The sequence below is a fragment of the Saccharopolyspora sp. NPDC045941 genome (assembly GCF_056431445.1).
This window is the reverse complement of sequence record NZ_JBWKKU010000011.1, coordinates 115,058-172,728: the sequence shown is the minus strand read 5'-3', so window position 1 is coordinate 172,728 and position 57,671 is coordinate 115,058. Positions and strand designations below refer to the sequence as shown.

At 66.8% G+C, this 57,671-nt stretch carries 16 protein-coding genes and 1 pseudogene (2 of these 17 running past the window's edge); 5 read left to right on the top strand and 12 right to left on the bottom strand.

What is annotated here, in order from left to right:
• The 4 genes in view from AC07FN_RS11625 to AC07FN_RS11610 are tightly spaced (at most 41 nt apart) and all read right to left on the bottom strand, a layout consistent with a single transcriptional unit that may run on beyond the window.
• Positions 1-24,189, bottom strand: the 5' portion of a protein-coding gene (locus AC07FN_RS11625) for a WXG100-like domain-containing protein (protein WP_478395574.1). 813 nt of this gene lie to the left of the window's left edge; only the first 24,189 of its 25,002 coding nucleotides appear in the window; the start codon lies at positions 24,187-24,189; its stop codon lies off the left edge, out of view.
• Between the two features lie 41 nt (positions 24,190-24,230).
• Positions 24,231-27,326: an AAA family ATPase gene (locus AC07FN_RS11620; protein ID WP_478395573.1), complete on the bottom strand. Its 3,096-nt coding sequence runs from the start codon at positions 27,324-27,326 to the stop codon at positions 24,231-24,233.
• Positions 27,311-28,219 (bottom strand): hypothetical protein, encoded by a 909-nt coding sequence (locus AC07FN_RS11615; RefSeq protein ID WP_478395572.1) that lies wholly within the window; start codon positions 28,217-28,219, stop codon positions 27,311-27,313. The genes AC07FN_RS11620 and AC07FN_RS11615 overlap by 16 nt, the downstream gene beginning before the upstream one ends.
• 20 nt (positions 28,220-28,239) lie before the next feature.
• Positions 28,240-30,963, bottom strand: coding sequence for a hypothetical protein (locus tag AC07FN_RS11610; RefSeq protein WP_478395571.1), 2,724 nt, complete (start codon positions 30,961-30,963; stop codon positions 28,240-28,242).
• 279 nt (positions 30,964-31,242) lie between these two features.
• Here AC07FN_RS11610 and AC07FN_RS11605 point away from each other — a divergent pair, with 279 nt between their 5' ends.
• The gene (locus AC07FN_RS11605) at positions 31,243-31,386 is read left to right on the top strand and encodes a Smr/MutS family protein (RefSeq protein ID WP_478395570.1); all 144 of its coding nucleotides are present in this window, start codon (positions 31,243-31,245) and stop codon (positions 31,384-31,386) included.
• A 185-nt stretch (positions 31,387-31,571) separates the two neighbouring features.
• On the opposite strand, the gene AC07FN_RS11600 is transcribed toward AC07FN_RS11605, so the two are convergent.
• From AC07FN_RS11600 to AC07FN_RS11585, 4 genes and pseudogenes are all read right to left on the bottom strand, one after another.
• Positions 31,572-31,901, bottom strand: a complete 330-nt coding sequence (locus AC07FN_RS11600) for a thiamine pyrophosphate-dependent enzyme (RefSeq protein WP_478395569.1) — start codon at positions 31,899-31,901, stop codon at positions 31,572-31,574.
• 20 nt (positions 31,902-31,921) lie between these two features.
• Positions 31,922-32,053, bottom strand: a pseudogene (locus tag AC07FN_RS11595) (pyridoxal-dependent decarboxylase); the annotation flags it as partial.
• A gap of 359 nt (positions 32,054-32,412) precedes the next feature.
• A complete protein-coding gene (gene gad, locus AC07FN_RS11590) occupies positions 32,413-33,795 on the bottom strand; it encodes a glutamate decarboxylase (protein ID WP_478395568.1) in 1,383 nt (460 codons plus the stop codon).
• A 242-nt stretch (positions 33,796-34,037) separates the two neighbouring features.
• Positions 34,038-34,295 carry a hypothetical protein gene (locus AC07FN_RS11585; protein WP_358611842.1) on the bottom strand — a complete coding sequence of 86 codons (258 nt, stop codon included), beginning with the start codon at positions 34,293-34,295 and terminating at the stop codon, positions 34,038-34,040.
• A gap of 15 nt (positions 34,296-34,310) precedes the next feature.
• Here AC07FN_RS11585 and AC07FN_RS11580 point away from each other — a divergent pair, with 15 nt between their 5' ends.
• Together AC07FN_RS11580 and AC07FN_RS11575 are read left to right on the top strand one after the other, a co-directional pair.
• Positions 34,311-35,654 (top strand): cytochrome P450, encoded by a 1,344-nt coding sequence (locus AC07FN_RS11580; RefSeq protein ID WP_478395567.1) that lies wholly within the window; start codon positions 34,311-34,313, stop codon positions 35,652-35,654.
• A gap of 68 nt (positions 35,655-35,722) precedes the next feature.
• Positions 35,723-35,911, top strand: coding sequence for a hypothetical protein (locus AC07FN_RS11575; protein ID WP_478395566.1), 189 nt, complete (start codon positions 35,723-35,725; stop codon positions 35,909-35,911).
• Here AC07FN_RS11575 and AC07FN_RS11570 read toward each other — a convergent pair whose 3' ends face one another.
• From AC07FN_RS11570 to AC07FN_RS11560, 3 genes are all read right to left on the bottom strand, one after another.
• Positions 35,912-36,418: a hypothetical protein gene (locus tag AC07FN_RS11570; RefSeq protein ID WP_478395565.1), complete on the bottom strand. Its 507-nt coding sequence runs from the start codon at positions 36,416-36,418 to the stop codon at positions 35,912-35,914.
• Positions 36,419-36,632: 214 nt separating this feature from the next.
• Entirely contained in the window at positions 36,633-36,995 is a 363-nt protein-coding gene (locus AC07FN_RS11565) for a DUF397 domain-containing protein (protein WP_478395564.1), read from the bottom strand.
• A gap of 36 nt (positions 36,996-37,031) precedes the next feature.
• A complete protein-coding gene (locus AC07FN_RS11560) occupies positions 37,032-37,922 on the bottom strand; it encodes a Scr1 family TA system antitoxin-like transcriptional regulator (RefSeq protein WP_478395563.1) in 891 nt (296 codons plus the stop codon).
• 445 nt (positions 37,923-38,367) lie between these two features.
• On the opposite strand from AC07FN_RS11560, the gene AC07FN_RS11555 reads away from it, so the two are divergent.
• Both AC07FN_RS11555 and AC07FN_RS11550 read left to right on the top strand, forming a co-directional pair.
• Positions 38,368-38,607: a hypothetical protein gene (locus AC07FN_RS11555; protein ID WP_358611856.1), complete on the top strand. Its 240-nt coding sequence runs from the start codon at positions 38,368-38,370 to the stop codon at positions 38,605-38,607.
• An 8-nt stretch (positions 38,608-38,615) separates the two neighbouring features.
• The gene (locus tag AC07FN_RS11550) at positions 38,616-38,768 is read left to right on the top strand and encodes a hypothetical protein (protein WP_177226893.1); all 153 of its coding nucleotides are present in this window, start codon (positions 38,616-38,618) and stop codon (positions 38,766-38,768) included.
• 250 nt (positions 38,769-39,018) lie between these two features.
• Here the strand turns inward: AC07FN_RS11550 and AC07FN_RS11545 are convergent, their stop codons facing one another.
• Positions 39,019-57,671, bottom strand: partial view of a scabin-related ADP-ribosyltransferase gene (locus AC07FN_RS11545; protein WP_478395562.1) — the end only. Its footprint extends 31,402 nt past the window's final position; only the last 18,653 of its 50,055 coding nucleotides appear in the window; its start codon lies beyond the right edge, outside the window — the gene reads right to left on this strand; its stop codon occupies positions 39,019-39,021.

Below are 57,671 nucleotides of genomic sequence, written 5' to 3'. Positions count from 1 at the left end.
CGGCTGGGCTTCAAGCAGCGCACGCATCACCTCGAACTCATCGCGCTTCAACCACCCCCACCACCCAGGCGTGGTCATCAACAACCCCTCACCCCGCGGCGAATTCCCCCGCGGCCGCACCCTGGTCACCAGATCGCCGATCATGGACGGATCAACCAGCCGATCCCCTGGCGCACCGGTCGTCGTATACCACCACGAAACCTCACCACCACGCTTCTTTACGGAAGTGTGCGAAATGATGATTCCGGCACCATGCCGCCTCAACACCATGTTGACTTCCGAGACTGCTCCATCAACAAGATCATCTTTGACGTCGGAGCTCGGACCCCAGATACTCCGAAGGTCAGCACGAGAGAACTCCCGCATCGGCTCCGACGCGAAGAAATGCAGCATCTTCAAATCGACTACGTCTAATAATTTCCCCCAATCGACCGCGGTGAACCGGTGCCCCGTCCGCCCAGCGATATCAGCCACCGGCATAGCGGGCACATACCGATAAGCCATCTCGTCACCACGCTTTTCGGTGACAATCCAGGCACTCGCATTGATCCCCCCGCCACCCAAACTCTTTTGGGCCACAGCATGCTGCGTCAAGAATGTGGTTTGAGGAACGGGATTGCCCAGCTTTTGCTTTTCCGGCCACCCCACCTGGTGCAGAATGCGTACAGGTGTGGGGCGACTCGGATTCGCCTGATAGAACGCCAGCAACCGCTCCGCCGGGGTCGCGAAAGACGCCGGGTCAATCTGCTTGAACGACGCCCACTGCACCGCACTCCGCTCGGCACGCCGTTTACGCTTGACACCGCGCGCCTCCGCCGGCTCCGACAGCCCCCACTTCCTCCGCGCCACCTGCTGCGCGCGGTAGTTCTTTTCACCGAGTTCCGGACGACTCAACTCGGTCAACGTCACCGCATGCCTGGCCTGCTCCAGCCGCAGGTTCCCGCCATCGCGCGCGACCAGCTCCCCCACCCCTGTCTTGGCGCCGACCGAGTTCAGCTCGTCCACTGCCCGCTCCGACGACTTATCCACCAGCCGCGGGCGGTGCGCTTGCAGGTCCCTCAACAACTGCCCCGCACCGTCACTAAGCCGCACCCGCCACGTGTCACCCACCAGCAGCTCCCACCCATCCCACCGTTGATCGGTCCGCAACTGTGTGCGAGTGACGTCCGGGATCTCGCCCAGCGACAACAACCGATCCCCCGCGCCAGTCGACGCATATATCAACCCCTTACCCCACACCTCGTCCTTGACATCAAAGAGGTGGCCCGCATTATTCGCCAGCAACAACCCATTGATCTCGGCGACAGAGTTAGCGGAAGCTTTGACTCCTGACTTTCGACCGTCGACCATCGCCGATGAAATGAAAATCCGAGGATTCTTGACGAACTCCGCCAACAACTTGACCTCAGCCATGTTCAGCACAGCATCCCAGTTCAACCGGCCCTGTCGGCCCCCCGCCAACTCCTCACTATCACCATCCGATACCACCGCATCCGATACCGCAGCATTCGGTTTCGCAGGAACGAACATGTACTTCCCAGACCTGGACACGACCCAACCCGCCGCGTCAGAACCCGAACCAAGACTCTTCCGCACATAAGGGAGAAACATCTCAAACGATCTCTGGCTCGACGCCTTCGACTCAACACCAGCCGCCTCGACAGCTGGACGAGCCCGGTCCAACCACGTTTTCGACTCCAGCAGCACTCCCGGCGCAGCCCGGAACGCGGCTGTTAACGCATCCCCCCAAACCTCCGCGGGCCCCGTACGCTTCTGGCCCGCGTTACCGCCAGAGCCACCGGAATCCGCCGCACCCTCGAACTGCTGCGCAAGACTGTCGACCAGCTCGGCAGCGGAGACCTTGATCCCCTTTTCGACCGTGCCGTCTTCGAACATTGTTTCGACTACCAACGATGCCAGCGGCGACCCCTTGATCAGCTCCAGCGCCTCCGGCGTGCCCGCCAACGCATGACGGGCGAGCACCGAAATACCCGCCCACGTACTCTCCGCCATCCGCCGCGCCCGTTCGCTGCCGTCATAGGCACCCTCGACCGCCGTCGACGCCGCCGCCAGATCGTCGAGGATCTGCTGCTCCTCCTCCGACCGCGCCGGCCTCGGCTCGGCCGCCAACAGCACGATCTTCGCCCTGCGCAACGACTCCGCCGTGAACTCCAGCCCCCAGACACCCCCCGACGATCTCTGGTCGAAGGCCCACTTGACCACCTGGTCATGATTTCTGAGACCCAGAACCTCCGGCATGCCCGCGACCGCTGTGTCAACGTGACTCTGCGCCCACCCCAGCTCGCGTCTGATCTCCTGGTCGTTCATGCCTTCGGCGAGGTACGGAACGATCCTCCACTGATCATTCGTGAGCTTTTCTTCGGGACCCGCGGGGCCGAGCTCGCGCACCCGCCGCATCAAGTCAGCCAGCAACGTCGCGACATCGTCCCGACTCAGTCGCTGGCCCTGGAACAAACCCCAATTCCTGAGCAGGTCAAGCGCCGCGGCCGTGCCAGCCGCCGCATGCACGGCGACCAACCTGACACTGTCCCACGTCGTCTTGTACTCGGCCCGGAATTTCTGCACCAATTGCCTCAGCCCCACCCGCTCCCTGATTTTCGTGACGTCCTTTGCCGCCTTGTCCAGGTCCTTGAGAAGCTGCTTGTCGGCGTCCGTCCGCGCCGGCCGCCGTGGTTCGGCCGCCCGCAGCCTCTCCGCCGCCTCACGCAGCACCGCAGGCGTGACAGCCTCGATCGACGAAGATCCTTGGTCGGCAAGCCCAGCCGTCAACTCCTCGGCCAGCGGATCGGCAAGCCCGGCCGTCAACTCCTCGGCCAGCGGAACCGAACCGAAACCCCACGCTCCCACTGGCACCGACTCTTCACCCGAACCACCAACCTGCGCGCCAGAGTCGCCACCGTCGTTATCGTCGGCGAGGAAATCCACATCGGACAGCCGTGCCGATCCGGCCCCGGCGCGGAGCCCAGACTGGATACTCCATCCCTCCCGCAAGGTGCCGGTGATGATGCTGAGATCGCGGGCGTACTGCACGAGCTCCCAGTTAAGGCGCTCCCTCCTAGCTCCCCCGGCCTGCTCGACCCATACCGCTTCATAGGTCACCAAACGGCTCAACGCCACAAAAACCCGATCATCGTGATTGTTTCCCTCATCACTCAGCCTGTTGACTTGGATGAGCAGATCCCGCGCACGCCGCGCTCCCACCACGGTCACCGGCGGCATCCCCGACGGATACGGAACACTGCCCGCCGCCTCCACGATGGCCTCCAGCGACGCCAACTCCCCCATCCGCCGACCCCGCGCCACCCGCACCTCCGCTAGCGACCTCAGACCATCCCGCACTACCGGCGAAGACAGATCGCCTTCAGAAACCGCTCCCAACCCTGACACCGGCAACCGGGACACCGGTTCGATCGCGTCGACATCCACCAGCCGCCCCGTGCCTCTAGAGGGAAGGGAGCCGGGTGTGGGATCGCCGACGCCGCGAGGGTTCGCCCGCTCAGGGCCTGCACCACCGTCAGAGAGGGCCGAGACGATCGAAGCCGCATCCGACTCCGGCCCGGTGTCGGCGAGCAGGGCCCGCCCGCCAAAATCACGCAGACCCTCCCGGCCGTCCCTCCCGATCGACCGGGCACCACCGTCCTGGCTCGTCCTCACACCAGGCCAAGCCTGACGACGACGCGCACCGTTCTCATCAGTCGAGACGGCACCACCGTCCACGACGGACTCCGCGGCAGGCATCGTGCCCTCGGACGGCTCCCCGTCTCCACGCAAAGCCTCGAGCCGCTTCTCTAACGCCGGCAGTTCCGTCTTTTCGAACTTCTCCTCATCGAAGTCGCTCTCGGTGTCATCGCTCTCCGCATCACCCGACACATGCGCATTGTCAGTGGATGTGCCAGGGCTCGGCTCGGCGTCCCGCGCAGAAGTCCTCGGGCCGTCGACCTGACCAGCCGGTACCTCGCCACCGCCGCCGTCCGAGGACTGGACACCATCACTGCTGACAGAGCCGCTACTGCTCAGCCGAGAGTCGACCTCATCATCCGACTCAACCCGACTGCCGTTCCCAAACGTCGCCGCATCCCAACCATCATCCGACGACTGGTCACCATCACGACTGACAGAGCCGCTACTGCTCAGCCACGAACCGACCTCGTCCTCGGGCTCCGGACTCCGGTTCCCGAACGTCCCCGCATCCGAACCACTACCGTCCGACAACCGGTCACCATCACGACTGACAGAGCCGATACCGGTCAGCCACGACTCGACCCGATCATCGGATTCAACCCGACTGCTGCTCCCGAGCCTCTCCACATCCCAAACATCATCAGCCGACGACTGGGCCCCATCACCGCTTACAGGGTCGAACTGATCATCGGAATCAACCCGACTGCTGCTCCCAAACGTCCCCGTACCCCAACCGTCATCACCCGACGACTGGGCACTATCACCGCTGACAGAGTCGATACTGGTCAGCGGCGAGTCGAACCCGTCATCGGACCCAACCCGACTGCTGCTCCCGAGCAAAGAGTCGCTATCGCCCAGCGACGAGTCGAACCCGTCATCGGACCCGACCCGACTGCTGCTCCCCGTGGCGCGCATTGAGCTCTCGGATGGCTCCCCGTTTTCGCGCAAGCGTTCAAGCCGCTCCAGCGACTCATCCCGCATCTTCTCGAGCTCGGCCTCATCGAAGTCGCTCTCCGCGTCATCGATCGCCGCATCACCCACACGCGCATCGCCAGTGGGTGTGCCAGGGCCCGGCTCGGCGTCCAACGACCGGGCACCATCACCACTGCCAAAGGTGACATCGGCAAACCAGGCGGGGTCGACCTCCTGGTCGAACCCCTCCACGGACCCCTGACTCCGCAGCCCGAACGTCCCCGCAGCCGAACCACCACCGCTCTCGATGGCACCCACCACATCCCCGGTGGACTCCGACCGCGGAGCCTCCACGGTCTCCGACCCCGCACCGCCAGCGGACTGCGGCAGCATGTCCCCATCCGGGGCTGGCCCCGCACCCGCCCGCACGGCCATCACCATGACCGTCAAACGACGCAGTCGCTCCAAAAACGCCTGAGCATTCGCTATCTTCTCATCCGCTCCGACTCCATCCGTCAACAGCCGATGCGCGAGCGCATCTCGCCATGGCTCCTCCACTGGCTTGAGCTCGAGGTACCGGTCTACGTCGCCACGCGCGCGGACCACAAGTTGTTCACCGAGTTGAACCTTCAACTGTACTAACCCGTTGTTCTCCGCCGCGAGAAGCTCTCGCAATTTCCCTATCGCATCATTTCGGACCTCCTCCCGCAACCCCTGAACAGCAGCGGCAACTTCCCCTATCCGATCACGGACTACTGCGACAGACTTCCCATCAATATTCGACCATTTCTGGATCTTGGCTTCATACTTGTTCCGCAGGTCAGCGTTTGCTTCCACATCCGCCAAAATCTGCCGCAGAGATTCCACCTTAGCGCGCAAATCGGGTGTCAGCTGCTTCCTGACATTTTCAAGAATTTCCTTAGCCCAGCCCTGGTGCCTCTTGAACAGATCTGCAAAACCGCGGGTGCTGTAACTCTTGCGGCGCGCTTCCTCAAGTGCCTCAACTCGCAGCACCTCTATGACGGTATCCTCGTCCCGTTTGACGGTATCCTTGTCCCGCAGGCCACTCAGCGCCTTGCCAATCGCCACGCGCCGATGAGAAATATGCTTGTTTTCAGTCGCGGTCAGCGTGGCGGAAATCCAGCCGTCGGCAGCACTCGGCTTCGCACCACCATCCGGGTCACCAGCCAGGTAACGGACCAGTTTCCACCGCAAATCCAGGACCTGCTGACTATCCCGCGAGTTCGTTTTCAACTCGTACGCCATCACATCCCAGAACGGCCGCGACGCCTTAAGGGACCCCAAGACGTCGGCCGCGGTAGCGTACAAACGATCCACCACGTCTTGACCATTTTCCTGGGTAGCCAACTGCTGCAACGCCCTGCCAGCATCCGCGAACGTCCGCTTTGCCGAACTGGCCCGATAAATAAGGCTCAGTCCAGGATCAACAACGTCCCCACGCATGGCGACGGTGACGCCCTCACTCATGGCGACGGTAACGGCCCCAGCCTCCGCCTGGTTCCCAGCACGAGCCTCCTGCCAACTCGCCTCTTCCGCCCTCATCTTCTCGAACGCGTCGCGATCCAAACCACTCGCCGCCATGCCAATGCCAGGGTCCCCGGCCAGATAAGCGGCCATTTCCACGCGCACCGCCTGGGCACCGTGCCAGTCATCCAGATGCTCGCTCAACCAGTGCGCCAGCATCGTCCGGAACCGCTCCGACACCTTCAACGGCCCCAAAATCCCGTCCGCATCAGCCAACAACCGGCCCACAGCCTCACGACCAGCGATCCCCGCCCACTCATCCAACTGCGCCACTGCCGTCAACCCACGAAGCCGTTCCCGCAACTCCCGAGCGCCCTGGACATCTTCCGGATTATTCAACTTGTAATGAGCCACCACATTCAGGAGACGGTCATCGCCCCCAAAAACTACTCCCACCTCACCCGCCCGCATATCAGCAATAAAACCATCTACGCCTACCACCACCCCGCCTACAGAAACAGACCGCTTCTCATCCCGCATCCTCTGCAACCCATCCTCCGCCTTAGTGATCAACGCACTCAGCTCAGCCGCCGCATCAGCGGACTCACCAGCAAACGAAGCCCCACCCCCAGCAGAAAATTCCGCAGCCCGCCGCCCCGCGGCCCGCCTCTCCCTATACCTACGCATTTCCGCCGCTTTCTGTGCGCGCAACCGGTTACCCTCCTCCGCAGAAAATTCCGCAGCCCGCCGCCTGCTCTCCCTATACCTACGGTTGTCCGCCGCGTTCTGTGCGCGCAACTGGTTATCCTCCTTCGCAAGCCCGTCGAACTCGTCCTGCGCCGACTCGATACGCCTCTGCAGCGCTTCCCACTCCGTCCGCTTAGCCGCAGCCGAGGCCGGCAACTCATCCGGATTCGCCTGCAACACCGACGCCGGCACCCCCGCCAACTCAGCCTGGCTAGCCTTCAGCTCCTCCAGCAACGTCCGCAACTGATCCATCCGCCCACGCCGCACCGCCCTGTTCTCGGTCCGGCTTGGTCCTGGCCTGGCCGTCCGCCCGATCCTCCGGGCCTGCTGTGCTCCCCCCGCAGAGCGCGGCACAGCATCCGACGAAGATCCCGACACGCCACCGCCCGACGCACCACCGCCCGCTGTAGGCTCCTCCGGTCGCGGAACCGCGCCCGGCTCCGGACCTGCGCCCGCACTTATGTGCGCCAGCCGGCTCATTTGGCGCTGCAGCTGTACACGCAGTTGCACCCAAGCTGCTCGATCATTCGGGGAATTCAGGATCTTATGCGCCATCAGCTCCCGAGCCGGCTGGTACTCCCGAAGCGTCGGGCCCAAAATGCTGTCCGCGCGATCAAACGCCTCGGCCCGCGTGTCCGAGTCAGCCTCCGCCAACGAGGTGGTGTTCGCTTCCTCGTCCCCATGAGCATTGCGGATGGCGTTGCCGAACAACGTGTCCAGTGCTCGCTGCGCGGAATCCCTTGTGGCACCGTAGTCCTCCGGCGGTGCCTGCCGCATGAGCTCGTCGGGGTCGACGATCGACCTGGCAGCGAACCGCTCCATCACGGGCGTCATCACGTTGCGGTTCTCGCGGGCGATGTTCGCCAACCCGTCCAGCATCACATTGTGGGCCGGCTGCGACTGCCGCAGTTCCCCGCGGCTCGCGTCGAGCGGCGGGAGCACGCGGCCCAACGCCCGGTGCCGCCAGTGCTGCGCCTCTTGCGCCGGCAACGTGCGCAATTCCCGCGCATGCCAGGCGACGGTCCGAGCTGTCGGCCCGCCTTCCATGAACCGATCGGCGCCGTGCGCGACGACGTCGGTCCACATCATGGCCGTCACCGCATCGGCCGCCTCCGGACCGCTCCGCAGGCCTGCGTCGGCAACCGCGTCGACCATCCCGTCGTGCAATGCCGACCACTGCTGGGCTGTGTCCGGGTACAGCACGCCCCGCTGCTCGACTCCCAGCATCTCCCGGGCCTGCTGCCGCCAACGCCGTGCGGCGTCGCCGTGCTCGTCCAGGGACTGCCGGGCCTGGTCGAACGTTGCCCTCCACCGGTCGGACAGCTGCTGCAACGCCGCCGCGTCCGGGGAATCGGTTTCGTAGTGCGGCGCTCCCGATTCGGTGTACTGGGGCGGTTCCGCGGCCTGCTCGTAGTCCGGGAGGCCACCGTGCCCCGGTTCCTGCCACTGCTGGAACCGCTGATCCAGCCAGTCTCCCCGCTGGTGCTGCAGGAGACCTTCGAAGCCGAGTTCCGCGGCGTTGCGGCCCTGCAACAGGGCCGTCCGCATCCCGCCCAGTCCCGATTCAATGCGTTCCCGTTCTGCGGGCTCGGCCGTCTCTGGCAGGTCGTGCAGCTCGGCGGCCAACGGTGCGAGGGCGAACGCCATCTCGTCGCGAAGTTCGTTTAACTGTTTCCCGGTGATGCCCACCGGCCACGTCTTGGCGCCGTCGACCCGACCTTTCGTGAGTCGCACATCCTGCGGCGCGAGCGGCCCGAGGCGCCGTTTGGCCTCGGCCAGGATGCTCGCGCGGTCTTCGTCGCTGCGGTTGTCCAGGGCGCGCTGCCCGGCTTCGACGTCGGTCGCCCAGGAACGCCGGAACTGCTCCACCCGCTCCTGGAGGTGCTCCGAAGCGGCGTTGTACCCGATGCTGTCCCAACGCCGGCTCGGTCCGTCTTGCCAGTCCGCGCCCCAGCCCTCGCCGTGGGCCGCGGGGACCGGGCCGTTGCGCGTCCAGGTCCGAATTGCCTCGGCCGCTTGCCGGAAACCGGTGGTGGCGCGCCACGCATGCTCTTCGACGCTGTAGCGCGACCTCCGCAGCAGGTCGTTTCGCACCCTGTGCAGCTGCTCGGTCACGTGTTGCTCCGCCTGGGCCCGTTCCGCACTGCGGGGGCGCTGCCGCAAACTCGCCAGTTCCCGGTTCAGCATCGTTTCCCGCTCTCGCAGGTCGAGAAAGCCGAAGTCTTTCTCGATGTCGATGCGTGAGTGGTCCAGTTGCGCGGCCAGCACCGTGACCAGGTCCCGATGCAGCGCTTGCTGCGTCGCAGCGTCCGGTCCGACTCCTGGCACCACCTCCGGCGGCTCGCCCGCCAGGATGGTCGCCCTCTGCCGCAACGCCGTCAGCGCGGCGGCGCCGCCGGCCCGGGCGATCTGCACCAGCTTCTTCTTGGCCCCCGTGATCACATTGCCGCGACGCTCCTGGAAACGCCGCTGGAGTCCGGCGAGTTCGCCGTCCGCCCGGTTCAGCGCACCGAACTCCTGCGACATCCGCTCGGCCGTGGATTCGACGTCCTGCGGGAGCAGCGTCGAGGCCACCTCGTCCACCAGCGCCCGCAACGCGGGCCCAGGAATGTCCGCCGTCGACCACCCATCCGCCGAATCGGTCAGCAACCCCTCGGCACGCACACGCAAATCCTCGACCACACCCGAACCGAACCGGTCCCCGATCCCCGCGAGCCGCGCCGCGGCCACGTCCGGCTCGATTCCGGTGGACTCCAGCAACTCCCCGGCCAGCGCATCGGCCAGCTCGGGATTCTCGGCCACCTGCGCAGGAACGTCCAGCTCGGTCGACAATGCCGCCACAGAGCCGCCCAGCACCTCGGCCTGCTCCCGCGCCTGCGCCTCGACGCCGTCGAACTGCGACGCGACCGCCGCTTCCATCCGCTGCCACAGCTGGTGCTGTTCCCGCGGGGTGGGGCCCCGATCCGGCAGCGGGTCGGGCCGCTCGCCGAGCAGCGACCTCGCGTGCTCCGTGTTCCGGGCGTTTTCGGCCGCCCGCCACTCCCGCACTGCCGACGATTCGACGTCCTGCGGGAGCAGCGTCGAGGCCACCTCGTCCACCAGCGCCCGCAACGCGGGCCCAGGAATGTCCGCCGTCGACCACCCATCCGCCGAATCGGTCAGCAACCCCTCGGCACGCACACGCAAATCCTCGACCACACCCGAACCGAACCGGTCCCCGATCCCCGCGAGCCGCGCCGCGGCCACGCCCGGCTCGACCTCCGCGTCCCTCAGCAACTCCCCGGAGAGCGGTCCAGCGAGTTCGGGTTCCTCGGCCACCTGCCGGGCCGCGTCCATCTCGGATGCCAGCGCGGACACCAGGCTGCCCAGCATCTCGGCGTGTTCCCGTGCCTGCGTCTCGACTTCGTCGGACCGCGATGCCAGTGCCGCTTCCACCTGCTGTCGGAGCTGCTGCTGATCGCGCGGCGAAAGATCCCGGCCGGCCAGCGGGTCGCGCTGCTCGCCAGGGTCGGTGAGTTCCTGCAGATGCCGGTCGCCCTGGCCGAGTTCCGCGCTCCACCGGTTCTCGAATTCGGTGCGCGCGCGGTCAAGTCCATCGCCCGCCTGAGCTGCCTCCCGACGCTCGTTGGCCTCCGCGAATGAGAGGTCAATGGAGACCCGCTCCACCCCGTCGTGGTTGAACCACGCCTGAAGGTTCTTGCGCAGCGAGGCGGTCTGGTTCCAAAAGACCCCGCTGGCCCGCTCGCGCGCGATCACGTCGCGCAACTGGGCGTACGCCTCGGCCCGCTCACGCGCCGCGGGCTGCCCCTGGTCGGTCTCCACCAGCGGCCCCAGGAGCAATTCGGCCTGTGTGCGGAACCGCTGCTGCAGGGACGGGGGCGTGCGGTGCCAGTTCGGTGGCTCGTTGCCAGCCAGCTGCTGCAGGCTCGCGCGCGACTTCGCCGGCGTCATATCCGACCGGAAGCCATCGTCGGGGACCGAGTCGCTGTCGGAATCGTAGTGGGGGTCTTCGGCGTTGGTCTCCGCGCTTTCGGAGTCAGGCCGGCCTTCGCGCGACTCTTCCGCCGGGGCGTCCTGCTGGTGTTCGCCCGGCTCCGAAACGGTTTCCGCGGCTTGCTCCGGCGGCGAGCCGAACCGGTCGCGGATCGAGCCGAAGTCGTCCCTCGCTCGGGCAGCGAGATCATCGGCAAAGTTCTGCAATGCGGCGCCGTCGGATTCCGGACGCCCGTCGGCCCGGGCCGCGGTGGTCAGCGCGTCCAGCTGGTGATAGGGACGCCCGACCGCGAGCGCCAGGTCGTCCAGCACCGCTCGCTCCGCCGGGGAGTGCTCGGGCTCCGGCGAGATGCCGAGTTGGTCGCGGCCCCGGTCGCGCCAGCGCTGCTCCAGGTCGGCGGCGACGCGGTCCAGGCCGTCGCGCGCCTCGGCGAGCGCCGCCGCGGAATCTTCCCGGAACCGGCCGAGTTTTCCGTCCCCCTCGGTGTCGAACGCGTTCTGGGCGAGCAGTTCCTGATAGGAGTTGCGAAGGTCGTTGGCCAGATTCGTGGCGTCGTCGTGGACCGGCCAGCCCAGCCGCGCACCGGGGTCGGACTGGGAAATCCGGTGTCCCACCCGGTCCACCAGTTCGGCGCGCAACTCCTCGGCACGCTGCCGCGCCGGCCCGGTGAGCGCCGATTCCCGCTCGGTGATGTCCGGGTCTCCGAGCCGCAGCGTCTGCGCCGCGGAGCGCCGCAAGCCCCGAATCGTCATCTGCAACGCGGCCGTGGCCCGGTCCACCTCGGCGCGCCACGGAGTCTCCGACCAGAACCGGTCGATCGGGTCGTCCGTGTGCTCGGATGCCCAGTAGTTCCCGGTGTCCGCGTGGGCGGCTGAGGTCGCGACGGGCCCTCTCGACGAACTCGATTCGCGATGCGCCACCTCCGGCGGATACTCGACCTTGCTCGCCGCGTCCAAGATGGCCTCGTGCGAGGCCAATTTCCCCATTCGCCCCTGCGCCTCACGCGGCGTTGTGGTTTCCGCCGAGACAGCATCACCGTCCACAGCAGACTCCGCAGCGGGGATCGTGCCCCCAGGCGGCTCCCCGTCTCCACGCAAAGCCTCAAGCCGCTCCAGCAACGCCGGCCGTTCCGTTTCGAACTCCTCCTCATCGAAGTCGCTCTCGGCGTCATCGATCTCCGCATCCCCGAACACATCCTCAGCGGACTCCGACCGCATGTCCCCACCCGGCTCCGGCCCCGCGCCCGCACTCACAGCCATCGCCAGGCGACTCAGACGACGCAGTCGCCCCAGAAACGCCTGAGCATCCTCTACATCATTCCCATTCGTCAGCAGCCGATGCGCGACCGCTTTCCGTAATTGGTCATCTTGCGTTCCCCCGACGTACCGGCCTGCTTCAACCAACGCGCGGACCACAGGAACTCGACCGTGCAGAACTTCCAAGCGCTGTCTGTCTGCCGCCTCGAAAATCTCCTTCTTTTTCCGTATCGCGTCATTTCGGAGCCGCCCCCGCAACCTCTGAAGAGCATCGTCAGCTTCGGCTACCCGTCCGCGGATCGTATTGAGATACGTCCCATCGTTGATTTGCAGCCACCTGGCGATATGGTCGTCATATTCTTTTCGCAGTTCAGTGCTTGCCTCCACGTCCGTCAAAATCTGCCGCAGGGAATCCCCCGTAGCTTTCAAATCGGAGATCAGCTTGTTCTTGACAAAAAGACGAATTTTCGCGTCCCATGTCATCCCTCTTTTGAACTCAGCCCCCAATTGCCCCGAGGCGTAATCCCCACGAAGCGTTTCCTCGATCGCCTCGTTTTGCAGCATGTTTTCGACAGCAATTTTGCCCGGCAAACCACTAAGCGCCTCGCCAACCGCCACGCGCCGCAAATAAATCTGATTCCCAGTAGAAACATTGTCTCCAGGCTCCGGGGCCACCGTGGCGAAAAGTAAGTCGTCGGCAGCCTTCGAGTCCGCACCGCCGCTCAGGTCACCAGCCAGGTAACGGACCAGTTTCCACCGCAACTCCTGCACCTGCTGATCAGCCCGCGGATTCTCCATCAACTGTTGCAGCTGCTGATCATCCCGCGTCATCAACGCGTGTGCCATCACATCCCGGAAGGGCTTCGACTCGTAAAGGGGCCCCAAGACCTTCTTCGCCGAAGCATACAAACGGTCCACGCGGTCGACGGCCAACTGCCGCAGCGCCTGACCGGCATCCGCGACCTCCTGTTTTAGCGAGCTCTGAGAATAAAACTCCTCGTGCGCTTTCGCCCTCTCGAATACGCCGGGAGCCAAACCACTCACCGCCACGCCGATGTCAGTGTCCGCGTCGCCGCCCAGGTAATCGGCCAGTTCCACTCGCACCGCCTGAGCACCGCGCCAGTCACCCGGATGCTCACCCAACCAGTGCGCCAGCACATCCCGGAACCGCTCCGACACCTTCAGCGGCCCCAAAATCCCGTCCGCATCAGCCTTCAACCGGTCCACAGCACTAGGATCAGCGCCCTCGCGCCACTCGCCCAACTTCCTCACGGCCCGCTCGTGTCGCTCGCGCCAGACCAGCCCATAGAATTCTCGAAGGAAATTCTTGGTGCCCTCCGCATCCAACGGATGACTCAGCATGTGATGCGCCACCACATTCCGGATACCCTCATCGCCTATGAGAGGCCCCATACGCGCCTGCACGGCAGCCATCACGCCGTTTATTGGTAGCGTCTCTTCTGGCAGCCCCTGCTGGCGCATCCTCTCCAGCCCAGCGTTCGCGTTACTGACCCGCACACTCAGTTCGGCTGCCGCCGCAGACTCCCCTGACCGCCTAACTGTGTGATCGTCCAAAACGGACGACGCCATCATCCCCGCCGGAATCTCCTCTGACGACCGAACATTCCGCAAATACTCCTCGGCCTGCCGCACCTGCTCCAGCTTCGAGTCGAGGCTATGCAGCTCCTCCGGGGTCCAGCGTTCCCACTCTGCCGCCTCCCGCAGAGCAGCGACCTGGGCACGCACATCCGGACGGAACTCCTCCGGCAACGCCGCCAAATGCTCCTCCGCACGCCCAACCAACCGCGCAAACTCAACAACCACATCCGGCCTAACAACCTCGGTACTTCCGCCTTCCCCGGCCTGTTCGCGCCCAATCTCGGCCAACTCCGCCTGCACCTTCTCGATACGCTCCGGCAGCCCCTCCCACTCACTCCGCAAACCGCCAAGATCCTCCGGCAACGCATCCCGATCCACCTGCAGAACCCATTTCCACGCCGTCAACGCCTTCAACTCCGCCTGCCGAGCCTGAAGCTGCTCCAGCGCCCCCCGCAACCGCACAACCCGCAAATCCCGCTCCTCCCGCAACTTCTGCACCCTCCGAGCAGCAAGCCGCGCCACCGACGCCTCCAACGCCTCAAGGCGCGCCTCGATCGGGCCTAGTCCTGGCCCGCCTGACTCCTCCGGTCCCGCTCCGGCCCGGATCGCCTGCCCACTGCCCCGCGTACCCAGCCCGTCCGCCAGCGCCCGGGAAAACTTCACAACCTCGTCCCAGCGATCCCGGCCAAGCTCGTGGTACCTAGCCGCCACCAGCGCCACCACATCGTCCAACGACAAGGCAGCATCCCCACGAGCCAACGCGATGCCATGCGTACCGTGCACAATCCCCCGCGCCGTGTCCTCCTCCTCGCGGGACCAGCCCACCTGCCTCGCCCGGTCGATCTCCCCCTGCAAATCCGGTGCCAACGACTGCTCTCGCACCGGCGGTCTTCCCGACGCTGCCGAGCCCGCCGGAACAGCACGCGGATCCTGCTGCAGCACGCTCTGGAAAGCACCGGCAAGAGAATGTAGATCGAATGCCGCACCCTGCGCAGAGCTCTCGGAGCCGCTGTCATCAGTGCGGTCCGCCGAAACCCTGGGCGCCTCGCTGAGCAACTCCGTCGACTCGACGGCCCGACTCACCGTCGTCAGTGGACTGTTTGCGTCCGGATCCCCCGGTGACACATCGCGCGCGAAGGATTCCAGGCCCGACCGCAGCGCTTCCAGCTGGTGCACATGGCGCCCGTCCTCCGGGGCCCAGCGCACGTTCGACGGTCCTCGATAGGGCGCGGCCTCCGCCACCGCCGCCCGCAATTCCGGACGGTAGTCGCCCGGCAACTCCGCCAAGTGCGCGGCAATCCGGTCATACGCACTCCACAGCCCGGACAGCACCGAATTGAGCCGGTCCGACACCCAGCGCGATCCAACTTCCCGCAACATCTCGGGTCCCGACGGAACGGCAACGAGAACGTCCGCGAGGCTTCGAATGTCCTCATTGGACACCCATGCGCCAGCGGGCAGGCCAAGGAAGTCACGAACAATACCGCGCAAGCTGCCCGGCATCACCCCCGTCTCTGCCAGGCCCGGAATGGCTTCCGTCAACGCACTGGCCACCTGCCGGGCGTGCCGCACATGCGCCACGTCCAGATCCTCGGCAGTGCGGACATCGGCAAGCACCGCCGCCAACGCGCCCAAACGAACGATCCGACGCCGATCAGCGGCGCTCAGCTCACCGTGCCCATCCACGCCGAGCGCGTCGCGGCCGAACCGTAGGACCAGCTCGTCGGCCAGCGTCAACGCCTCACGCGCCTCCATAACCTCCTCGGCCAGCGCTGAAGCGCGGGTGTGGAGTTGCTCCAGCCGATCCACCACCAGCGCATCCGCCGGCCGCCATGCGACCTGCGCACCGGCAAACCACGCCATCTGATCGGCCAGTTCCCGGAGATCCTGCCGGTACCAGCTCGGAAACGGCGCGAAATCCTCCATCATTCGCGCCACAACAGCCCGCAGCGCCGCCAACTCGCTCTCGCCACGATCCGCCACAGCGTCGAGCTCAGAATTCCAGGCCCGCTCCAGGCTCTCCCACGTCACCGCTCCCTCACGTGCCTGCGACACCATCAGGTCGGCCAGATGACGCACATCGTCACCAGTCACCGCACGCGCAGCTGCCCCCCCGAAGCGATCCTCCGGACGGAGACGCTCCGCCCACAACTGAACCACCGAACGCAGATACTCGGCCAGCCCCGCTTCGTCCAGATCGGCGGGCATCGGACCGAGCCGGTCGTCCGCCCCCTGCATGCGCAACATCTGGAAGTACGGCCAGAGCTGATCAATGTCGTCCGCGGCCTGCCGCAGCTGATCCAGAGTCGGCAGGTCACCATGTCTGGCCACCGCCGACCGCGCAATGTCGGTCAACCGCTCCCAGTCCCGTTGCACAACGTCGCTCACGTGCAACCGATTCCCTGGCTCATCCCGTGAAGCCACGCCAACGGCTTCGGCCACAGCGCGTCCGCCACCGTGCTCCTGCGCCAACGCCACCAGCGCGGCTTCGGCAGGATCGCTCGTATCGGCGCGCACCTCATGGATCATCCATTCGCCGGTGACCCGGAGATCACCTAACGTTTCCGCTCGAGAACGGTCGGTTGGCCGCCAAGGCGTTTCTCTCTGCTCCAGGACGTTATCCCACAAAGCATCGACGCGAGCCCGCAAGCCCTCCCGGTTCGCCATCAACCTGCGATTGGCCCTCAATCGGCTGACAATGGACTCCAGAGCACGCTCCGCCACAAGGCCGGGGATTTCCACCGGGGCCGTCTCGTCGCCCCAGACACGCCGCAAAGTTTCGAAGGTGACCTCACCCCAACGATCCTTCGCGGTTTGAACCAGCATCACCAGCTTCTGCACATCCGCATCGGTCACCGGACGTTCGTCGGCCGGGTTGAAATCCCGCACGATCTGCCGCAGATGGTCGACCGTCACGCGCTTGCCGACACCCGGATCGTGGCGTCGAACCGCGTCGAACGACCGACGAACGTTACGCAAGTACCAGGTGGCGGGCATATTTCCAGGCGTGACACTGCCAAACACGTCCAACGTCAGCTTGGCAATATCGACCAAACGCTGCTCATAATTGCGCACCCACGACGAACCAAGCCGCCCGAAACCGCGCTCCTGATGATGCAATCCGATCGCGTCGGCCAACTCAGCCCGACCGCCCGCGATACCCGCGTAATACTCCACCACTCCCCGCGCCTGTTCCGCACGGTCCACATCCGTCGAACTCGACGCGTCATCCACGCGACTTTCCTCGACATCCTCCGGACGATCGCTGCGCTCAGCCACCGCGTCAAAGCCCGCCGAGCCCATTCCGCCCGAATCGGACTCCCGCTCCTGCGAGATCTCCGACGCGCCATCAGCCGGGGCCTGCGGCTGCTGCACCTCCGCGGTGGGCATTGGACCCCCGGGCGGCTCCCCGTCTTCGCGCAAGCGTTCAAGCCGCGCCCGCAGATCTCGCAGTTCCGCCTGACCGAAGAACTCTTCCATTACCGTCTCATCGACGACGCTCTCGGTGTCATCGATCGCCGGATCATCCGCCGCAGCCTCAGTGGTCTCCGACCCCGGAACGTCATTCCGCTCCGGGGAATCTGGGTTGTCGGACCGGCCGGTCGTTGTATCCACATCAGCCGACCGTGGCAGCCCGCCAGCCGGCTCCGGCCCAGCCCCGGCGTGGATCCTCAGCCCGGTACCCCGCGTACCCAGCCTGTCCGCCAGCGCCCGGGAATACGCCTCGACCTTGTCCCGCTGACCCCGGCCGAGTTCGTGGTACTTGGCCGCGACCAGCGCCACCACTTCGTCCACCGACAAGGCAGCACCACGAGCCAACGCGATGCCATGCGTGCGCTGCACAATCCCCCGCGCCGCCAGCTCATCATCACCAGACCACTCCACCTGCCACGCCCGGTCGACCTCGAGGCGCGTTGTTTCCGCGGGATTGTTGTGTCCGGCCTCCCTCGGCTGCTGCAGCAGGTCGCGCGCGAGTGCCTCCTGCGATCGCACATCCCGAGGTTGGCCCCTCCAGCGCCGTTGTTCAGCCTCCTCAAACCGACTCGCAGCAACCGACAACCCCTCGAGCGACCACACCACCGCCGACCGGCCCCCAGGCGCCGGAACCGCAAGTCGACCGGAAACCCCAGTCCCCGCCCCAGAACCACCACGCTCGGATCCGGAATAGGCATCGTCAGACGACCTGTCCCGCGCGCCGACGAAGAAGTCGCCTCTCGGCCCGGCATCCTGCGACCGCACCCGCGCCGCAGACCCACTCTTCAGCGCCCCCCACGCATCGTGCTCCGCCGCAGCCGCCCCCAGCGACGCCCAATGCATACCCCCCGAAACAGCGCCCAACAACGCCTTGGCGTCACCGGCGAAGGCACTAAGCTCTTCCGTTTGCAGCACCAGCTTCTGTGCCAACGAGCCAGGCACCAATGCCTCGGCGACGAACCTGTTGATCGCGCCCTGAACCACCGGGTGCCAGCCGAGCAAGACCTGACGGTCCTTATCGATCAGCGCGTTATAGGCGCTGGCCACCTTCTGCTTCACCTCGGCCAAATCCGACCGCCTCTGATCGGCCAAATCCGACCGCCGCGCGGCGAAAGCCGAACTCAAGGAGCGCGGCTCGTCCCGGTCCATCACTCTGACCACCGCCCGCAATCCCGCAGGCAGGAGATCCGACTCCTGTTCATCCTCCTGCCCTTCGACGGATTCCGGCTGCGAGGTCTGCGACGACCCGCCCGCACCCTCCCCCTGCGAGGGAGCAGGAACCAACTTGGCGACCAGGGTCAGCAAGATTCCGGCAACAGCCTTCAATCCCTTGTGTTCGACCTGGCTGGTCCAGTCGCCGGGTTCGCCCCACGACTCGGCAGCAAACTCCGGCGTCGTCGCCATCACCCGCAACGCCACCGGATCCATCGCCAGCACATGCGCGACGAACGTCTCCACAGCCTCCCGCTTGCCCGGCGCCAGCTGTTGTAAGAGAGCCCGTGTATACGCACTCACAAAGTTCTTCTCGAACGCCTCAAGCACCGCAAATTTGGCTTTGACCAGGAACTCTGCCGCATTTTCCCGCTTCGTTTCGTCGGGCGCTTCGCCCGTCGACGGCAGAGCCCAGCGCTTCACCCCAGCCGCATCGCCAAGCTTCCGCGCCACCTCCTCCAATCCCGCGAACGTCAACGGCCCCACCGGCGTCCCGGCAGCATTCCCCGACCCCGCAGCCACGTGCGCCAGCACCGCCAGCCACCCCACCGGCGGAATCCGGCTCACATCCCCGTGAAACAAGCCCGCCAACTCCGGTGTCCCCTTGACCGCCTCCACGGCCCGCGGCGTACCCACCTGGATATGCGTGAAAATCGTCTTAACTTCCTCCGCGGACACCCCGTCCGGGAACACCGGCAGCAGCCCCCTCCACTCGGCGGCCTGCCAAGGGCGACTCTTCTTCTTTACGCTGCTCAGCTTCCGGACGTGCTCCAGCCCCTCCGGCGACAGCGACGACGAATTCAACCTCTCCTCAGTCTGCATAAGATCACGCACCAGGGACTGCACCCGGTCAGGCCTCAACTCCACCGGCCTCACCAGGTCACGCCGCTGCCCCTGGTGATCGACCGCGAGCATCGAATAGAAGAACCGTGTATCCCCGAGATCCGGCGGGAACTGCTTCCCCGACAGATGCCACGCCCGAATCGGCAACCCATTTCCGGCACTAGACGTCGGCCAGCCAACCACCAACATCTCAACGCCCGAAACACCCTCCACCAACGCCTGCGACACCGTCGCCTCCAACATCCCCCGCACATCCGCACCGTCCGGAAGGTCATCCATCAACGTCGGCAACACCCCACCGTTGAACCGCAGACCGTGGTGAGCCAGCGTCTCAACAAACGAATCCCGCGCCGCAGAGCCATTGCTCAAGCCCCCCCACGCCAAACCCCCCACCACAGCCGCCAACACCTCAACAGCAGTACCCCCCACCACACCGCGCAACTGCGGCGTCTGTTCCACCACCCGCAACGCAAACGGCAGCCGCGCCACCACAGAACCCACAAACCAATCGATCGCCACCTGCACCTCATCGGGCAGACCGGCCCAAACACCCTTCACCTCATCGGGCAGCCTCATATGCGCCTCGGCCACCGCCCCCATCACCGACGCAACAGCCGCATGGCCCTCGCCAACAAACACTCCCTCAGCCGCATCCAACCGCGACACCACATCAACCAACCCATCCCGCGACCACACCAACCCACCAAACCCCGCACCAAAACCAGACCCCCCACCCTCAACACCCTGCTGGCCAGGGCCTCCGCCCCGAAGCCCGGGCCGGTTCTCCAGCCTGCGCGGCGACAGAGCCCACCCCGGGTCCACCGTCCCCAGGACAAACCCCAACTCCGTGGCGTACCTCTCCAGACGCTCACCCCGCCACCGCATCGTCACATGCTCATGAGCGACCAAGCGGGCAACGACCTCAACGACATCACGATCACCGGTCAGGTTGGTCTCGCCCACCACCCCACGGGCCAACTCCAACGCCGCAGTGAACTCCGGATCACCCGACCCGTACGTGTCGCTGAGCTCCGCCGAAGCGGCATGGATCCCCGCCGGGGTGGTCAACGACGTACGGGAATGCCCGCGCTTCGCCGACGGCGCGTACGACGAGTCAACAAACTCTGGCCGCAATGCCCGGCGACCACGCAAGACCTCCAAAGCATCGGCGACCACAGTCGCCCGCCGCTCCCGCACTCGCTTCTCGATCACCTCGAACACCGCGTCATAACTTCCATCGGCCACCAACCGATCGGTGTCGCCGTGGCGCATCAGGATGTCCCGCGCCATCCTGCCCGCGACATTGCCTTCGCCGACCTCCGGCACCTGCGGCGTGGGCAGCGGAGGCGCCGGTTCGATGGCATCCGGGTCCCGGTCCCGGTCGTCCTGATCGTCCGAGCGAGTCTTCTCGTCAAAGCTCTCCGCCGCGGTCTTCTCGTCAACGACCTCCGCCGCGGTTTTCTCCTCGACGGTCTCCGCCGCGGTCTTCTCGCCGCGGGTCTCCGGCGCGGTCTTCTCCTCAAAGTTCTCCGGCGCGGTTTCCTCGCCGCGGTTCGCCGGCAGACCCTTCCCACTCCAGCGAGCAAACCAGTCCCGCGGATTCCACGAACCAGCAAACCAGGCCCCCGGGTTCCACGAGTTCGACGAACCCGGATCAGGCCGCACATCCAGCAGTTCGGCCACCAACAACGCGATCCTGGGCGCCCGGTCACCTTGCCGGGGCTGACGAAGCATCAGCTCATACAAGCCCAGCAGCGTTTCCGGCCCGTACTTGCCCGTCAACGCCAACTGATCAACCCGGCCCTGCAGGATCGTGTTCAACCACACGAACGACGTGACCCCGGCATTGGCCAACCGCAGATCCTTCTTCGGCTTACCCGCATACGCCCGCAACTTCGCCGGCAACGCCTCCGGATCCCCCAACAACCCCGCATACGGCCGCAAATCCGGATCAGCAGCAACCAGCATCGCCAACATCTCATGCCGCGACCCCGGCTTCGAACCCGACCCGGACCTCACGCCCGGTCCCGACCCGCGACCACCACCAACCTTCCCCACCCGCGACGACGACTCCACCACCGACGACGACTCCACCGCCCGCGACGAGTCAGCACCATCACCGACACCCGCAGCCGCCGTCACCTCCCGCACCCCACCAGAACGGGAACCATCACCGACCCGGCCCGGCATCCCCGGACCCACCGTCCCAGCCCTCAACGACGGCATCCCACCCGGCACACCGCGACCCGACGACCCCGACCCAGCCGCCAACACACCCGGCCCACCAGACGTGCCCGACCCGCCAGCGGTCCCAGCCGACCCGGCCGGCGTCCCACCAGACGTACCCGCACCCGGCCCCACCGGCGCAGAACCCGAGGGGGCCGCCGCTGAAGTGCCCCCGGTAGTACCGGTCGTGGCGGCCGCGGGGATACCCGAGCTAGCCGCCGCAGGAACCTGCGAAACCGGGGCAGTCGCCGACGCCTGGCCGGGGCCTTGACCCGTCCCCGAACCAGAACCCGACCCGGTACTGGCGGCCGGGGCCTGGATCGGTGCCGGGGTCACGCCGTCGCGATCACCATCGGAGCCGACCGCGGCATCGGAAACCACCGGAGCATCCACACCCCCCGACACCGGCGCGCCGGTGTCATTGGCGGCCGGGACACCAGAAGGAATCCGCGCCGACGTCGACTCACCACCACTAGACTCACCGGCCGACTCCCGACCACCACCAGGCGTGCTGGCCGACCCACCGACCCGTTCGCCGCCAGGCACGCCGGTCGACTCGCGACCACCGCCAGACTCACCGACCCGTTCGCCGCTGGGCTCAACCCCGCGTTCGCCGCCGGGCACGCCGGTCGACCCACCGCGTTCGCCACCACCAGGCTCACCGGTGAACCCGCGATCACCAGACTCACCGGCCGACTCCCGACCACCGCCAGGCGTGCCGGTCGACTCACCGAACCGCGCACCGTCAGGCACATCACCACGTTCGCCGCCGGGCACGCCGGTGGATTCGGACCCGGGCTCCCGCACGCCATCGGGCTGACCCGTGGACTGACCGGCGGGTTCAGACCCGGGCTCCCGCACGCCATCGGGCTGACCCGTGGACTGACCGGCGGGGTCAGAGCTCGGGTTGTTGTGGGTGACAACCTCATCGGCGTTGGGTACCGGCCCGGAACCTGCCCCGTGGGGCTCGGACTGCGCGAAGCCGCCCAACCCGTCGTTCCCGGAGGTCCGGGCAGAGTGCGTGACGACCTCGCCAGGGCTGCCATCACCGGTGACGCCTGACTGCGGAACATCCTGCCCCGACGGGACCAGCCGATGACCTTCCGGCACCCGCTGCTGCCCGCCACCAGACTCTTCCCGGACGGCCTCAGGTCGTCCCGGATCACCCGGCGTGGCCGGGACCTGGTCACCCGGCTGCCCCGGCCGCGACGCAACAGCACTTACCGGATCCACCACGGGCTTGGTGCCCGACCCGCCCCCGGCACCGACCCGCTCACCCGGCACACTCCGGCCACCAGTGGTTTCCCCACCCGCAGACACAGCACCAGAACCCTCCGGAACACTGAGGTGACGGGGCTCGCCCACCGAGGCCGGGCTGTACTCGTCGTCGCCGGGTTGGTTCTGGCCGTTGCCCGGCAACAGGGCATCCCGGCCCCCACGAGAACCACCGGAGTCACCCTGACCGGAGGAGTGGGCGGAAATGGCCGGCGGGACGGTGGTTCCGCCGGTGAACGCCCCCAGCCCCGGCCCATCACCGCTGCTGCCGCCGCCGGACTCGCTGCTGCCGCCGCCGGACTCGCTGCCAGCGTCGTCCGCGTCCTCGCCGCCGTAGCCAGACTCACTGCTACCACTGCCAAATTCGCTGCTGCCACCGCCGGACTCGCCGCTGCCACCGCCGGACTCGCTGCTGTCGCTGCTGAACTCGCTGCCCGCGTCGTCGTCTGCGTCCTCGTCGCTGCCGTAGCCGCTGTCGGCATCCTCATCGCCCGGGACGTGTTTGTTGGCTTCGTGTTCCAACGCCCGCCCGCCGAGACCTTCCCCCACCTTCTCCCCAGCGATCTCAGCCACCGCCGACGCCCCACCCGCGGTGAACGCCGCCGGGTTGAACACGAACTCGCCCTCCATGATCCCGACCGCCACCGTCTCGGTAGCCCCCTCATGCAGGCCCTCACCACCGATCCGCGCCCACGGGTTGTGAAACCACCCATCCACCGCGCCCGGCTCGCCGCCCGCACGCTTCACCCAATCCTTGATCGCACCCTTCAGCTTCGGCAACGCCCCCATCGCCCCGAACGACAACACCGACCCCACCGCAGCGATCACCGCAGCACTCTCGTAATGCTTCCCGTCATGCCCCTCCCGGGTACCCTCCCCGATCTGGATCTGCTGACCCAGCCACACCACACCAAGCTGCTGCCCGAAACTCATCGCCAACATGCCCAGAATCTGCACCGGAACACGCGGCACACTCGCCATCCGCCGCGCCATCCACGTCACAGCCTTCTCCACAACCACCCTGTGCATCAACGCCTGCGACATAAACCACGTCTGAACACCCGGAACCCAAAACCACTGCACCAAAAACTCAAACTCAACCGCCAGCAACGCCAACTGAATCAACACCACCAGCTTAAGGAACTCCACCTCCATCGCGATCTGATCCAACGCATCAGCCATCGCATCAAAATGATCGGCCGCCGCATCCAGATAATTCGACGAACCATCCACAAACGGCGCCATCCGCGCCACAAACGCCCGCTCCGACGCCCCCGCAAAACCCGACGACCGAATCCCCTCAACCGCCGCCCGCGCATCCACCCGCAACCGCCGCAACCGAGCCGCATGCGACCGCCACACCACCGCCAACTCCCGCACCTTATCCTCATTAACAGGCGGCGGCTCATCCCCCGTAAGCCAATAGGACAGCTGGCGCTCAAACTCATTGAACATGATCGCCATAACCGCCCCTTTTAGCTCACCCCTTCCAGCACTCGCGCCAACTAAACCGAATTCTCACCACCCTGAACCTGCTCCGGCTGCGGCGGCCCCGGAATATCCTGAGGATGCAGCACACACAAATCATCCAACGTCGGATTCACCAAACCCCGCGTCCGACGAGCATGCCGCGCAATCGCCACATCCAGAACCTGGCGAGCATAACGACCATTACCGAAAGAACTCCCCCGCTGCACCGCCGCGAAATGCGCCCGCAACGCCGCCACGGACGGCCCAGTGCATTCGTAACCGGACTCGGCGGCGTGCTGGTTGAAGATGGTGACCAACTCGTCGGCGGTGTAGTCGGCGAAGCGCACCCGGTGCGAGAACCGCGAGGACAGACCGGGGTTGGCGGCGATGAACCCGCCCATCTCCTGCTCGTATCCGGCGGCGATCACCACCACCTCGTCACGGTGGTCCTCCATCAGCTTGACCAGCGTGTCGATCGCCTCCCGACCGAAGTCCGGCCCACTGCCGCGGCTGCCACCGGAGGAGAGCGTGTACGCCTCGTCGATGAACAGCACGCCGCCGCGGGCACGGTCGAACGCCTCGGTGGTCCGGCGCGCCGTGTGGCCGACGTACTCGCCGACCATGTCTGCCCGGGCGACCTCGATGACCTGCCCCTGCGCCAGCACGCCCATCGCGGACAGCAGCGATCCGTACAGCCGGGCAACGGTGGTCTTACCCGTGCCCGGAGGTCCGGCGAAGACCAGGTGCCTGCTCACCGGCGGCGACGGCAGCCCAGCGGCCTCCCGCTGCCGCGCGGACGCCAGCAGGTCGACCATCGCCGCGACCTCGGCCTTCACCTCGGCCAGCCCGACCAGGCTGCGCAGGGTGCCCAGCAGCTGCTCGACCCTTTCCTCGTCGATCTTGCCCGCGCCGGCCCCCACGGCGGCCCCGGGCAGCGGCCCAAGATCCTCCGGCAGCAGCCGGGTCAGCTGGGCGGCGGTCACCGACCGGTCGTCGCCGAGCCGGTAGGCCTGCCGTCCGACCATCTCCTCGAACACCTTGCGCGCGGTGCGGCCGTTGCCGAAGGAGCTGTCGCGCGGCAACGCCGTGAAATACCCGTGCAGCGCGGAACGGGTCTCGAACTCCAGCTGGTAGTGGTGGTTCTGGCACATCCCCTCGACGATGGTGACCAGTTCGGACGAGGAATAGTCGGCGAAGTCGATGGTGCGCGAGAACCGGGAGGACAAGCCCGCGTTCGCGGCCAGGAACTGCCGCATGTCGTTGGTGTACCCGGCGACGATCACCACCACGTCGTCACGGTGGTCTTCCATCAGCTTGACCAGCGTGTCGATCGCCTCCCGGCCGAAGTCCGGGCCACCGCCGCCACCGCCCTGGGACAGGGTGTATGCCTCGTCGATGAACAGCACACCGCCGAGGGCCTTCTCGAAGACCTCCGCGGTCTTGAGCGCCGTGCCACCGACCACGGCGGCCACCAGGTCAGGCCGGGCGCATTCGACCAGCTGCCCCTTCCGGAGCACACCAAGGGCAGCCAGGATGCGGCCGTAGAACCGCGCGACCGTCGTCTTTCCGGTACCGGGGGAGCCGGTGAACACCAAGTGCTGCGACATCGGCGGCGACGGCAGACCGGCCGCGGCGCGGCGCTCGGCCATCTGGTGCAACCGGACCAGCGTCTCCACCTCGCGCTTCACGCCGTCCAGACCGACCAGGTCGTCCAGTTCGGCCAGCAGCTTGTCGAGTTCGTCGGCGTGGCGGGGTTCTCCGGTGTCCTGCGGCTCGTCTGAATCAACGGCCCTACCGGGCTCCTCCTGGACCACCGGCGGGCGCGACTCGCCCGGCTCGCCGCTGTCGTCGAAGATGACGCTGGATCCTTCGAACCGGGTGTCCTGGTCGCCGTTGCCGTCGATGCGGCACCGCCGGATCTCCACCGGCTCGTCGCTGAACACCGCGACACCGTCACGAACGTTGTCGCGGACGGTGCAGGAAATCATCCCGCCGCCGGACTGCCCGTGCCATTCCGCGCCGGAGCCGCACTCGCGGAGGATGCCACCGTCCACGGCGAGCGTGGCCTCGCCGCGGGCGGACAACGCCGGGCCCGTCGTCCGCGTCACCTGACAATCCGACACCGTGGCTTCGGCCTGGCCGTCCGCGACGACCCCGCCTGCCGCGCCACCGGTGATGTCGCAGCCGGTGAGCTTCACGACGCCGTCGGCGCTTGCCGACACCGCGTCGTGCCCGGCGTCCGTGAAGGTGCAGGCCGACAGGTGGGCCGTCGATCCGTCCAACACCTGCACCGAATGCCCGCCCGCCTTGGCGATCCCCACCCGCTCCAGCTCGACCGTGGCGTTCTGCATCGCCACCACGGCCTGCGCGTCGACGTCGCTGATCCGGCAGTCGCGCAGCACGGGCATCGATTCGGCCGCCGCGAGCAGCACCACACCCCGCACATTGGAAATGTCGGAGTCGTTCATCTTCAGCTGGCTGTGCTGTTCAATGACGATCGCGTTATCGGCGATCTTGTCGATCCGGCAGCGTTGCAGCGTGCTCCGGCCGTGGTCGGCCACCAGCAGTGCGCTGTTGGCATCGGTCACCACGCAGTCCACCAACGTCGCCGTGCCGCCGGTACGAGATACCACGGCCGTACTCGAGACGGACGTGAGCGTGCATGCGTGCAGCTCGGCGCGGGCGTTGTCGTACACCAGCAGGCCCGCGCCGCCCGGGTTGCGCAGCTCGCATTCACGGGCCTTCAGCTCCGTGCGGCTCCGCGCCGCGACGGCGACCTCGGATTCGGCGGCCAGCACACACTCGTCGAGCTCAAGGACTCCGGCCCGCAGATCCACCGCGATCTCCCCGTCGCGGTGCGCCAACTCAATGCCTGAAACCGCCGCGTGCTCGACATCGAGCCGCAGCACCGGATCGCCGGATGCCTCCACCCGCACCTGGCCGGGTGCTCCCGCACCGGAGATGGTGATGTCGCGATCCAGCACGATCGATTCCGCGTAGGTGCCGGGCCGCACCGAGATGACGTCGCCGTCCTTCGCCGCGGCGATCGCGTCGGTGATGGTGCGAAAGCACTCCGGCTCACTGGGCGAAACTCCCAGCATCGACCGCGTGCCGGTCATTCTGCTCGCCATAGCGAGCCCTCCTCGTTCTCCGGGTTCAGCATCGAACACACGCGGTAGCGGTCCAGTGGGGTCATGCGGCTTGCTCGCCCGCTGGCCAACGCATGCGCGGCGAGCGCGGCGTCCGGCGCCAGCAGATGTCGGTCGAGGTAGTAGCGGGAGGCGTCCGACCACACCCACACGCCATCGGAGCGCAGGCTGGCGGGCACCGCGCCGGCCGACCCGGAGACCAGGTCGGTCATCCGCAGGTCGGTCTCCAGAACGATCTCGCCGCTGCTGAGGAAGTCCAGCAGCCGTTGCCGCTCGGTGGAGTCGACCACGAGCTCGTGCGCGGAATCGAACCACGGGCCCCCGTCGCCGGACGCGCCGTCGAACGTCCGCGCGACCTTCACCTCCGCCGGCGGCTCACGAGTCCAGAGCAGGACGGCCGAGCGCAGCGCGGTCTTGTGGTAGACGGGCAGGTCGGTGCCCGCCGCGAACACCTCAACGCGCGGATCGCTTTGGTGGCCGGCAACCCGTTGAACGGCCATGGTGACGGCCGGCAGATTCGCACCGTCATCGGCCTGCACCAGGTAGACGCGGTCGACGCCGTCGCGCATCGTCGCCCAGCATGCCGCCGTGCCGTGCGCGGCCCGCACCGACGCCACGACGGCGCGGTCAGGCCCGTCCCAGGCCCCATCGGCATCCGGCGTGAACCGGTACTGCGCCGCGGGACGCCCTTCGAGCCGCGGCAGCAGCGCGCCGACCAGCTCGTCGAGCCGTTGCCGGTCGCCGCTGGCCAGCACCTCGCGGGCAACGGCCAGCCAGCCGTCCGGGGCGCGGCCTGCCAGCTCAAGGAGACGTTCGTGCGGATCCAGATCGACGGCGAGCCGCGGCGATTCGTACTCGTCGGCCAGGTCGTCCATGCGGCGGATCATCCTTCCGGCTATGCGGCGTGCAACGGGCCGTACCACCGGTCCGACACCGGCTCGTCCAGCTCCGCGTCGGCGCGTTCCTTGGCTGCGGCACGGAGCCGGGCAAGGATTTCCTCGCCGTCGCTACCGTCCTCGGCGAACAGGATCCGGCGGACCGAGCCGCCCTCCACGCCCAGCACCTTGAGCCGGGTCTGACCTGGCAGCACCACATCGCCGGAGATGTCGAGCTCGTCCGCACCGACGCTGCGCACCAGGCCGTCGAGACGACGGGCGGTGGAGACCCAGATCAGCGCCTCCGTCCCGCCGACCGACTGCGGCTGCGCCACCGGAGCCGCCACCACCGGCTCGCGCAACCGCACCACCGCGCCCGGCGCCAGCAGCGTGTCGTCGGGGATGCCCCGCACGACCACGGCGCGCACCGTGGGGAGGCGGCGCAGGCCGCTGGCGAGGCACACGTGGAAATCGGTGTCGTAATCGCCGCCCGGCTCCTCACCGAACACCCGCACCACGGCCAGCTCCGCCAGCATCGCGGCCTCCTCGCCCCGGCCGGCCCGCAGTCCCGGACGTTCGGACAGCAGCTTGGTGACCGCGCGGGTGGCCACGTCGTACTTCGAGCCGAGGCTGGTGCGGACGTTCTTCCGCTGCTCGGGGGTGCTGCGTGCGTCCGCGGGTACCTCGAGCGGTTCTCGCCGCGGTTGGCGCTGCACCTGCTCCTCGACCGGCTCCTCGACCGCCGCCTGAGCTGCCTCCTCGACCGGCTCCTGAGCTTCGGCCGGCTCCTGGGCTGGGGTCGGCGAGACCTTGGCTTCGGGTTCAGGCGGCGCGGCGACCGTCGCGGCCTGTGCGGCTACCGGGTCGGCGGGCGGCGTGTCCCGTGGTGCCCGTCCGGCCTTGGCGACCAGCGGCGGGAGCGAGGCAGGCGGGTCAGCGGGCGGTTGCTGGCGCCGCGGCTCGGCCGCGGTCTCGGTCCACTGTGGCAGGCCCACCGTGGTCATCGGCCTGTCACTCGGCGGCTCCGCCGGAGCCCTAACCCCGCGGTGGGCCGGTCCTGGTGGGAGAAGAACCGACCCACCGGCGGGGATCTGGCCCGTTGTTGGCGGGCCAGACTCGACCGGCGGGGGAGTACCGGCCGAGGTCTTCGGGAGTACCGCAGGCTCCTGGGGGGACGAGTGGGTTGCTTCGGCCAGCGGCGGGCGTGCCACTCCCGGGGTCGCCGGAACCTGCTGCGGCGGGCGTGCCGCTTCCGGGGTCACCGGAAGCTGCTGCGGCGGCGTGGTCGCCGACACCGTGGCGGGCGCGACCGGCGTGGCGGGCTTGCTGGGCTCCGCAGCCACCGGGGCGCCGATCACACCGGGTGCTGCCGGGGGCCGGAAGTCCCTGACCGAACTGGCGACGATCGGCTCGGCGGGCAGCATCCGGCCGTCCGTCGTCACCACGATTCCCGCCACCAGCCGCTTGTCGCGCGGTGCCTCACGTACGGGGGGTGTAGCCACAGTGGGCGCCGTGGGCGCCGTGGGCGCCTGGGGTGCCTGGGGTGCCTGCGCGAGCTCGCCGCGCTCCGCGCCCGGTGCCGCACCGAGCCGGTTGACCGCCTCGGCGGCGTGCTGGGATGCGGGAACGAACCGCAGGCGCTCCCGCGCATCCTCCGGCAGGCCGTGGATCAGACCGTCCAGCGCCGACAGCACCTCTGCGGGCACCGCGCAGTCAGCAGCCAGGACCAGGTCAGCGTGCGGCCCTGGCTCGGCCAGCCACTCCGGGCGCGGGGCCTGCGAGTCCGGGCGCACCAGCAGCCCGCGCGCCACGACGTCAACCCGCCACCCATCGGCCAGCCGATACGAACCTGGGGCAGCCAACGGCATCGCAGGGCCTGGCGCGACCCAACGGTCCAGCACCGGCCCACGCCCGGGCAGATACACGCTTTCCACCGCGAACGGGCGCCACAACGGACGGCCCGATGCGTCAAGAAGCACTGGGCGCCCTTCAAGCGGGACACCGTGCGCCGCGCGTACCGGCGCGCCAAGTTCGTCAGCCACGGCACTGGCCACACCCCAGCCGCCGTACTCCGCCAGCACCGCGCGCCCACGCACCTCGTCTGGCAGCGTTCGCAACACAGCGGCCACAGCTGCCGGTGACGGAGCTTGCTCGCCGGGAGCGCCGATGACGACGTACATCCGCTCGGGGTCCGGCGGTCGCGTGGACAGCTGGTCGTCGGGCCGCTCCGGGCTCCCCGGACCGCGAACCCACAGCCCGAGCGGAATCTGTGTGGCGCCTTCGGGCAACGGCATGGCCAGCGGGCGTTGCCATTCCGGGCTGGGCAGCCGTGGCCCGAGCGGGACACCCGGCCGCCCCGAACGGAAGGCGACCCACCCAGGGCCGGAGCCGGGCACGAACAGGCTCCCGTCCGCCAGGGTGCGCGGGACGCCGCCCGGCACGACGACCTCGACGCCGAGCCACTCCGACAATGTCCGTCCCGGCAACGGCGAGCCGTCCTCGGCCACCGACGACAGGCTCGGCGCAAGGATTCGCAGGCTGCGAGTGGTCGCCCCGGCGATGTCCGCCACCACCCACGGATCGAGCTGCGCCACTGCGGCCAGCGCCGACGCGCCGACCACCACCGTGGTGCGACCGCGTTCCTGCGGCAATGCCTCAGCGAGAGCGACAGCTTCGTCGTCAGTCTTCGAACGGCTGACCACGAGAGCGTGCCGAACCCGCTCGACCTCGATCGGCGCGTCCACCGTGCCTCCCTTCACCGTCATGGACACGGCCACACAAAGCGCTAGGGTTCATCGCACCGCGAACCCGCTGCTGGCTTTGCCCGAATGAACCCCCCATCGCCTTCCCGATGTGCCGGTAGCGCGGTGTCGACTGCAGCGCTACCGCCCGTCACGTACTCAGAAGGAGTTCTTCATGGCCGACAAGATCACGGTCGATCTGCACCCGTTCTTCCGCAGCGACCGCGACATCGATCAGGCGGTGCGCACCGTGATCTTCCGGGCCGCACGCGAGCGATCCCGATGGCCGAGATCATCGTCGGCAAAGGGAAGGCAACGCTGCAGAACCGGGTCGTGAAGATGCTAGGTGCGGCGCATCTCAAGCGCCTTTACCGTTCCGTAGAGGTCGATCCGAACAACGACGGCCGGGTGCTGGTGCACTTCTGACGCCGGCGCGGTTGCGGTGCAGAGATCAGGACTGGGGGCCGCTCCACCCAGTCGCACTGGCCTGCTTTCAGCCGGTCGGGTGCGACTGCTTGGGACACGTGTCCCGACCGGCCGCGGGTTCACGAGCCGGGTTGGCCACAGCGGACGGGGTCCTCACGGCGTGGCGCGGACCCCGTCCACTGTGGTCAGTCCACGTCGAATTCCGGTCGGGTGTCCCTGGCGACGAGGATGTCGTCGTTGCTCGTGCCCGACGGCACCATCGGCCACACCAGCTCGTCGCCGCTGACGACGAAATCCACCAGCACGGGTCGGTCGGTGACCGCGTTCGCCCGCAGGATCGCATCCTCGACGCCGGCCGGGTCGTCGCACCGGAACGCGACGCACCCCAGCGACCGCGCCGGCCCGGCGTAGTCCGGGGTGCCCTGCCGGTACTCCGAGGCGCTGTGGTGCTTGTCCCAGAACAATGTCTGCCACTGCCGCACCATGCCCAGCACGCTGTTGTCGATCAGCGCCACGATCCTCTGGTGCGGGAGCGCCAGCGCATCAACATCGCCAGCCCGGCGAGCATGCACGCCTCGCTGGAGCCGCCGGTGGACGTGCCGACCGCGCTATCCGGGTCGGGAGCGTGCCACAGTTCGGCGAGCGCTGCGACGCACCGCTGCGCCAAGTCAGTCGTGCGCAATACGCGGGCTGGCGTAGCGCAGCTCATTAGAGCCCTGTTGTCCTTACGTATGCCCAAATACGCGGCGGAGGGGCCGTCCACCTCTCGGAATCCGCCGATGGTCGTCCTGGCAAGGCGGATGCAAGCGGCTGCGCCGCTTCCAAAGACGCGGACGGCATTCGCCGACAGGCTTTTAGTTTTAGGGAACGTCCGGACCCTATAATTTGCCCAACCAGGTATCCCATAACGTTGCCCTTTCATACACGGGCATTTGCCCTTCCTGGACTACAGGGAGGCCAGCCGCCGGAGCTCGCCACGGCGGTCGGCGATCTTGCCGACCGCCGTGGCGAAGCCGCGGTCGCGCCTCAGTCCCCTCCCTCTTCGAGCATTGGGGCGGCCTCCGAACCTCGCGGCAGCACATCGCAGCGTTGCCGAGGGCGCGATGCACCGTGGTAGGCGCGGAGCGCGGTGACTGCGTTGGTTATGTCGTCGGCGAGTCGGCGGGCGAGGATGTCGGAGAGATCATTGCGGCAGACCAGCCGCGCGACGGTGACGTTGGTCTGGTTGGGGGGCAGTGTGTAGGCGGGCACCAGCCAGCCGCGTTGGCGGAGGCGGTCGGCGAGTTCGGTCACGGTGAAACTGGCGTGGTCGCCGGTGGTGAAGGCGACCACGGGCAGGTCGTCGCCGGAGGAGATCACCCGCAGGTCGTGGAATTGGTTGAGGTGGGCGGCCAATGCGCGGGCGAGGTCGCGACAGCGTTGCATGATAGCTCGGTAGCCTTCGGCGCCCAAGCGGAGGAACTGGTAGTACTGGGCGATGATCGGAGCGGCGGGTTGGGTGAAAGTGAGGGTCTGGGTGGATAGGCGCCCCCCGGTGTAGTCGATCGAGAATCCGAGCTCGACGGGCACCACGCTCGGGTCGCGCCATACCAGCCAACCCAGGCCCGGAGCGACCAGGCCGTACTTGTGCCCAGAGGTGTTGATCGAGTCCACTCGGGAAAGCCGGAAATCCCACACCAGTGCGGGATCGAGGAACGGCGCCACCAGCCCGCCCGAGGCCGCGTCGACGTGCACTGGCACGTCGACACCGTCGCGGGCACTCCGTTGGTCCAGCGCGGCGCACACCTGCTGTACCGGCTCGTAGGAGCCGTCGAAGGTGGTGCCCAGCACGGTGACCACGCCGATGGTATTCGCGTCACACAATTCGGCTGCAGTGTGCGGGTCGATGCCGAACCCGCCCTCCGCCACCGGGATTTGCCGCGCCTCGACGTCCCAGTAGGCGCAGAACTTGACCCAGCAGACGTGTACGGCGGCGCCCATGACCAGGTTCGGCCGCCCGCCGGATCCTCTGGTGCGGGAGCGCCAGCGCATCAACATCGCCAGCCCGGCGAGCATGCACGCCTCGCTGGAGCCGCCGGTGGACGTGCCGACCGCGCTATCCGGGTCGGGAGCGTGCCACAGTTCGGCGAGCGCTGCGACGCACCGCTGCGCCAAGTCAGTCGTGCGCAATGGCTGCACGCCGTCGACGGTGTTGCTGTAGAGGAATTCGGCCATCAGCCGTTCGGCTTCCGGTTCCATCCCAGTGGTGATGAACGTTGCCAGATTCAACTGCGGCGGTACATCCGGGCGCAGTTCATCCCGCACCGCCCGATAGGCCGCATCGGCAGGCATCGACTCCTGGGGCAGACGCCACCCCGCAAGCCTTCCCGGAACCGTCTTCTGCACGGGGACCGCTGACAAGTCGGCCACAGTCTCACCCCAACACGTCACAAGATCAACAAGGCATCAACATGCCCGGCCGCTACTCGTGCAACGGCACAAATGTCCTTCGGGAGTCGCTTCACCAACCACCGGTTGCCGGCGACGAACACCCTTGGCAACACCTGATGATTCCACTGTAGCCACCGACCCACTCCCGCCTCGCCACATCCACCGATGAATTTCCCGACAGACCCAAGCGCGGATGTCCGGAAAGGCAGAGGTGTGTCGCTTCACTTGCTCGGCGTGAGCGCCGCATTCCGGTGATCTATAAACGGGACCGCGTACCCGAGGGTCTGGAGTACTTGGTTCTGGATGCGCTGGCGTAGGTCGGCTTCTTCGGGCGTCAGCGAATCGCCGGGGAGCCGGATGCGGACGAGTTTGGGCCTGATCGACAGGTCGTCGCCCCAGAAGGGCAAAAAGAAAAGGGCAAACGGGCAACCATTTGCCGCTCGGCAACAGCTCCACTGCACGATTGGCGTCGTGGACATATCTGCCAGGATGTCATGATGGCTACCCAGCGAGCTGCTGTCTGGACCCCCGCCACCGCCCCCGGCGCCCTGCCCCTGCTGGGCCACGCACTCGCGATGGCGCGCAATCCGCTTGGCTTTCTGACGTCTCTGCCCGCTGCCGGCGATCTGGTGCGGATCAGGCTCGGTCCGTGGAAGGCGTTCGTCGTGACCGACCCGGACCTGGTGCACCACCTGCTCGTGAACTACCGAATTTTCGATAAGGGTGGCCCGACCTTCGACAAGGTCCGTGAGGTGGTGGGCAACGGCCTGGCCTCCTGTTCACATCAGGACCACCGACGGCAGCGTCGCCTGCTGCAGCCCGCGTTCCACCGCGATCGCCTGACCAACTACGCACGGATGATGTCCGAGCAGATCAGCGTGATGCTCGACTCATGGCAGCAGGGCGACGTCATTGACGTGCGCGCCCAGATGCAGGCACTTACGAGCCGCATCGTGTCCAGAACCCTGTTTGTCGCCGACGTCGCCAGACCGGCGGCTGTCGCACTGGAGGAGTCGCTCGGCGACATCGTGCGTGGCGTGTTCCGCAACCTGGTCGTGCCGCCTCCGTTCAAGAATCTGCCCACCCCGCTAAACCTGCGCTTCCGACGCTCCAGGGCACGCGTCGCCGCGGCCGTCGACGCCTGCGTCACGGAGTACCGGCGGAGCGGCGTTGACCACGCCGACGTCCTGTCGGCGCTGCTCGCCGCCCGCGACGACAACGGCAGGGCGCTGACGGAGTCCGAGATCCGGGACCAGGTCGTCACCCTGCTGTTGGGCGCGACCGAGACCAGTGCCACCACACTGAGCTGGGCACTGCACCTCCTGGCCGCCCACCCCGATGTGCTAGAACAAGTGCACGCCGAGACCGACGCGGTACTCGGCGGGCGAGTCGCGGAAGCCGACGACCTCCCCGCTCTCGAGCTGACGAACCGCGTCATCACCGAAACCCTGCGCCTCTACCCGCCGGGGTGGATATTCACCAGAATCGTCACCGCCGACGCGGAACTAGCCGGCCAGCCGCTACCAGCGGGCACTATCGTGATCTACAGTCCCTACCTCATTCACCGTAGTCCGCGGTTGTACCCGGACCCCGACCGCTTCGATCCCGACCGATGGCTGCCCGGCCACGTCGCGAGGCCGCCCCGGACCGCATACCTGCCCTTCGCTGCGGGGGCCCGCAGGTGCATCGGCGACACCTTCGGGCTGAACCAGGCGGTGCTCACGCTTGCTTCGGTCGCGGCCCGCTGGGAGCTCCGGCACACCACACGTGCCGTGCGGGCCGCTCCCAGCGCCGTCCTCGCCCCACGATCGCTGCGGATGCGTCTGAGTGCCCGTTAGCCAGGAAACCGTTGCTAGAGACTGAGCATGAGTTGTTGGCGTAGGCGGCCAACGGCGCGGGAAGTTTAATGCTCACCTCGCCATCAGGGGTAACGCGGATCGTCTCGTTGCCGTGCGGTTTCCCGCTCTCCCTCGATGCTGGCGGCGGCCTCGCGGAGTTCACCGGGGTGCTGGTGCACGACAGCTACGCCGGCTACACGCACCTCACCGCCGTGCACGCCTGGTACGGGGCCACCTCCTGCGGGACCTGCGACTGATCAGGTTTGGGGCCCGCTCCACCCAGTCGCACTGGCCTGCTGACCTTCGACATCGGCGACATCGGCGACCGCGCCCGCACCGCCTGGACCATCCCAGTCCGGTTGCGTCGCCGCCCCACCCGGGAACACGAGGTCAGACAGCGGTTCGGCATTCTTCATCAGGGGCGTGCTCACTTCACCCACCCCGCAGGCGCCCGCGCCAGCGCGGTCTGGCCGGGACGAATCCGGACTCGACACCGACGGGCGCAAAGTTGGCAGACCATCGACCGGGTCCGACTCCATGCGATACCCAGCGACGACCTCGATCCCTCCCTTGACCGGTTTGATGTCAACCTGACCGATGACGCCGTTGACGCCAATGTCCCGGCGCACGTGCTCGACGAAGTTGCGCACGTGCCGCACATGCTCGCTGCCGTTGGCGCGTTCCCACTCCCGGATCAGCTGCTCATCCTGGGCTTTCCGCTGCTCCATCCGCTCGAACTCGCTCCAGCTGCCGGGCTCGGTCACGGGGTTCCTCCAACTGCCTTGTCGGTGCACGGACCTGTTGGCCAGCACACGTATGCCGAGCGGCATCCGGTTCAATCGATCCCGGGCGGGGGTGTGAAAGTGCCGTTCACTCAGACTGGAGCGACGTTCCGGCAGGTCAGGGGCCGTGAGTGTTTTGGAGTGCCATAACGCCCCAAAACACTCACGGCTTCACACGACGGCGACAGCGGAAAACCTATGCGGCGTAAGCGATTGCGTCGAATTCGCGGTTGGCGATGCCGTCCTGGAACGCCAGCAGTTCGGCTTCGGTGAACACCAGCTCGACGGCTGCCCAGCCGCGCCGGCGGAACACGTGCATGCCGTCCGCGTCGCGGCGGGTGATCTCCAGGCACAGCCCCTCGGTCCGGCCCTCCCGAGCACCGGCTAAGAAGGCATCGAACTCCTCGGCGGTGAACACCAACCGATGGTCATCCGGCGCGCCGAACACCGTCTTGTCGTCACGCAGCTCAACCCAACCATCCCGGCGGGCCACACACACGCAGTCCTTGTCAGGAACGCTTTTACTAGCCTTCCGGAAGTCAATCTCCGCGAAGGCCAACGACGGGGCTGTGTTCATCGGCAATCTCCTTGGGTGTCACTTGGATGGGGACGATCGTGCGAAGTCGGCGGCAACGCCCTTCAGGAACCGACGGGTCTCCGCGAACGTCAACGCAGCGTTCGCGAGACGTGCCCACGCCGCCTCATACGCTTTGAGCGCCTTCTTGTCGTCGAGGTACCGGATCTCGTTTGCACCCTCGACGTATGCCAGTTCCAATGGCCCGGCCGCGCCGGGCGAAGGCACCCGGATCAACACGAACGGACTCGAAATCGGCGATCGTCGACCGGCCGGACGGTCGAACGGCAAAATCTGTAGGTGCACGTTCGGCCGGTTGCTGAGTTTGATGAGGTGGTCGATCTGCTCGCGCATGACCGACTTGTCGCCCCATACTCGCCGGACACATGATTCCGACAGCACGAACTGCACCATTGGTGGCTCGTCCCTGTCGAGGATGTCTTGCCGCGCCAGCCTGGCCTGGATGCGATCTTCCAGCGTCACGCCGTTGATCTCGGGCTGATCGGCATGCATCGCCCGGACGTACGCCTCGCATTGCAGTAGCCCCGGTACGACCTCGACCTCAACTGCACGGATTTGATCAGCGTGCTTCTCCAGGTCAACTCGTAGCCGGATGTCCTCGGAGTACGCGCGGTTGTGGCCGGTGGTCCAGAAGCCTCGCTTGTGGTTGTCCCGGCGCAGGTCGCGCAGCGCTTCCAGATAGCCCTCATCGGTGAAGCCAAGCTTCGACGCCAGAAGCACGAGATCGCCGGGGCTGATGCTGCTCGCACCACTGATCAGGCTGGCAATGCGCGGCTGACTCGTCTCAATGAGTTTCGCCGCCTCGGCCTGCGATGAGCCCGCCTCCTGGATCATGTGGGCGATCTCGCGCCCAAGCAGCAGCTTCTTGGCCGTGCGAACAGTTGCGGGCATCTGCTCTGCCTCTCCTGTGATTGACGAGCGGCGTTGCCAAGCGCGGCGATCGTCCCTTCCTCCCGAAGGGTATCGCCCACAGCCACTCGATCGGATGGGTGCCGACAGCTTGATTATTCAGCTTTTCTAGATCAAGCTTAGATCATCGGGACAACGTGTTCCAGATCTCGATGCGATCGATGTCACCTTATAAAGGAGAGTGGTATGCCCGTCCCCTGCACCCCGACACATTCGCGCCTGGCCATGCGGAAGCTCGCCTGTACCAACGACCTTCAGCACTCCTGAGACCTGCCCGGGCCGTCCGTGCCCCCTCCCGACGGGACGGACCGGGCATATGAGGCGGGCGGCGCTGCGTCGAGACCGAGCGGTGCCCCCGACACCGCGCGCCCCATCGGGCTCCGCGCGCCGCCCGTCACCCCTACAACCCCCGAACACTGGAGTTCTCATGCCCCAGCCCCAGACAGAGCAGCGCTACTTCTGGTTGCCAGTGCCGGACGAGTCCAGCGCCTACGGCCTCGTGCGGCACGCTTTCGCCGGCACCCGCCTGGACGCCCGCACAGCCGACGAAGCGTTCTGCGGCAACACCTTCGCCCTGGCCAATCCGTCCGAAATGGACTGGATTCACGCCCGGACATGCCCAGACTGCAACGCGCTGCTCAAAGAAATGAAGGGCTGGCCGCGGTGACCTCTCCCATGCGGTGGCCCGACGGCACCCCAGTCGACCCCGAACCCGACGACACCCCGACCACCGACAACCACGCCTGGCGATTCACCGAGCCGCCCGTCTGGGCCCGAATCGACCACGAGCTCAAAGACCGGATCATCCAGCGCCTTCGCGCGCTCTAAGAACCCGGCCCGATGCCGCGACCTCCCCAACTCGCGGCGGCATCGAGCCGCGCGGCCGGGAGGAGTGGACGTCCCCCGACACACCGCCCGGCCGCACCCCAAACGACGAGGACTACCCGCCCTGCGGACCGCAGCACCTCGTGATCGGACTTACCCTTGGCGTCGAAGTTCCAGCCACCCTTTGCCAGCGCTCCCGGAAACGACCCCACCGCCTGGCCGCAACCCCCGATGAACTAACGGGCGCGACACGCTAGCTTGCGCCCGGCATTGGAAGAAGAGGGCCGACCGGACGTGCGTTGACGACGCGTTGATAACCCATCACGTACTCCAGTCGAACTCCGCCGATGAAGGTCACTTCTTCCTGGTCCGGGTAAGGTGACGCGATGCCCAGCGTGGCATTGACATCGATCCCGCCAGGTGCGCCGATCCAGTACATGTACGGGTCGCGACTCGGCGACACTCCGGGGTTGACATCGGCCGCACGTACCATCGCGTACGGATTCCGCGTAGTGCTGAGGAAATTCGTATCCCTAGGATACATACACACGAATTCCGCCAGGTGACGGTCCGCGCCTGTCCCCTTCGGCAGGAGGCCGCCATCCTCCACCACTTGTTCGGGAGTTGTCTTGCTCCAGCGGTAGAGCGTGTTGTCGTCCTGCCGCCACATTGCGTAACGGGGCGTTTCGCCGAACACCGTGCCGGGCATCGCAACTTGAGACGGGTCCTCTGGTGGCGTGGAGGACAGGCGCGTCGACGATGCGGGCGGGTCGGTGGCTCGAAACAGACTGTATGCGATGGGGTTTCCCGTCAACGAGCCGAGATACCACTCGAACACGGGCATTTCGGTGTATGCGCGGCCGTGTTCGTCAGTCACGTATCTGCCGGGAGGCAGCTGATCCACCCGCATGCCGAACAGGTTCGCGCCTCGATGCCATGCCACGTGCGTGCCGTACTCGGATCCTCCGCTGATCTCCCAGCGGCCGTTGGCCGCCCGGCTGTGCACTGGTAGCCCGAGTTCGGTGTAATCGTCTGGCGCGGGATACGGTTCCTGAGGGGGCAACGGCCCTGCTCCGGCGTGGATGCGCAGGCTGTTTCCTTGCGTGCCAAGCTTTTCCGCCAGCGTCTGGGAGAACTCGGTGGCCCAAGCACGGTTTTCAGGGCTGCGGCCGGGGTGCTGAGCAGCGACGAGTGCCACCACATCCGCCAAGGGCACGCGAGCATCGTTGCGAGCCAACTTGATGACATCGTGCGTGTGCCGCACAACCATGTCGGCCGCCGCGACATCGCCGGGTTCCGCCACCTCCTTGGCACGCTCGATCTCCGCGCGCAGATCCGACTCCGACCAATCCGCCACCGACACCGGGCGCTCGCGGGCGACATCCGCCAGCTGACGTTTGGGGCCTGTCACCTCGGTCGGCAACCCGGATCCCCCGCCCGAGCCCGACTGTCCAGCACCGAACGGCCGATTGGGGTCGTCCTCCGTCACCGGCTCGTCGCCCGGCCCGCCGCCCACTCGCGCACCGGAATTCCCGGCGTCACCGGGCTTCTCCGGTGGGCTGACGTATTCGCCGCCGGCGTCGACCGGGTCCGCCACAAGCGTGGACACCGAAATACCGGCCGCCTCGATCACGCCGGCGTGGCCGAAGTCCGCCGGCGACGCCACTACCCCGGTCCGGGGGTCCACGATCGTCAGCTCATCGCCGTCGAAACGCACGACGTATGCGCGTGGCAGCACCAGCCCAGGCGGCCCCTTCCGACGATGGGAACCGACCTCGGCCTCCGGACGGGGTTCCTCGAGCGCGTGCACCAACATGATCGCGAACGGACCCGGCCGCCCCGGATCGCCGTGCCTGGCGATCATCATCCGCTGACGCACCTCGCGCACCCCGACGTCGCCGATCCCGAACTGCTCCAGCGTGTGCCCTGCGATGACATCCGACGGATTCCGGCTGTGCTTCTCGTACGCCTTGAGCGCTTCGACGAGTCCCTCGGCCTTGACCGACCGCAGTCCCCCGAACTGAGACGCCGTGGCCGGTGCGTCGGTGATTTGCCAGTACCTCGGCTCCGCCGGGGCGACGATCACCTGGTTGCCCCGGGCGTCGACGGTGACCTCGTAGAGCTTCAAGAGTCCGGGCAGATCGTCATCCGGCATTTCCACGCGGGTGACCGGATTCTGGATCCTCATCCTGGACTCGAAGCGGCTCTGCCGGATCTCCTTGATCTCCTTGATCTCCCACCGCACGGAGTTCTCGTCGCTCACCGACACAGAGCGGACCGCATGCCTCCACACCTCCTGCCGAACCGTGACCCCGTCCCTCTGCCGGTTCTCGAATTCCTTGCGGGGAGCCGTTTCCAGGTTCTCGACCCTGAGCTTGTCCCCGTTCGCGGGATCGACGATGTACACCTGCTCGCCCTTTTCATCTCGACCCAGGTTGAGCAGAACCCGGACACGCCCCTTGAAGGGCGCGCCATACCCGAGCATGACGGAGAACGCGCCTGCACCAGCGCCACGCACTCGCGCGATGATCGCGGCCAGCCCTTCGATGCCGGAATCCGTCTGTGGCGAGAAAGTGACGAATGACCGGGCGTCATCGCCGTGGAAGTTCCTCTGCAACTCGAGGGCGCCGAGGATGCCCTGATAGACGGCCGGGGTGACGCCAGGCCCGCCTTCATACGAATTCAGAGCGACCATGAGCTCCGACTGCTCATCGACGCGCTGGTCATCCGGCAACTGCGGGAACCGTCGCTCCTCCGTCGTTCTCGGCGCGACCGGGGGCTCCTCCTTCCACTGCTCGCTCAGGTCACGGACCGGGAAGGTGTCCGGCTGGTTCCGCAGCCACGTGTCGAACCTTTCGCTCTCGGCCCGCGGAGTCGAGTCGTCAAGCTCGATCCGCACCTGCCGCCGCAGGAGGTTCGCCGACGACTCCGACATCGCCCGCAACTCGTCTTCTCCGTGCGACACCACCGTCACTGGGACATCCCGTGGGTCCGGAGCCCCCGACAGCGGCATGCCGCTTTCGAGATACAGCCCGCGCACGAGGCCTACCGCATCGCGGATCATTGCGACAACCCGTTCCGCCTTGGTCTGTCCACTGTGGGGGCCGCGCTCGCTCGCGTCCCCGTAGACGTGCAGCACGATCCGTGGCAGATTCCGCCGCACAGCGCCGGAGCCCGGCTCCACGCCGGAACTCGCACTCGATGCGTTTTGCGTGGAGTCGGCTCCGTCGCGCTCTCGATCGCCGGGGAACGCCTTGTCGATCCATGTCAGGCCAACGTAGGACGCGGTCTCCGCATCCCTGCCGGAGAGCGCGGTGCCACGACTGTCCTCGAACGTGACCGTCGTCGAGTCGTTGATCAGTCGCCCGTTCGCCTTGCTCGCCTTGAGATCGGCCGCGATCTTCTTCACCGTGGCACGGACGGCGGAACGGTCCCGGATGTCTCCGCGGTGGTGCCACATGACCGCCTTGGCAAATTGCTGCACATCCACCATGTCAACCAGCAGTCTCACGCTGGCTTCGGCGAGCACCATCCGCATTACCGAATACCGGTCACCGCTGGTGGCGCTGACTTTCTCGGCCAGAGCCTTGACGTCCTCGACGGTCCAGACCTCCGGTGCCTCCGCCGGTTGCTCCGGCGGGTTGGCTCTGAAGTCCTCCTGGACCGAGATCCTCACCTGTTCGGTCGCCGGGTCGGCCTCGTGCGGCGGGACGATCCCCGCGGCCCCCGGCTCGGTGACGATGGCGAGATCCTCGCCGGCCGGCAGATCCTCTGGTCGCGACTGCCCGGCGAGGTGCACGGCGCGCGCATAGTCGAACCCCGCACGCACCTGCTCGCCCACCGTGTTCGCGGCTTGCTCGGCAGCTCCCGCTGCGACGACGCGGTAGGTCCGCGTGCCCACCGTCCCGTCGTCAAGTACGTGCACCGTCTCACCGCGCCGCACATCCGCGTGCATCTTCTCGAACAGCTCGATCCCATACAGCCACGGCCTTGTGCCCGCTGCCGCAGCCGGGTCGCCGGCCTCGTTGTTGATCGGCACGTCCACCGGCTCCGGCAGGTCCGGCGACCGGTGCTTGACGACCTTCAGGTCGTGCGCGACCTCCCACACGATCTCGTCGATCGGTTTGACCTGCGACGCGGCCTCCACGTTGTAGCGGCGCTCGATCATCCCGGCCACCTGGTCGACGTCCATGCCCAAGCTGGCGATCCTGGCCAGGCTGATCTCGTTCAGCATCGCCTTCAGCGTCGGCTGGTAGCCGAGCCGGACCTTGTCCCGCCTGCCCTCACCGATCTCACGCACGAGCTGGCGGGGCTGGCGGGAATCGGGCCGGTCGGCGGATGCCGGTTGGAGCCCGTCCAGTTCGACGAGCCCGTCGGTGAGCCTGCTCTCGACGATCTCGCCGAGCTTGAAGGTGTACTGGTCGCCGTCGGGCAACTCGGCCGGCAGCCCCGTCCGCCTGTCCATGATGTCCAGCCGGCCGCGCGGGGTCCGCCGCACCTCGATCAGATGGCTTTCCCCGGGCTTCTCGCTGTTCTCGATGAGAATCAGACCGGAATACCGGGCAGGCAGCTCGCCCAGTTCCCTGAGCAGACCGGCCTTGTCGTAGGGCACGAATTCATCGATCTTGAACGCCTCGACGACGTCCTCTTCCGTGAACACCCGCTGCGTCGTCGGACCGAAGGAATACAACTCCCCCCGCTGACGCGAGTTGTACGCCGCCGCCGTGGCCAGCACGCAGGTGTAGAAGTAGTCCTCGTGGTGCCGCAACCCACCCGCATGGTGCGCCAACCCCGCCACCTGCGACGCGAACCCGTCGTTGACGGCGACCCACCGCAGCGCCTCCTCCCGGCTGAACGCATCCCGGGTCACCTCCGGCGGGTTCGGCAACCCCAGCAGATCGGTGACGATCTCCCGGATCAATTCGTCCGCATAGGACCGCGCCGCGTCCGACAAAGGCCGACCGGTCCACGACATCGCGATGGCGGCGATCCTCGCCACATCCGCACCCACCGGGGTATCGGCCCACTCACGGCCGCCAAGCGAACCCGGCGCCGCATCCCGCACCAGCCCCACCGCACGCGACCACACGCCCTCCTCGAACGGCCCGTGCCAGGTTTTTGCCCTCCGCACCACAAGCTCAGCCGTCCACCCCTGCACCGGCCGACGCAAGTTCATGGCGAATGCGTGCCTGCCAAGCGTCTCCGCCGGGGTAGGCAATCCTCGCACCGGCTGGCTCGACGGCGGCACCACTGCCTGCGATGCCTCACGCGTCCCCAGCTTGGCCGCCCACGACTCCAGCCCGTCGCGCCACCGCGTGCGCTCGTTGTCGTCCGCGAAATGCAGGTCCTGTGCCGCTTCCCACCGCCGCCGCGCGACCTCATCCCCCGGGTCCAGGCTCCGCGGATGCTCCTCGTCGTTCAGCCAGTCATCCCGCAATCTCGCCCGATCCGGAACCTCGTCCGGATTCATGCCTTGCAGATCCAGCGCATCGGGCGAGGACTCCTTGACGCCATCCCCCGCATCGCGCGGTGCGTCGACAGCTACCGGCGGCTCTGGCTCGACGGCGTGCACATCCCCGACCAGCGCCCCGGCCTGCCCGGACGCCGGAGGGCCAACAGACAACGCCTGCGCCCAGAACCGCACCTCGTCACGCGCCGACTCCTCCGCACGCGCGGGATCCACCTGATCCGCCACCACAAGCGCGACCTGCTCCAAGGTCAAGCCATTGTCCAACAGCTGCGCCGGATCGATGCCGTCTCCCACGGCCCGCCGCGCCGCCGCCAACTGCGTCGCGCGCTCCTGCCGGACGTCGGCAGGGAGGCCGTCCAGATCCGTGAACTTCCGGGCCACCTCGCTCAAACCGGACAAGATCTGGCCGACCGCCCGCCGTATCACCAGCTCGCGCACCACCCCGCCGTCGCCGGCACCCAGGTGCGCGGCCGCGACCGGATCCCCCATCGCCCATTTCACGTCCTGCGCGACCACGTTCGCCATCGCTCGCACAAACGCGTTCAAATCACGCGGCAACGTCGGAGGCAAGAACGACCACACCTCCGCACGCCCCTTCCAGGCATGCACGGCAATCACCTGGACGGCATCGGCCAGACCACGACGACCCAAGAACTTCCGGGTTTCGAGACCACGCTTTGGCTCGTCGAACCGCTCATACGCCGCCCGCACCGCATCCGCGAGAACCGCATCCTCCGGCTCGAACCCACGACGGTCCCCAGCCGCCAGTCGAGCCGCCATCCCCAGAACAAGATCCCGATCCCACCGCAACCGCGGCCCCGGCGTCTCCGGCCAACCAGACCACTCACCCGTGGCCTCTTCCGGCCCCGACCCACCGACACGAGGCCCGGACGACCCCACCCCAGGATCGCCCTCAAGGCTGCCGAGCGGGAAACCGCCGGTGACCGCACTACCGCCGGCGTCGGCACCGAACTCGGCCGCCTGTCCCCGAACGGGAACCGTCATTTGTTGGCCTGCCAGTTCCCGCTCGGCGGTCAGACCGCTCACGATCTCGTCGACCACGGCGGTGAGCTCGTCGCCGTGATCGGTCCGATGCCACGCGATCCGCGTCACAGCGTCGTACTCGTCTTCGGTGAGTTCAAGTCCCTCCGGCAACATCCCGCGCACCGAGATCGAAAGCAACGGATCGTCCACCCGCGGCAACCCGGGCCCAGGCGCCTCGTTCAGCGCCCACAACACCCGCTCCCTGGTCCACGCACCCCCCACCCACAAATTTCTCGCCTCGGCCGATACCCGCACCGGCACCTGTTCCTGCGTCTGTGACGGTGCCCCCGCAACCGCCTGCTCAGCCACCAGACCATCCAGGATCTCTTCGACCACCACCTCAGCAGCCTCCCCCCGGTTAGCCCGCAGCCACACCACCCGCGCCACCCCGTCAAAGACCTTCCCCGACTCGCCCGCCAAAGCCCGACTCGCGTCATGGCTGCTCACCGAACGCAACTCGGCCCAGATCCGATCCGACACCTCACCAAGGCCCGGTCGCTCCAGCGCCGACACACCTTGCACCGCCGACAACACCCGCTCCCTGGTCCACACACCCCCCACCCACGACTCCCCCGCCACCTCCAACTTCAGGTCCACCGCACCCGGACCCGGAACGAACATCACCCCCCGCTCGTCAACCTCAACCCGACCCGAACCCACCGATTCCCCACCACCCGACTCGGGCCGGGGCATCAAGACCGCGTTCAACTGCTTCTGGATCCGATCCGGCCCGGCGGGAACAACCTCGTCCCAAGGCTCCTCGAAAACGTCAGGCTTCAACCACTCACCCGGCTTGGCTGCCAGCGCACGCATCACCTCGAACTCATCCCGCTTCAACCACCCCCACCACCCAGGCGTGGTCATCAACAACCCCTCACCCCGCGGCGAATTCCCCCGCGGCCGCACCCTGGTCACCAGATCGCCGATCATGGACGGATCAACCAGCCGATCCCCTGGCGCACCGGTCGTCGTATACCACCACGAAATCTCACCACCACGCTTTTTTCGGGGAGTGTGCGAAATGATGATTCCGGCACCATGCCGCCTCAACACCATGCTGACTCGCGAGAGTACTTGATACATAGCATGATCTTTGACGTCAGAGTTCGGACCCCAGCTACCGTTCCGAAGGTCAGCACGAGAGAACTCCCGCATCGGATTCGACGCGAAGAAATGCAGCATCTTCAACTCGCCTGCGTCTAATAATTTCCCCCAATCGACCGCGGTGAACCGGTGCCCCGTTCGCCCAGCGATATCGACCACCGGCATAGCGGGCACATACCGATAAGCCGTCTCGTCACCACGGTGCTCGCCGACAATCCAGCCGCTCGCGCCGAACCCTCCGTCACCCAAGCTCTTTTGGACCACAGCATGGCTATCAGAGAACGTGGTTTTAGGGACGGGATTGCCCAGCTTTTCCGGCCACCCCACCTGGTTCAGAATGCGCATAGGTATGGGGCGACTCGGATTCGCCTGATAGAACGCCAGCAACCGCTTCGCCGGGGTCGCGAAAGACGCCGGGTCAATCTGCTTGAACGACGCCAACTGCACCGCGCTCCGCTCGGCACGTTGACGCTTGACACCGCGCGCCTCCCCCGGCTCCGACGGCCCCCGCTTCCTCCGCGCCACCTCCTGCGCGGAGTAGTTCCTTTCGCCGAGTTCCGGATCATCCAACTTGGTCAACGTCGCCGCATGCCCGGCCTGCTCCAGCCGCAGGTTCCCGCCATCGCGCGCGACCAGCTCCCCCACCCCTGTCTCGGCGCCGACCGAGTTCAGTTCGTCCACTGCCCGCGTCGACGACTCATCCACCAGCCGCGGGTGGTGAGCTTGCAGGTCCGACAACAACCGCCCCGCATCGTCACTCAACCACACCCGCCAAACATTCCCCACCAGCAACTCCCACCCATCCCACCGTTGATGGGTCCACAACTGTGTGCGAGTGACGTCCGGGATCTCGTCCATCGACAACAACCGATCCCCCGCGCCAGTCGACGCATATATCAACCCCTTACCCCACACGTCATCATTGGCAACAAAGATGCGCCCCGCATTATTCGCCAGCAACAACCCATTGATATCGGTGACAGAGCTATTGGAAGACTTTCGGCCGTGCAGCGCATCGACCCTCGCCGATGAAATGAAACTCCGAGGATTCTTGACGAACTCCGCCAACACCTTGACCTCGGGCATGTACAGCACAGCATCCCAGTTCAACCGGCCCTGTCCATCCCCCACCGACCCCGCACCATCACCACTCGGTCCCACGACATCCGATACCGCAGCATTTTGTTTCGCAGGAACGAACATGTACTTCCCAGACCTGGACACGACCCAACCCGCCGCGTCAGGGCCCGAACCAAGACTCTTCCGCACATAAGGGAGAGACTTCTCAAACGAAGTCTGGCCCGCCAGGCCCAACCACTTTTCCGGCTCCAACAGCACATTCGGATTCGCCAGGAACGCGGCTTTTAACGCATCCCCCCGAATCTCCGAGGCACTCTTGCGCTTCACCTCGCCCGCGTTATCGCCAGAGCCACCGGAGTCTGCGGGGACGAGCTCGCGCACACGCCGCATCAAGTCAGCCAGCAACGTCGCGACATCGTCCCGACCCAGTCGTTCCGCAGTTTCAATTGAAACTGGGGTCAGCTGGCCCTGGAACAAGCCCCAATTCCTGAGCAGGTCAAGCGCCGCGGCCGTGCCTGCCGCCGCATGGACGGCGATCAACCTGATGTGATCCCACGTCGTCTGGTACTCGGCCCGGAAATCCTGCACCGATTGCGCCAGCGCCGCCAGCGCCGTGATTTTCGTGACGTTCTTTCCCGCCGTGCGCAGGTCCTCACGAACCTGCTTTTCCGCGTCCGTCCGCGGCAGCCGCGGCGGCTCGGCCGCCCGAAGCATTTCCGCCGCGTCACGCAGCACCTCAGGCGTCAGCCGAACCGAAGGCGTCAGCCGAACCGAAGGCGCGTCCTGTTCGTTCTCCAAGAACCGAAGCAACTCCCCCATCAGCACATCGTCCGGAGCGACCACGGCGGCCGAGTCGACCTCCATGTGGGATCCGTCGTCGTCCAAGGACTCGTCCCGAGCGCCGACCCACCCGCCGCCGGCCTCGGCCGGGGCATTGGTCCGCTCCAAACGCTCCGTTCGCTCGTGGCCGCCCACAAAGCCGCCACCACGCTGTTCCCCGGACGACGACTCGACGAGGCCCAGAACGCGTGCGAGGTCGTCGACGAACCGCACCCGGTCACTCGCCGGAGTTTGTGCGAACACCGCCAGCACGTCACTGAACCTGGGGACGTCCCCGGGCAGGTTGAACTGCCTGCGCTGCTGAGTGGTCAGGTCCGCCAGCCGCTGGTCCAGCCGCTGGATGTTCGCCGGCCGACCGAAGGTCTTGACCACCCTCTCGAGCGCGGCCAGCCGCAGCCGCCCAGCATCTCCGGTCTCGGGGACGACACCACTCACCCAGCCGCGCACCGTCTCCGGGGCCGCACCGGTCACCTTGACGGCAGCGTCGTCCCCACCCACGTAGCCCACCAACGCGCCGGGCGTGCTGGCGTCGAGGAACCGCACCACGTCCCCCAGCCGACGCAGCTGATGATGCACCACAACATCAGACCCGGGCTCGTTGCTGGACGGCAGCAACTCGCTTACCACCCGCGCCAGTTCCCACGCCCCACCGAACCGCTCCGCGACCGCCCGGCGGGCACCGCGGACGTCGTCGACGAAGTACATCAGGTCCGTGAGCCGCCCCAGCTCACGCACGGTCCCCGCCGACTGCTCCACCAGGCCGGCGTCCGGCTCCGAACCGACCTCGATCAGATTTCCATCGACATCGGCCACGTCAACGAAGTAGACGGCGTCGTCGCCGCCCAAGCCGTCCGGCACATTCCCCGTTCGCAAATCGTCACCGGTCAGCCGCCACGTCCGCAGACCACCCCGCACGTCTTCGAGCAGGAACACCTGATCGACATCCTGCTGCCCCGCCAGCCGCGTGAAGACTCCCCGCACGTCATCACCGGCGGCGATCACCCTCGGCCGGGGATCACGACCCGTAGCGGCACGGAACTCACCGATCGCACCGTCACCCTGGGCGAGCTCCTCCAACGTCGCACGGTCGACAGCCGGATAGGCGGACACCCGGTCCCGGCGCAGCCCGGGCTCCACGATCTCGGTGAGGCGCCGCTGCGCGTCGCGCCCGTCATCGCTGCCGGGCTTGAGACCGGGCAACCGGATGAGCCCTCCATCCAGCTTGCTCGCGTCGACAACACCGAAGTAGTAGGTTCCGCCGGGCAATGCGGCGGGCAACCCCGTGGACGCATCGAGCGCCCACACCTGCCCGCGGGAATTCCGCCAGACCCCCACCAGGTGGTACTGATTCCCATTGACCGTCCACATAGCCACGCCAACGCCGCGTTCAGGCAGCTCACGACCAACATCAATGAGGCTGTTCCGCCTGCCGTCGTATTCGGTGAAACCACCCACCCCGAACTCACGCACGACATCGGACGACAGTACCCGCCTGGACAGATCGCCCGTCGGATCGAACCTGAACGGCTCACCCGTCTTCATCGAGTTGTACAAGGCCCCCAAGGCATACACACACAACATGTCGTAGTCCGGGTGGCGCCACAACGCACCGGGGATGTGCAACAACGAGCCGATCTGCCGCATGTGTTCGGCGTTGATGTCGACCCACGCACGTGCCTCGTCCCGGCTCTCGAAGCTCTCGAGGCTCACCTCCTGGGGGTTGGGCACACCCGCCAGGTCCGTGATGACCTCCCGGACCAGATCAGCCGCATCGGACACCGCGACCTCCCAGCCGCGGGAGCGGCGGCTGGGATCCCACAGCTCATGCGCGGCGAGTACCACAACGGCCTTGCCCAGGCTGCCGTCGATGAACTCCCGACCGCCAAGAGCGCCCGGCGCCGCATCCTGCACCAGCTTCTTCACGGTGTCCCGGAGGCGGCGCGAGGGCTCCGAATGCAGGGCATCGCCGGAGTACGGCCACTCCCCCTTCGACAACGCCCGAGACACGACGCCCTCGGCAGTCCAGCCGCCGCCCGGCCGATCCAGACCTACCGCACCTCCAGCGGGCACCACACCTGCCGGGACGTTCCCGCTCACCACGTGTGCCGGCTGACTGCCAGGCTCCGCGATCGCGATGCCCAGGCGCCCCGCGATCTTCCGCACCACGTTGTGGGCGGACGAGACCTCATCGAGCGGGTCAAGGTCTTGCGCGACGATCAACGCGAGCTGCTCCGCCGTCAGACCACGCTCACGCAGGGCCGCGCCATCGATCAAAGCCACCGCACGCCTGGCGTGCTCCAGTTGCCGCGTGCGGTCCTCGCGCACCTGCTCGTCGGTAATGTCGTCGAGGTTCGTGAACCCCGAAGCAGCCTCGTACAGGCTGGTCAGGTACTGGCCAACTCGCCGCCGGACGGTCAGCTTGATCTCCTCAGCGGAGGCATCCTCGCGCAGGTGATCCAACGGCGGCGACTCCATCGCCCCGGCCACGTCCAACGCGATGATCTTCGCCACCGCGGGCACGAACTCGCTCAGATCGCTCGGCAAGCCGGATGGCAGCAGCCGTCTCACCGCTTCGGCTCCCCGCCAGGCGTGCAGCGTGATCACTTCGACGGCCTCTTCCAGGCCGAGACCGCCCAACAAACTCCTCGTCGCGACCAAGACCTGCTCGTCGTCCGTCGGACGCTTGTCGAACCGCTGATACGCCGCACGGAGGCGCTCCGCCTGCGCTGCGCGCAGGGCGTCCGTGCCGGCCTCGGTCCGAGACTCCAGCGACTTCAGGTGCGCGGCCATGCCAAGGGCCAGGTTCCGATCCCATCGCGGCCTCCCGGCGTTCGCTTGCCCCCCGGCGTTCGCCACCGTGAGAGGGGTGCCATCGACGTTGACCGCGGAGGCGTACAACTCGTCATATTCGGACAGAGTGGCTCGCAACTCGCCCTGTCGCAGTTCCCCATCCTCCTGAAAGTTCGCCGTGTCAACGAGAAGGGGGCGACCATTCTGGGGTGACGACATCACGTTCCAGGCACGGGACCACTCGCCGTCCTTCTTGCCGGCGACGACCGCCGTCACGTGCGGCTTTCCGGAAAACATCAGGATGAGCGCGTCCACCCCGCCAGGTACCCGCTCGAAGTCGACGGACTCGATGATGTCCCTCACGTCGTCGAAGTCGAGCGCGACCTTCGTCTGAGCCCAGCGCATACGCCTGTGCAAATCAAGGTGGTTCAGCAGCGCCGGCCCCATTGCCGCGATGCCGTAGTTCCACCAGTGCCCCGCCTCATCAGCCACTCGCCAGCGCAGGAGCGAGTCCATCAGGCTGTTCTCGTGCGCTGAGGCGACCGGCGTCAGGGCGTTTCGCCACCCGCCCGCCGTGATGAGTCCTTCCGGCAGCAGCTCCGCCGGCGGACGCTTCAGCTGCGCCGGCCCACTCAGGTAGCCACGCCACGTCAGCGCGTCACCACCGGTCACAGTGAACAGTTCCTCCAGCGTGGCCGTCGTCGCCACGTGGTGCCACTCGCGATTGCGGAACTCCGCGTTGGTCACCGACGCGGCCCGGGAACGAAACGCCGGAACACTCGCGATGAAGGTACTCGCGGCCTGCAACACCAATTGAGGGTTCTCGTGCCGGCTCAGCAGATTCCTGACCGCCGGGTAGAACATGTCGTGCGGCCGGTTGTAAAGATACAAGATCAGGACGTCGGCGACCTTGGCCACCAACTCCTCCGACCTCGCATGATCCTCCTGGACAATCTTCGGTTCCGCTGACGGGACGACCGCGGCCGCCCACGAATTGGCAAAACTTCCGCTCACGCCCGGAAGCAGGTGGAATTTGCCAGTATTCCGCCGGACACTCGCCAGCAAGCCCGGACCCGTTCTGCCCGTGACCGAACCATGATCATGCCAGAACATCCCCTTGCGATTCTCGTCGAAGAATTCGGCCGGCCGGTTGTAGAGCCGATCTCCGAACAGGTCGATTTGTGTCAGCTCTCCGGCACGGGCATATGTACCCAGATAACCCAGTGCCTTGGGGTGCCCCCTGGACATGAGGATCGCGTCGTTGTTGACGAACCCACCGGTGTCCTCCCGCTCTTCGCGTTGCCTTTCCAGCAAGCGGTAGCCGACATCCGAGACATGCACCTGCTGGAACACCTGGGGCCGATCGAGGACGGCGTCGCCGTCGAGGTAGAGGTTGCCGAGCGCGAAGCTCAACAGCCATCTCAACGCATCGCTGGCCTGGACATAGCCGTACGGGCTGCTCTTCGTCCGGTCCATCAGGACCCGCTCGACCACCGGCGCGGACACCTTCGCCAGCGGAAGCTCGTCGATATTGACCACCCACATACCAAGCTGCCCGGCGATCCGCACCATCCGCCGCACACTGTCGAGCCGATCACCTCGCAGCGCGAGCCCATTCAACGCCTGGGTGATATCCGCCCGCGGAACGTCGGTGAAGAGGACCATCGGGCCATTGAACTTGCGCCGTGTCGCCGCCAAGCCCTCGACGAATTTCGTCGTCCGCGACGAACCGTCCAGCGGGCCACCCAGCCAGATCGCCGACCGCGCCACCGCGATCTCCCGCTTGGCGGGCAGCCGAGTACCGGTTCGGAACTCCTCCGGAAGCTCCTGCAGGATCTGACGGTCAGCCGCTGTCCAGTTCGACTCCAAGATGACGACGTCCCGCCCAGCCTCGTCGAGGGCTTCCGGCGTGAACGGTTCGTCCGGCAACTCCGAACGAATCATGTCAGCGCGCTTCAACAATCCCCACACCTGGCGCAGCGGCAACTCCATCAGATCGACGTCCAACGCCGCCGGAACCGGCCGAATCCGGGTGTTCCCGAACAGCCGGGGACCGCGCGTCGGATGGTCACTGACCTCCCCGCGCGCGAAAGCATCCGCGGCCCGGAGCTCCAAACCCGCGAACATCCGGCGGACCCATTCCGCGTCCTGCGCGCTCATCGACCCGGAACCGGGCTCCACTGCCAGTACTTCAGCGGGCGCCTCTTCATCGACCTCCATGGGTGATCCGTCGTTGTCCGAAGACTTGTCCCGCGCGCCGACCCACCCGTCGGGGACATGACTGGCCGAGCTTCCCCCCGCTTCACCCATGACCTCCGGCCCCGGCCCACCGACACGAGGCCCGGACACCTCCGACCTCACCCCAGGATCGCCTTCAAGGCTGGGGAGCGGGGAATTGCCGGTGAATGCACTACCGTCGTCGCGTACCGCATACAGGAAGTACTTGGAGGCAGCGTCCTCGAAGTTGGCCGGGAATTCCGAGCCCCGCACCTGCTCGACGCTCAGATGCCATGCCTGCCCGTCCAACTCGGACGCCCCGGTCTTCGGCAGCCGCACCACCACCGCCTCGACGAACGCACCGGCATTGGCCAGAGCCGTCAGCAAAGCCTTGGCGATATTCGCATCGTCGCTGAAGAAGGCCGGCTCCGGTTCAGCGTCCGGCAGGCGTCGATTCCTCAGCGCCTGCCGGAAGTTCTCCCGCGCCTTGGGTCCATCGACCACGTTGTCCCTCAGCTGCTCACGGGTGATCACCTCACCACCAGCGACGCCGGCCGCGTTCGCACGCGATTCCTGGTCGGGATTCTCGTGCTCGATCACCTGATCGTCGGCAGCGGTTTCATCGAACTCCACGGAAGATCCGTCGTTTCCCGAAGACCTGTCCCGCGCGCCGCCCCACCCGCCGGGCGATTCCGGCGCGGGCCGCACCGTCAACGGCTCAACCGACGGCAAGCTCACCCCGTCCGACCGCCTGGCGGTCTCCGCCGCCGGCACCTGCGCGGCCGACGCCGACGATCCCGGCCGATGATCCAGCAGTTGCTGCACAAAGGTCTTCAGCAACACGTCAGCCTGGCGCCCGTGGGCAAAGTTCAACTCCGGCGTCCTCGCGAACGCTCCCGTCGTCGCCGGACTGCCGATCAACGCGAGAGCGATGATCGTCCTGATGGCCTCGACGTACTCCGGTGCCAGGCCCGTCAGGAAGATCTTCTGCGGCCTGGTCAGCGTCGTGCCGGCGCCGGCGTTTTCCACCTGTTTCATCGCCTGGTCGAAGCGGCTCTCGGCACTGGCTCGCTCCTCCGGCGACAGGCGCTCGTTCTCGGCGTCCCGAAGCCGCTCCGCCGCTGCGGCCAAGTCGTCGAGCGTCCAGGTCAGCCCGTCAACCGAATCCGGAGCAGCCTGCTGCTCCCCGTGCTGCTGGCTCGGTGTCTGCGGCCGCGGAGACTGCCCATCGAGAACATCCGCCGCGCGCGGCGCCATGTGGGGAGGTTCGACGGGAGAAATCTGCGTCTCCCGCAAGAAATCCGAACTAGCCTCCTGGCCACCCGGTACCAGGCGCGCCAACGTGTCGTTGTCGATCACATCGGGCGTCCGCCTCGGCAGGATCGGGCCTGACGCGACATCATCGCCCCTGACCAATTCATCCTCCGGCACGGTTCCCTGCGACCGCACCAGCGGAGACCCATGCCGGATGCGGCGGAACAGGCGGAGGACCCGATCGTAACCGCGGCGCCAGGAACGCCATCGACGCCGGATCCTGCGGGCCCGTTCGGTAAGCATCCCATCGGCTGGGAAACCGGGGTGATCAACCCCAGACTCCACCTCATCGCGAACACCACTCCCGGCCGATTCCTCCGCCACAGACTCCGTACCCGACGACCTGCCAAAAACCACACGCCCCTGATCATCGACCGCGTACAAGAAGTAATCAGAGGAACTCTCCGCAAAACCCTCAGGGAAATCGTCGAACTCCACCCACATCCGCACTTCCACAACAGTCACACGCCAAGCCTGCGCAGCCCCCCCGGACCGCGGCCGCCGCACTATCACCGCCTGAGCAAAAGCATCCCCCTCTGCGAAACTCTCCAGGCGACGCCGAGCATCACCGGCATCAGAACTCAACAGAACCGGCTCCGGCTCCACGACCGGGAGCTCCAGATCACGCAGCGCGCTCTGGAATTCCTGCCGCGCCTCACGCCCCCCAACCACGTTCTCCATCAGCTGCTGACGAGTGATCACCCGATCAACCGCCACCGGCACAGGCGGCGCCGCCGTATCTGCTGATTCCTCCCCGGCGAGCGCCGCCGCAGTAGTAGTAGAGGAGGCAACCGTCAGCTGCGGGGCGATCTCACCAAAGTGAGCAGGCCGATTCGTCCGCAGGTGCGTCGCGAAAGCGTCCAGCAAGCTGGTGGCGGACCTCCAAGAGGAGCTCGAAAGTTCCGGTGTCGCCACCAGCATCGTCGCCGCCTCCTTGGTGCCGTAGAGCACGTCGGTGACGATCGCGGTGATGGCGTCCCGGTCCGGCTTGTCCAGTGCGGCTAGGAAGGCCCGCGACTCCGCGCGCAAGGCGCGGTACGCCTGCTCCACCTTCGTCCGAAACTCAGCGTGTCGCTGAATGTCGTCCCGTGGTTCCCCAAGCATCGCAAGGCGTAGTGCCGCTTGACGCATTCCCTCCAACGTCCAGGTCAGCGGAGCGTATTCGGCCTGCGCCGTGCGCGACAGCTGGTCCAGGTCGAGGTCGATCGTCCTGCCCGCGCTGTCGACCGCGTGGGCGTAGTAGTCGACCCCGCTCCGTAAGAACTCCGGCCCGAATTCCTCACGCGCCACCTGCTCCCGGGTCAGCACCCACGCCTTCCCGGCGACGGGAGCTGTCGCCACCACGACCCCGGCAAGATCGGCAACAACGGCCGCCGCACGCAGACGCGCCCTCCTCTCACGGGGATTCCCGCCGAGTAGCCGCAACTCCGGAGACCTGCCCGTCGCCGCTTCGAAAGCCTCAGCCGCCAACCGCCCGCCGTCGATGCGCGTAACCAGCACATGCTCGGACAGCACCGCAGGGGCTGTCGCGGGATCGATCACCACGTCGTGGGCGATCCTCATGCCATCGGCAGCCACGTAAACGCCGTACCTGACCGGCTCGTTCAGTGCCTCAGAGCCGAATTCGGGCGGGGTCTCCCCAGCCAGCACGGCCTGCCGGGTCAGATGCCATGCCTCGGTGACGCCGCCGCGCACCTCCCGGAGCACCAGTGCATCAAACGAGTCCGCGGCTTCCGCCAACTCCCACAGGCTCCGGAACAACGCCGGTGCCTTGCCCGGGAACGTCTGTACCTCCGGATCCAGTCCCGTCGCCTCGGTGAAACTGTCAACCGCCGTCGCGCCGCCTCGGACGTTATCGCGCTTCAGCGCCTCAGACGGGACCGACGGGTACGTCACGGGCACCGTGGTGCCGTGCAACACCTTGTAGTTGCCGTCGATCACGAACAGGTGAAGGGCGCCTTCCGCGACTTCGGCAACCTCCGACAGGGGCTGCCCGTGGCCGCCGCGCCAAGCCCACAGCTCCGCCTGATCGCGCTCTAGTCCCCACGCCGCGCCGTTCGAGCTGTCGAACAACACCCCGTTGGCTCGGATGCTGTCAGACGCTTGCAGACGTTGTACGACCTCGTCCCAGCCGGAAACACCGCGCAATGTCCCGATCTGGATCTTGAAGCGATCCTGCACTAGGCGCACGACGCCCTGCAATTCCCACTCCAGACCGGGCTGTGATCCCACCACGTAATCGGGTGCGGTGTGCCGCGGCGGCGGCTGAGTGGACGGGCCGGCCCCGGCCGGATCGTGCCCACCCCCGGACAGCTGCTGCTGTTCCCAGTAGTCGCGAAGTTCTTCCGGGTCGTACTGCACCGGCTCCGCTGGCGTCTCCTGAACGGCCTGATCAGGGCCGCTACCGCCCAACCCCTCGAACTGCACCACCCACGCCGGATTGACCGTGCCAAGAATGAGGCCAAGACCAACCGCGAACTGCTCCAGATTCTTCTCGTTCCACCTCAGGTTGGGGTTCGTCGCGTATTGATGGGCAACGAGACGGGAAACGGCGTCGTACTGAGATCCCACGCGACGGCCAACCGTGCTCCCGAGATCAACCGACGTGTCAAAGAGATTGGTTTTGTCGACGATTCGCCGCGCGATCGTCAGGTCGTTGTAATCCGGACTCAGATCCGCTGCGACCGCGTAGATGTCGTCTGCACTCGTCAACCGGGCCTGACCGTCTCCAAGAACCACCTCAGGCGGCGCAAACGTCACCAGCGCAGGACGAAGCACTCCAAGCCCACGCGCGATCAACCGAGCATCGTCGTCGATATATGCGTCACTGAACTCGCCATTCCTCAACAGCTGGCTAATCGCGTCGACCGCAGCGGCATAATGCAGAGGCCGACTCTCCTCCAACTGGTTCATGTCAGCGAACTTGTCGAGGACACCACGCGCGGCTGCGATGTTCGGATCGGCAGGCGCAGCCTCCGGCATGTGCAACTGCCCCGGCGGCGCTACCTCGTCATCGACCACCAGATCAAGCTTCTGCCCTTGATTAT

Coding starts and splice junctions, on each gene's coding strand:
- AC07FN_RS11620 (WP_478395573.1), bottom strand. CDS start 27,326: ATGGCGAGCAGAATGACCGGCACGCGGTCGATGCTGGGAGTTTCGCCC.
- AC07FN_RS11615 (WP_478395572.1), bottom strand. CDS start 28,219: ATGGACGACCTGGCCGACGAGTACGAATCGCCGCGGCTCGCCGTCGAT.
- AC07FN_RS11605 (WP_478395570.1), top strand. CDS start 31,243: ATGGCCGAGATCATCGTCGGCAAAGGGAAGGCAACGCTGCAGAACCGG.
- AC07FN_RS11585 (WP_358611842.1), bottom strand. CDS start 34,295: ATGTCCACGACGCCAATCGTGCAGTGGAGCTGTTGCCGAGCGGCAAAT.
- AC07FN_RS11580 (WP_478395567.1), top strand. CDS start 34,311: ATGATGGCTACCCAGCGAGCTGCTGTCTGGACCCCCGCCACCGCCCCC.
- AC07FN_RS11575 (WP_478395566.1), top strand. CDS start 35,723: ATGCTCACCTCGCCATCAGGGGTAACGCGGATCGTCTCGTTGCCGTGC.
- AC07FN_RS11560 (WP_478395563.1), bottom strand. CDS start 37,922: ATGCCCGCAACTGTTCGCACGGCCAAGAAGCTGCTGCTTGGGCGCGAG.
- AC07FN_RS11555 (WP_358611856.1), top strand. CDS start 38,368: ATGCCCCAGCCCCAGACAGAGCAGCGCTACTTCTGGTTGCCAGTGCCG.
- AC07FN_RS11550 (WP_177226893.1), top strand. CDS start 38,616: ATGCGGTGGCCCGACGGCACCCCAGTCGACCCCGAACCCGACGACACC.